This is a genomic window from Jatrophihabitans sp. (assembly GCF_036388195.1).
Lineage (GTDB): Bacteria > Actinomycetota > Actinomycetes > Mycobacteriales > Jatrophihabitantaceae > Jatrophihabitans_A.
Genome location: NZ_DASVSG010000106.1, coordinates 1 through 51,188 on the forward strand (window position 1 = coordinate 1; position 51,188 = coordinate 51,188).

The following is a 51,188-nucleotide window of genomic DNA, read 5'->3' on the forward strand; positions in this document are numbered from 1 at the left end:
GACCATGAAAGGTCGTGCGGGCACTACGGTGAGACACGAGAGCCTCCGGGTCGGAGTGGGTCCTAGACAAACCACACCCCACCCGGAGGTTCTCACCGTTTCAAGCCGCCACGCCCACCACCAACGTCCTGGCCGAGTACAGCTAGAGGTCCAGGACGCGCCGCAGGCCGTGATCGACCTCGCGCAACAGGGCTAGGGGCACAGCTCCTGCATGTTCGATCAGATCCGTCTTGTCCAGAGTCACCACAGCAGTGACGGACACGACAGAGTCTCGCGGCAGCCCGGTTGCCTTCGCAGGCAGGAATACGTTGCCGGGCATCGACGCCAAGTCGGTGTTGGACGTGACCACCACAGCCAGCACCGTTGCCAGCAGGCTCGCGTTATACGTGTCTGCTGAGACCACCAGCACCAGCCGGCGCTTGGCAGGACGAGATCCGAGGGGCGCTCCGAGGTCTGCCCAGTAGATGTCACCCCGCTCGATCACCATTCAGGCGTCGAAGCCAAGACCCGCCGGCCTGCCGTGACAGCTTGCTCGGCGGTGTCGTCGCGGCCAGCCAGCGCGGCGACAGCCGCGTTGATCTGATCGGTCAACGATTCGGCATCGAGCTGATCCAAGTAGTAAGCGACCGCGCGCGTGAAGAACTCCGAACGACTCATACCTAGGTCGTGCGCTCGCCTGGATGCCCTCTCGAAGGTGTCATCAGGTATGGAGATCGCGGTCTTCATGGTCTGAGTATAACCGGGTATAACATCTAAGTATAACCGGGTATAAAGCTGTGCAATGGCTGAAAGGTGACAGCTCACGCAGGCTACAAACTGCACGGCAGGGCTAGCGCTGCTCGCCGGCGTCGGGAGCGATGTGGAAGACGCCGATGGTCGCCAGAACGGCCGCTTCCACCTTCGCCTTCTCGATGCCGAGCCCAGCCAACGGACCTGATCCGGCCTCGTGCTCCAGCAGGGCGAGCAGGATGTGCTCGGTGCCGATGTAGTTGTGGCCCAGCCGGAGCGCTTCGCGGAAGGTCAGCTCCAGCGCCTTGCGCGCGTCGGTGTCATACGGGATGAGGTCGGGCATCGCGGCAGCCGGCGGCGGCAGCGTCGCGGCGACCGCGGTCCGCAGGGCGTCCAGCGACATGCCTTGACCGCGAAGGACGATGGCCGCGACCGCCTGCGGCTCGTAGAGCAGCCCCAGGATCAGGTGTCCGGTCTGGATCGTGTCGTTGCCCGCGTCCCGGGCCTCGTTCTGCGCGGCCATCACGACGTTCCTGGCCCGCTGGGTGAACCGGCTGAACCCCTGGCTGGCATCGAGGTCCGGCGCCCCCGCCTTGGGGACGAAGCGCTTCTGCGCCGCCTGCTTGGTGACCCCCATGCTGCGGCCGATGTCGGTCCAGGACGCGCCCGAGCGGCGGGCCTGGTCCACGAAATGGCCGATCAGGTGGTCGGCCACCTCGTCGATGTGCTGCGCGGCCAGCACGGCGTCGGCGAGTTGATCGAGCGGCTCGGTGTGCACCTTCTTGATGGCGGCGATCAGGTCGTCCAGCCGGACGGGGCTGGCCATCTGGGTTGGTTCTGACATGCGACAACCATAGGTTGACGTCGTACGCAGCGTCAACCCTGAGTTGTCGAATCAGGTGCCGCAGAACGTCACGTACGAGCCGAAGTCCTCCGGAGCCGGCCCCGCATAGCGCTCCAGGCCCGGGCGCTCGTCGAAGGGCGCGGTCACCGCCTCGAGCAGCCGTCGCACCGGGTTCAGGTCCCCGCCGACCGCTGCGGTCAGCGCCTCTTCGACCAGGTGGTTGCGCGGGATGTAGACGGGGTTCACCCGGTCCATGGCCTGCGCGTCCGGCCCGAGGGCGCGCCAGCGCTGCAGCCAGCCATCGATCGCCGCGAGGTCGAGGACCAGCCCGCGCACCGGCTCGGCGTCGCCCCGGGCCGCCGAGCCCAGGCCGCGGAAGAACGACGTGTAGTCGACGTGGTTGGCCTGCAAGAGGGCGAGCAGCTCGTCGGCCAGGGCGGTCGCCTCAGCGTCCTCGACCCCAGCGGGCAGCCCCAGCTTGGCGCGCATGCCGGCCAGCGAGGCGGCGACGTACTGCTCGCGGAACCGCTCGAGCGCCTCCATCGCCAGGGCTACCGCCCGGTCCTCGTCGTCGGCGAACAGCGGCAGCAAAGTCTCGGCCAGCCGGGCCAGGTTCCACTCCGCGACCAGGGGCTGGTTTCCGTAGGCATAGCGCCCGCCCGCGTCGATCGAGCTGAACACGGTGGCCTGGTCGTAGGCGTCCAGGAAGGCGCACGGGCCGTAGTCGATGGTCTCGCCGGAGATCGTCATGTTGTCGGTGTTCATGACGCCGTGGACGAACCCGACCAGCATCCACCGCGCCACCAGCGACGCCTGCGCGGCGACCACGGCCTCGAACAGGGCCAGGTACCGGTGCGGCGCGTCCGCCGCGGCGGGGTGATGCCGGCTGATCGCGTGGTCGGCCAGCCGGCGCAGCAGGTCGAGGTCCCCGGTCAGGGCGGCGTACTGGAAGCTGCCCACCCGAAGGTGGCTGCTGGCCACCCGCGCCAGCACCGCTCCGGGCAGCACGGTCTCGCGCCGCACCGGACGCCCGGTCGCGACCACGGCGAGGGATCGGGTCGTCGGCACGCCGAGCGCCTGCATCGCCTCGCTGATCACGTACTCGCGCAGCATCGGGCCCACCGCCGCCAGGCCGTCCCCGCCGCGCGCGAACGGGGTACGTCCGGACCCCTTCAGGTGCAGGTCGCGACGCTGCCCATCGGGACTGGCGACCTCACCCAGCAGCAGCGCCCGCCCGTCGCCCAGCCGCGGCACCAGCCCGCCGCACTGGTGGCCGGCGTACGCCTGCGCCACCGGGGTCGCCCCGTCGGGCACCAGGTTGCCCACCAGGAAGCGCAGGCCGTCGGGGCCGCGCAGCCAGTCGGGGTCCAGGCCAAGCTCGGCGGCGAGGGGCTCGTTGAGCACCAGCAGCCGCGGGTCCGGAGCCGGCTCGGCCTGCCACGGAAGCGCCATCTCGCCCAGCTCGCGGGCGAACCGGTCGTCAAGATCAACGGTCGATACGGGTGCGATGCTCATTTATCCGAGGGTACCTGCGGCGCCGGCGTCCTGCGCTGCTCGCAGCGTGTCCCTTCAGAGCCGAACCCCGGCCAGCGCGGTGGCTCGATCGGCGAGGGCAGCGAGCACCTCGGCGTGCGCCGGGCCGGTGCTGACGCTGAGCGCCAACCGGCCGTCGGCGATGTGCAGCTCGAAGCTGAAGAACCCGCAGCATTGCGTCTCGCGAGCCGCCAGGTCGGCTGCCGTGGCTGCCACCGCGGGCCCGCCGCTCAATGCGGCATGGACCTGTTCGACGGGCGGCGCTGGCGTCGATCATGGCCGTTGACAGTGGCGTGTGTCAGAGTGGCGCCATGGCGGGAGAGGAGTTCCGGGCAAAGCTACGTGGCAGCGAAGCCACTCTGGGCGTGGTCCGCGCCAGTGACGTCGCCCGCCTGATCACCGGCTTGGAATCTGCGGTAGCGGCAGCGGCTTACGCCGCGCTGGGCAAACCCAGGCGCGCTTCGACGGGTCGTCACCGGGCGGCCATTGAGGCTGCCTCGCGGCTTCACTTCCAGAACGTCGAGCCTGGCAGCGTGGTAGCCGTACTTCGACTCCCCCAGCTCGCCGAGGTCACTGACGACGCCTTCGATATCGAGGTGGACGACCTTGCCGGAGCGGCGTTCGACCGTCTCGTCGCGTCCTTCACGCAACCTGACGACCAGGTCGACGCCGGCATCGCCAAGGCGCTGGCCGACCTCGGTTACGAACTGGGCATTGGCGAGAGGCATGAGGAACTGCTGTTGAGCAGCGCCAGGTCCTCGTCAGTGGGCCGCCTCGATGCCAGCGCCAAGGAGCGGATGCGTCGACTGGCCGACGCGCCCCTCGGACGCCAGCCGGACGTCATCCTGGGAACGCTGCATGAGGCCGACTTCGACCGTCGCACCGCGCGGCTGCACGCGACAACAGGCGAGACGGTGACGGTCGAGTTTCCTGCTGAGCTCGACGACAAGATCCAAGAGGCGCTTCGGGCGCAAGCCGCCTTCGAAGGCATCGTCAGCTTCGACCCGGTCACCTCGATCGCGCGGCGCGTGGAGTTGCGGCGCATCAGCGCCCCGGAGCCACTCCCGTACGACACTTCGGCGTTCTGGGTGACCACATCAGTCGACGATCTAGCACAAGAGCAAGGGGTCGTGCCGGCCACGTTCGAGGCCCCGTTCGCCCAGTGGAGTGAGCAGGAGCTCGCTGATATCACCAGCGCCTTGGCGGATCTGGACGCATGAGTCCGGACGAGGTGCCGCCTGGCCCTTTGTTGATCGACACGGACGTCGCCACCTGGCTGTTGACCGGCGTTGCGGAGGCTCAGCCTTGGCAACCGCTACTTCGGGGACACCTGCTGACGTTGTCCTTCGTGAACGTCGGGGAGCTTCTCGCGTTGCCCATCTCCCGAAGCTGGGGCCACACGAGGCTGGCCGCATGGACCCAGGCCATCCGGCGCAACTTCGTCGTGCTGCCCTTCGACGCGAAGATCACCGAGCAATGGGCACCACTGCATGTCAGGTATCGAGGACATCTGCAACGAGGCGGAGCGAACGACCTCTGGGTAGCGGCCTCGGCGTTGTCGGCAAACCCGCCGCTTCCGTTGGCGACAAACAACCTGAGCGACTTCATCACCGTGGCCGCCGACTATCCATTACGCCTGGTCCACCCGGATCTGTAGTTCCGGACGGTCCGAAAGCGTGAGCCCAGTCCAGATGGTGGGATAGGCGTGACCGTTCCCCGCATGCATGCCGATGAGGTCGAGGTTGATCCTGACCTTGTCCGCAACCTGCTGGCCGAGCAGGCGCCTCAGTGGGCGGGGCTACCGCTGACCCGGCTGCCCACCTGGGGAACCGATCACGTCATCTACCGGCTGGGCGGTGACCTCTCCGTGCGGCTGCCCAAGATCGGCTGGGCAGCGTCCCAGGGCGTCACCGAGCAGCGATGGCTGCCGCTGATCGCCGCGCAGGTGGCCGTCGAGGTCCCGGCGCCGCTGTTCGTCGGCCGGCCGCAAGGGCGCTACCCCTACCGCTGGTACGTCTCGCCCTGGCTCGCCGGCGAGAACCCCCGGCCGGGGGACGACCTGACCGTGATCGCCGGTGACCTCGCCGACTTCGTGCTGGATCTGCAGCGTCTCGACCCATCAGGCGCGCCGCGACCCCAGAGCGGGGACAGAGGTGGACCGCTGGCCGACGCCGACACCGCGACCCGCGAGCCTGCCGAGCAGCTGCGCGGTCAGACCGACGTCGACGCCCTGCTGGCCGCCTGGGAGGCCGGGGTGACGGCGCCGGGCTGGACGGGGCCGTCGCGCTGGGTGCATGGCGACCTGATGGACGGCAACCTGTTGGTCCGGCGTGGCCGGCTGGCCGCGGTCATCGACTGGGGCAGCTGCAAGGCAGGCGACCCCGCCATCGACCTGGTCGCGGCCTGGAGCTTGTTCGACGGGCCGAGCCGGGCGGTCTTTCGCGAGCGGCTCGGCTTCGTGGACGAGCCGATGTGGCTGCGCGGCAGGGCCTGGGCGGTCTCCGCGGCGGTCCAGGCGCTGCCGTACTACCGCGACACCAACCCCGACATCGTCGCCCGGTCCTGGCGCGCGGTGCACGCCGTGCTCGCTGACCTCGAGTAGGCGATTCAGCGGGCTGGGACGGTAAATATTTAGGAGCATCGGGTTGATACGGACATACTAGACGCAATGTCGCAAGCTGCTTACACTGCGCAGCATGAGAACCCTCGCCCGTGCCACCGCAGCCGGCATTGCGCTAGCAACCGTGATCCTGAGCAACCCCGTTACCGCCTCCGCGTCCGGCCCGATGCAGGTCACCGGCGGATCGGGCTGTGTGAGCTCGTACAACAACACATTCCAGTGCTTCGACAACTTCACCGGAGGAACGGCTCCCTACACCCTTTCGGGATCCACAAGTAATACCTACGCCACCATCCGGCAAATGAGCCTTTTCACCAATGCGGATAGCTATGAGATCTGGGTCTATGGTGACTGCGTCCCTGGTAAGCAGACATGGGTGTACATCAACGTCCAGGACTCCGGCGGACAAACCTTGTCGCTGAGAAGGACCATCTCTTGTGGCGGAGGATCAGGCGTCTGAGGCGCCTACAGCCAGCACATCCCTGCCCTCAGCCGAGTAGCCGGTGCGACACCTCGCCGATCGCCTGGTCGAGGATCTCCACGCCGAGCGCGATCTCGTCCTCGGTGCTGGTCAGCGGCGGCGCGATCCGGAACGTGCCGCCCATCCCGGGCAGCTGCACCACGTTCATGTGCAGCCCCAGCTCCAGGCAGCGCCGCGTGACCAGGGCGCCCAGCTGGTCCGAACCCGTCTTCGTCGCCCGGTCGGTGACCAGCTCGACGCCCTGCAGCAGGCCCCGCCCGCGGACGTCGCCGACCACCTCGTGCCGGTCCTGCACGGCCAGCAGACCGTCCCGCAGCGCCGCGCCGAGCTTGCGGGCCCGCTCGTCCAGCCGTTCGCGTTCGGCCACGTCCAGCACCGTGTTCCCCACCGCCGCGACCAGCGGGTCCGACACATGGGTGGTGTAGAACAGGAACCCGCGCCGGTGCGCCTCCTCCTCGATGGCGGCTGAGGTGATGACCGCGGCCAGCGGCAGCCCCGCGCCCAGGGTCTTGGACAGCGTGATGAGGTCCGGGACGACGCCGTCCCGCTCGAAGGCGTACCAGGTCCCGGTACGGCACAGCCCGGTCTGCGCCTCGTCCAGGATCAGCAGCATCCCGCGCTCCTCGCACTTGCGCTTGAGCGCCGCGAGGTAGCCGACCGGCGGGTCGATCACCCCACCGGAGCTGAGGATCGGCTCCACCAGGCAGGCGGCCAGGCTGCCCACCGACTGGGCGTCCACCAGGCCGAACGCCCAGTCAAGCTGCCGTTGCCAGTCCAGCTCGCCGTCAGCGGTGACGAAGTCCGGGCGGTAGCTGTTCGGGGTCGGGATCGCGAGGTTGCCGACGGTGGGGCCGTAGCCGTGCCGGCCGGCGCTGTAGGTGGCGGCCGCCGCGCCGGCGGTCATGCCGTGCCAGGAGCCGGCGAACGAGACGATCTCGTGCTTGCCGGTGACCAGCTTGGCCATCCGCAGCGCGGCCTCGTTCGCCTCCGCGCCGGTGGTGAGCAGCAGGGTCTTGGCCAGCGGCGCCGGCAGCGATTCGGCGAGCCGGCGCGCCAGCTCCACCACCGGGCGCGACAGCATGCCGCTGAACAGGTGGTCGAGAGTGCCGACCTGCTGCCGCACGGTGGCCACGATCTCGGGATGGGAGTGGCCGAGGATCGCGCTCATCTGGCCCGAGGTGAAGTCCAGCACCTTCCGGCCGCTCTCGGTGTAGAGGAAGCTGCCTTCGGCGCGGACGATGATCTCGGGACTGAACGTGCCGCCGTAACGGATCAGGTGCTGATCGACGTCGGACCAGAAGTCGTTAGCCATGGCCAGACGCTACAGCCCGGCTGCGCGGGTATGGGACCTAAGCTTGCCGCATGCCGGTCACCCACCCGAGCAAGGCCGCCCACCGCAGGAGCCGCACCGGCCAGGCCAGCCCGCCCAGGGGAGGATCCGGATGACCGGCTACCCATCGATGCCCCCGGCTCATCAACCGGGCGGTCCCAGGTCGCGGGTCTGGATCTGGGTGCTTGGCTGGGTGATCGTGGGCGTTCTGGTACTCCTTCCGGTAGTCACGGTATTGATCATCGGCATTCAATGGATCCTTGCCGACGATCCGTGATCCGGCGCCCTGACGGCCCACCGGGCTCAGCCGGCTCGTGCGGCCGGCCGTGAGCGCTCGACGTCCCGCACTGACGTAGCGTCTGCACTGGTTCGCAGATCGCGGGCGCCCGCCCGCCGCCGTAGCTGGAGGGTTGGGACGAGGCGTGGTGCTCAGCGAGGCCGTAGCCGCTCCGAGCACCGCCCCGGCCGAGCCGTCCCAGCAGTCACCGGTGGTCACCGGCTGGCGGGAGGAGTTCGTCTCCCTGGCCGGCCGGATCATCGTGCTGGCCGGCTTCTGGTCGCTGGTCAGCCTGATCCTGCGGCCGCTGCGCTGGGTCCGCTGGATCGACGACCTGTTCGGCCTGATCAACCTGCCGGCCGGGCCGAGCCTGTTCTCCACCGTGCTGCTGTTCGTGGTCGGCGGCGCGGTCCGGCGGCGGATGAGGGTCTCGCTGTGGCTGCTGCTGGGCTTCCAGGCCGTCGCCGCCGTGGAGCTGCTGGGCGCGGCGCTGCAGCTGGCCTTCGACCGGAACGAGGCGCGCCAGATCCGGCCGATCGAAGCGGTCGAGCTGGTGGTGAACCTGCCGCTGACCGTGCTGCTGGTGGTGCTGCTCTGGCGCAGCCGGAGCGCGTTCACGTCCCGGCTGGAGCCGGGCGCGCGGTGGCGGGCGCTGGCCGTCCTGGCCGCCGGCCTGATCGTCTCGGTCAGCGTCACGGTGGCCCTGACGCTGAGCTTCCCGGACACCCTGGCCGGAGTCTGGCAGCAGCTGGTCTGGGCGGTCCGGGTGTCCTTCGGCGTGGAGCCCACCGCCACCGAGGTGGGCTGGCAGGGACGGCACGGCCACCACTGGATCGCGGCGCTGTCGGGCCTGCTGTCAGCGCTGGCTCTGGTGCTGGCCGCGTTGATCTTCCTGCGCTCCACCCGGGCCAAGGCCTACCTCACCGCGCAGGACGAGCTCGAGGTGCGCCGGCTGCTGCTGCAGGCCGGACACCGCGACTCGCTCGGCTACTTCGCGACCCGGCACGACAAGTCGGTGATCTTCGCGCCGGGCCACACCGCCGCCGTCACCTACCGGGTGCTGGCCAACGTCAGCCTGGCCAGCGCCGACCCGATCGGGCCGCCGGCGGCCTGGCCGGCCGCGATCGCCGCGTGGCTGGCCGAGGCCCGGACGTTCGGCTGGTTCCCGGCGGTGCTGTCGGCCAGCGAGGAGGGCGCCGAGGCCTACGTCGCGGCCGGGTTGAAGGCACTGCCGATCGGCGACGAGGCGATCATCGACGTCGACACCTTCACCGTCGAGGGCCCCACCATGCAGCCGGTCCGGCAGGCGGTGCACCGGGTGCAGCGGGCCGGTTACACCATCTCGGTGCGCCGGCACGGCGACCTCACCCCCGAGCAGCTGGCCGAGCTCGCCCAGCGCGCGGAGGAGTGGCGTGGGGAGGACACCGAACGCGGGTTCTCGATGGCGCTGGGCCGGCTCGGGGACCCGGTCGACGGCGACTGCGTCGCGGTGCTGGCGCATGACCGGGACGGCCGGCTGCGCGGGGTGCTGTCGATGGTGCCGTGGGGCCAGCGCGGCCTGTCGCTGGACCTGATGCGCCGGGACCGGACGTCGGAGAACGGCCTGATCGAGGCGATGGTCGCGGCGCTGGTCAATGCCTGCCGCGACGAGCTCGGGGTGCGCCACCTGTCGCTGAACTTCGCCATGTTCCGGGGCGTGTTCAGCGCCGCCGAGCGGGTCGGCGCCGGCCCGGTGGTGCGGCTGACCAGCCGGGTGCTCACGTTCGCGTCCCGGTTCTGGCAGATCGAGAGCCTCTACCGCGCCAACGCCCGCTACCTGCCCCGGTGGATCCCGCGGTACCTGTGCTACGACTCCTCGCTCACCCTGACCCGGGTGGCGCTGGCGGCCGGCATCGCGGAGGGCTTCCTGCCCGCCGTCGAAGGCAGCCGCGAACGGTCCGACGACGGCCGGGTGCGGCTGGACGGCAAGCTGCTGCCGTTCGCCGACGCGGTGGCCGCCCAGCACCGCTCGGCGCGCCAGGGCGTCCGGCCGCCGCGGCGGCTGAGCGAGCAGCAACGGGTCCGCCACGACAAGCTCACCCGGCTGGTCGAGGCCGGCCGCCAGCCCTATCCGGTGTCGGCGCCGCGCAGCTGCGACGTCGCGAGCCTGATCCAGCGCTTCGCCGGGCTGCCCGCCGATGCCCGCACCGGCGAGGTGGTCTCGGTGGCCGGCCGGGTGCGCGCGCTGCGCGACTTCGGCGGGCTGACCTTCGCCGTCCTGCAGGACGGGCCGGCTGCCATCCAGGCGATGATCACCAGCGCGTCCCTCGGCGCCGCCGAGCACCGGTTGCTGCGCTCGACCGTGGATCTCGGCGACTTCGTCAGCGTCACCGGCGAGATCGTCACCTCCCGGCACGGCGAGCTGTCGGTGCAGGCGCAGGCCTGGCAGATGGCCGCCAAGTGCCTGCACCCGCTGCCCGGCAGCCATGCAGGCTTCGCCGATCCGGACGCCCGGGCGCGGCAGCGGCACGTCGAGCTGATCGTCAACCCCGAGGCGATGCAGCTGCTGGCCAGGCGCAGCGCCGCGGTCCGGGAGCTGCGCCGGGCGCTGGACCGGCGCGGCTTCACCGAGGTCGAGACGCCGATGCTGCAGCCGGTGCACGGCGGCGCGAACGCCCGGCCGTTCGTCACCCACAGCAATGCCTACGACGCCACCCTGTACCTGCGGATCGCCCCGGAGCTGTTCCTGAAGCGGCTGTGCGTGGCAGGCATGGGCAAGGTGTTCGAGCTCAACCGCAACTTCCGCAACGAGGGCGCCGACGCCACCCACAATCCCGAGTTCACCTCGGTGGAGGCCTATCAGGCCTATGCCGACTACCTGGACATGCGTGAGCTGACCCGGCAGCTGATCCTCGAGGTGGCCACCGCCATGTACGGCTCGCCGATCGCCCGTCGGCCCGGCCCGGACGGCGCCCAGATCGAGGTGGACCTGTCCCAGCCGTGGCGGTCGGTGACGGTGCACGAGGCGGTCTCCCACGCCTGCGGGACGCCGGTGACCCCCGACACCGGACTGGCCGAGCTGAGCCGGCTGTGCCGGGAGCACGGCATCAACCGCCCGCCCGAGGCCAGCCCCGGCGCGCTGGTCACCGAGCTCTACGAGGTGCTGGTGGAGAAGCAGACCCAGCAGCCGACCTTCTACCTGGACTTCCCGGTGGAGGCCTCGCCGCTGACCCGGGCGCATCGCGCGGACCCGCGGCTGGCCGAGCGCTGGGACCTGGTGGCGTTCGGGGTCGAGATCGGCACCGCGTACTCCGAGCTCATCGACCCGGTGGACCAGCGGCAACGGCTGGTGGAGCAGTCGCTGCGGGCCGCCGACGGCGATGTCGAGGCGATGCAGGTAGACGAGGCGTTCCTGTCGGCCCTGGAGTACGCGATGCCGCCGACCGGGGGCCTGGGTCTCGGGGTGGACCGGCTGGTGATGATGCTGTCCGGGGCCAGCATCCGGCAGACCCTGGCGTTTCCGTTCCTGCGTCCCGGCGGCCGCTGAGCGGCGTGGGCACGATGACCGGCGGTCCCGGCTTCGGGGAAGCGGACGTCGTGGCGATCGACCGCGCTCGGAACGCCTTCCAGCAGCCGGCGCCGGCGGACGTCCTGCTGGCTATCTGCCGCCGTGCCCTGGGAGCCGGCGCGGCCGTCCGGCGGATCGTCGAACTCGGCGTCGGCACCTACAACAGCACCTACCGGGTCGAGCGCGCCGACGGCGAGCCGGTGATCCTCCGGATCGCTCCCGCGCCGTCCCGGCAGGCCCCCGGCGTGCGGGAGGCGATGCGCAACGAGCACGCGACGCTGCCCTTCCTGGCGCCGCTCGGCGGCCTCGTCCCCCGCACCCTGGCGGTCGACTTCACCCATCAGCTGCTGGACCGCGACTACCTCGTCCAGACCCTGCTGCCGGGCGAGCCCGCGTCGCAGCGGCTCGCCGGCTACTCCCCGAGCGCGCTGCGCCACCTGTACCGCGGGCTGGGGTCGGTGACCCGGGCCATCCACGACGTTTCCCGCCCGGGGTTCGGCCGGGTCGCCGGACCATTGCACCCCACCTGGAGCTCGGCGCTCACCGCCCAGTTCGAGCAGCTGGCCGAAGCCCTCACGGCGGCCGGGCTCGACGCCGATCCCGCTCAGCGGGCGGCGGCCGCAGCGCAGCGCCATGCCGCGGCGCTCGATGAGATCACCGTTCCGGCGCTGCTGCACGGTGACCTGTGGACGCTCAACCTGCTGGTCGACACCGACCCGGACCGGCCTGCCATCACCGGCGTGCTGGACTGCGACGCGGCGTCCTGGGGCGATCCGATGTCGGACTGGACGATCGACCGGGTGCTGTCGCGGGCCGGAACCGAGGTGGACGCGTTCTGGCAGGGCTATGGCGATCCCGGCGGGCCCTCCGAGAACAGCGGCCCTGCCGGGCGCCGTCCGGTCCGCGCCCTGCTCTACCGGGCTCGCAACGTCCTCGGGTCCCGGCTCGATATCGAGCGACGCGGGCTGGACCTGCGCGACATCCCGCCGATCCACTGGGACGTCACCGAGGTGCTGACCGCGCTCGAGTCGTCCTGATCGGGGTGGTCGGGCGCCTCCGTTGCGGACGAAAGCCACTTTCCGGCGGCGCCTCGCCGCAGCGGCGCACCGGCGGCGTTGCCCCGGCAAATTCCTGGCCGGGGGGTGAGAGAATGGCGCGGTGACAGCCGATGTCGCCGCTGAATCCCACGCGGTCGAACCGGGCCAGCAGCCCCGGTTCAGCGGCCTGTTCCCGAACAGCCTGCTGCACCACCGCCGGCCGAAGTGGTACCAGGAGGTCGCCATCATCGGCCTCTGCTACTGGATCTACGGCCAGGTGCGCAACCTGGTGCCGGAGCAGGCCAGCATCGCCAAACGGCACGGCCGTGGCCTGCAGCACCTACAGGACGCGCTGCACCTGAACTTCGAACGCTCCCTGAACCGGTACGTGGCCGCCCACGAGCCGCTGGCCCAGGTGATGAACTACTACTACGCCACCCTGCACTTCGTGGTGACGATCGGCTGCCTGGTCTGGCTGTTCCGGGCGCACCCGCGGATCTACCGCGGCGCCCGCACCGTGCTGTTCGCCACCTCGTTGATCGCGCTGGCCGGCTTCTACCTCTATCCGCTGGCGCCGCCCCGGCTGCTGCCGCAGTACGGCTACGTCGACACGGTGCTGAAGTTCCACACCTGGGGCTCGCTGGCCGATCCGAACATCGCCGAGCATTCCAACCAGTACGCCGCGATGCCCAGCCTGCACATGGGCTGGGCGCTGTGGTGTGGCGTGGTGATCTACCTGTGCGCCCGGCGGCGCTGGGTGCGCGTGCTCGGCATGATCTACCCCGTCACGACCTTGCTGGTCATCGTCGGCACCGCCAACCACTTCATCCTCGACGCCGTCGCCGGGCTGGCGGTGTTCCTGGTGGGCGCCCTGGTGCAGTACCTGATCTCCGGCCGCAGCGCCTTCATCGAGGCGCCGATCCGCCGGCACGTCTCCAGCGAGCGGCAGCCTCGCTCGCACCCGAAGTCATCGCCGGAGAACCTGCCGGCGGCCCCGCCGGAGCCACAGCCGAGCGCCCGGCACAGCTCTCAGTCGGCGGGGTCGTAGAAGACCGATTCGACCACCCGGCGAGCGCGGCGGGTGACCCGCCGGTAGTCATCGATCAGCTGGCCGGCCTCGAACCCCGGCCGGTAGCCCAGCACCCGGCCGACCGCCTCCAGCACCCGGCCCGGCTTGGGCAGCTGGTCCTCGGCCTTGTCCCGGACGAGCATGATCGCGTTGCGGGTGCGGCCGGCGAACCCCCAGGCCGCCGACAGCGCGGCCGCGTCGTCGGCGGCGAGCTTGCCGGCGTCCACGGCGGCCTGCAGGGCGGCCAGGGTGCCGGTGGTGCGCAGCCCGGGAACCTGGCCGGCCCACCGCAGCTGCAGTAGCTGGACCGTCCACTCGACGTCTGCCAGGCCGCCCCGGCCGAGCTTGGTGTGGGTGTGCGGGTCGGCGCCGCGCGGCAGCCGCTCGGCATCCACCCGGCCCTTGATCCGGCGGATCTCCACCACCCCGGCCGCGCCGAGCCCGCCCGCCGGGTACCGGATCGGGTCGATCAGCTCGAGGAACCGGTCCCCCAGCTCGGGGTCACCGGCGCAGAACCGGGCCCGCAGCAGGGCCTGGGCCTCCCAGACCGAGGCCCACCGCTGGTAGTACTCGGCGTAGGAGTCCAGCGAGCGCACCAGGGCGCCGCTGCGTCCCTCCGGCCGCAGGTCGGCGTCCAGCCGCAACGGCGGATCGGTGGACGGCGCCGCCAGCATCGCCCGCAGCCGTTCGGCCACCAGGTGCGCCCGGCGGCTGGCCTCGGCGCCGGCGCTGACATCGGAGAAGACGAACATCACGTCGGCGTCGGAGCCGTAGCCGAGCTCCTGCCCACCCAGCCGGCCCATCGCGATCACCGCGAACCGCAGGCCCAGCTCGGCCACGTCCAGCTCGGCGGCGACGATCCGGCGGGCGGCGTCCAGAGCCGCGGCCAGCGTGGCATCGGCCAGCTCGCTGAGCGCGAGGGCGACCTCGGGCCCGTCGAGGCGGCCCAGCAGGTCCGCGAAGGCGATCCGCAGCAGCTCCGCCCGGCGCAGCGACCGGATCGCGTGCGCGGCCTGCGCCGGATCGTCCTGCCGGCCGGCCGCGGTGGTCATCGGCGCCTCGACCTCGGGCTGCCGCCGGGGCCGCAGCTGCTCGTCGTCGGACAGCATCTGCAGCGCCTCCGGCGCCCGCACCAGCATGTTGGCCACGTACCGCGAGGTGCCCAGCAGGGTGGCCAGCCGGGACGCCACCGCGCCCTCGTCGCGCAGCAGCCGCAGGAACCACGGGCTGGTGCCCAGCGCGTCGGAGACCTGCCGGTAGGCCAGCAGCCCGGCGTCCGGATCGGGGGCGTCGGCAAGCTCGGACAGGATCACCGGCAGCAGCGCGCGCTGCAGGACCGCCCGCCGGGACAGCCCCGCGGTGAGCGCCTCGATGTGCCGCAACGCCCCCTGCGGATCGGTGTAGCCCAGCGCCTCCAGCCGCCGCCGGGCCTCCCCGGTGGTCAGCCGCAGCGCCTCGGCCGGTACCCGGGCGACCGCTTCCAGCAGCGGGCGGTAGAACAGCTTCTCGTGCAGCCGGCGGACCTCCCGGGAGTGCAGCGCCCATTCCGCGCGCCACACCGCGGCGGCGTCCCCGCGGCTGTCGGGACGGAAGCCGAGCGAGCGGGCCAGCCGCAGCACCGCCACCGCATCGTCGGGCACCAGGTGGGTCCGGCGCAGCTTGGCCAGCTGCAACCGGTGCTCGGTCGCCCGCAGGAACTCGTAGGCGTCGGCCAGGCTGACCGCGTCGTCCCGGCCGACGAACCCGCCGTCGCGCAGCGCCGCCAGCGCCGGCAGGGTCGCCCCCACCCGCAGCGACTCCTCGGCGCGGCCGTGCACCAGCTGCAGCAGCTGCACCGCGAACTCGACGTCGCGCAGGCCGCCGGGGCCGAGCTTGATCTCCCGCTCGACCAGGTCGGCGGGCAGGTGCTCGACCACCCGGCGGCGCATGGCCCGCACGTCGGCGACGAAGTCGGGACGTTGCGACGCCGTCCAGATCAGCGGCGACAAGGTCTGGACGTAGCGCTGGCCCAGCTCCAGGTCGCCGGCGATCGGACGGGCCTTCAGCAGCGCCTGGAACTCCCAGGTCGAGGCCCACCGCTTGTAGTAGGCCTCGTGGCTGGCCAGGGTGCGCACCAGGGCGCCGGACTTGCCCTCCGGACGCAGCGCGGCGTCCACCTCCCAGGCGGCCTGCCCGCAGATCCGGATGGTGTCGGCGGCCAGCTTGGTGGCGGTGGCCAGCGCCGCGCTCTCCTGATCGGCGCCCGCCGGATCCGGCTCGAAGACGAAGACCACGTCGACGTCGGAGACGTAGTTCAGCTCGCGGCCGCCGGCCTTGCCCATTCCGATGACGGCCAGCCGGCAGCCGGCTGCGTCCGGGGCCAGGCCCGCTCGCGCGATGGCCAGCCCTGCCGCCAGCACGTAACCGGCCAGGTCGGCCAGCGCCTCGGTGACCTGCTGCAGCGTCAGCTCGCTGGCCAGATCCCGGGCGGCGACCAGCAGCAGCTCGCGCCGGTAGGCAGCGCGCAGGGCCCGCACCGCGTCCGGGCCGGTGAGCGTCGCGGCCGTTCCCGCGGTGCCGGTCACCGGGTCTGCCGCCGAGGCGCCGACAGCGCCGGCCAGCCGGTCTGCGGCCGAGTCGACCGTCGGCAGGTCGGCGGCGGCGCCCCGCAGCAGGAGCGCGTCCGCGGGGTGGGCGCACAGGTGCTCGGCCAGCGTCTGGGAGGTTCCCAGGACGCCCAGCAGCCGGGTCCGGAACTCCGCTGAGGCCCGCAGCTCAGCCAGGATGTCCGGGCCTTCGCCGGCCCCGGCGAGGTCGGCGAGCATGGCCAGCGCCTGGTCGGGCGCGGCCACCCGCCCGAGCGCGGACAGCACCGCTGCCGCGGCCGGGTCGCGGGCCTCGTTGCGCTCGGCGTCCCACAGCTGCAGCGACGGCGCGGTCAGCACGTCGGCGGCCCGGACCGGATCGGCGAAACCGGCCCGCGCCAGCCGGGCGGTCAGCCGCCCGGTCAGCCGGCCGGGCGGCTGCGGGGTGTCGAGCGCGGTGGTGTCGAGCGCCGGAGGATCGGGCGCGTTGGTGTCGAGCGCCGGGGAGTCGAGCGCTGCGGAGTCGAGCGCCGGGGAGTCGCCATCGGGCTGCCCGGCAGCATCAGCGGCAGCAGCAGCCGGGGCGGCGTCGGCCGGTCCGGTGTCAGTACGCGGGTGGCTCACGCGAGGCCTGCAGCTCAGCCGCCAGGGCCGCGCGGATCGCGGCGGGATCGGTGAGCGGGCCGGCGGTGACGGCAACCGGGCCGGCAGCAACCGGACCCGGGCCGGCCATCGGCAGCAGCCGCGGCCCGGCGGCAGCGCGAGCAGCCGACGGGTCCGCGGCCAGCGCGACGAAGGCCGCGGCAACCGGCCGCCACACCTCGGCGATGTCCGGATGCGCCCGGATGCTGCGGTCCAGGATGGCGGGCAGGTCGTAGTCGGCCAGCAGCTCGGCGTCCTGCTGCGCCCACAGGGTCACGATCTCCGGCGTGGTCTCGATGTGGAACTGGACGCCCCAGGCCAGCCGACCGACCCGGAAGGCCTGCACCTCGCACACCGGCGAGGACGCGAGCAGCACCGCGCCCGGTGGCAGCTGGCTGACCTCGTCGACGTGCCACTGCAGGACGTCCGGGGTGATCGGCAGCTCGCGGAACAGCGGGTCCTCGGCGGCGGCCTGCCGCTTGGCCACCAGCTGCGAGCCGTACTCGGGCGTCTCGGCCTCGCTGACCCGGCCACCGGCGGCCACCGCCAGCAGCTGTCCTCCCAGGCAGATGCCGAGGGTGGGCAGCTCGGCGCGGACGGCGGCGGCCAGCAGCGCGCGCAGCTCCGGCAGCCAGGGAGCCACGTCGTCCTGGTAGGCGTTCATGACGCCGCCCAGCACCACCAGCGCCGAGTAGCCGGCCAGGTCGGCGGGCAGCGGCTGGCCGGTGGCCGGTGAGCACAGCACCAGCTCGGCCCCGGCCTCGCGCAGCCAGCCCTCGAGCCTGCCCAGCGGCGCCACCAGGTCGTTCTCGATGACCAGGATCGGCCGCTCGGGTCCAGGGGAAGCCATGTCAGCAGATTACTGAGCGCCGGGGGCCTAGAGCGAGGGCAGGTAGCGGCGCAGCTCGAACGGGGTCACCTCGGCCCGGTAGTCCACCCACTCCGAGCGCTTGTTGCGCAGGAAGAACTCGAAGACGTGCTCGCCCAGGGTCTCGGCGACCAGCTCGGAGTCCTCCATCGACCGCAACGCGTCGGCCAGGTTGTGCGGCAGGTCGTCATAGCCCAGCGCCCGGCGTTCGGTGTCCGACAGCGCCCAGACGTCGTCCTCGGCGCCCGGCGGCAGCTCGTAGCCCTCTTCGATGCCCTTCATGCCGGCAGCCAGCAGCACCGCGAAGGCCAGGTAGGGGTTGCACGCCGAGTCGAGCGAACGCACCTCGACCCGGGTGGAATTGGCCTTGCCCGGCTTGTACATCGGCACCCGGACCAGCGCCGAACGGTTGGCGTGGCCCCAGCAGACGTAGGTGGGGGCCTCGACCAGCTGGCCGGGGGCCGACCAGCCGAACAGCCGCTTGTAGGAGTTCACCCACTGGTTGGTGACCGCGGTGATCTCGCGGGCGTGCTTCAGCAGGCCGGCGATGAAGGCCCGCGCGGTGGCCGACAGGTACAGCGAGTCCGACGGGTCGTGGAAGGCGTTGCGGTCGCCCTCGAACAGCGACAGGTGGGTGTGCATGCCGCTGCCGGGCTGGTGCCGGAACGGCTTGGGCATGAAGGTGGCATGCACCCCGCGGGCCCGGGCGAGCTCCTTGATGATGTGCCGGAAGCTCATGATGTTGTCGGCGGTGGACAGCGCGTCGGCGTAGCGCAGGTCGATCTCCTGCTGGCCCGGCGCGACCTCGTGGTGGCTGAACTCGACGGAGATGCCGACCGCTTCCAGGGCAGTGATCGCGCCCCGCCGGAAGTCGTGGGCGGTGTCGTGGCTGGTCATGTCGAAGTAGCCGCCGTCGTCGATCGGCACCGGCTCGCTGCCGTCGGAGGGCCGGTTCTTGAGCAGGAAGAACTCGATCTCGGGGTGGGTGTAGAAGGTCAGCCCGCGCTCGGCTGCCTTGGACAGCGTCCGGCGCAGCACGTACCGGGGGTCGGCCCAGGACGGCGAGCCGTCGGGCATGGTGATGTCGCAGAACATCCGCGCGGTGTCGCTGGGCTTGCCGTCGTCGCCCTGCAGCACCTGGAACGTCGCCGGATCGGGCCGGGCGAGCATGTCCGACTCGCTGGCCCTGGCGAAGCCCTCGATCGCCGAGCCGTCGAAGCCGATCCCCTCGGCGAAGGCGCTCTCGACCTCGGCCGGGGCCACCGCGACGGACTTGAGGTAGCCGAGCACGTCGGTGAACCACAGCCGGACGAACCGGATCTGTCGCTCTTCCAGAGTGCGTAGGACGAATTCCTGCTGACGATCCACAGTCGATCAGTCTGCCGGTAACCGATGTCGGGCGGGTAACGACCCTCCGATAAGCCGCTCAGCGAGCGAAGGACCGGAGCGAGCCCGGGGCAACGCGCGAGCGGGCCCGGTGGCACAGCGAGCGGCAGCTCAGACGGCGCTGTCGGCCAGCCAGGACTCCCACGAGACGTTCCAGTAGCCGGAGTTCCACTCGGCGAGGTTGCGGCCGGTGCCCCGGATGTCGACGATGTCGCCGGGCACGGAGAAGGCGTAGAACCAGTAGGCATTGGCCGGCGAGACGTTCAGGCAGCCGTGCGAGACGTTGACCTTGCCCTGCTGCGCGATCGACCAGTCCGCCCAGTGCACGTACTCGCCGTCATAGCTGATCCGCACCCCCACCGGCACCTTCGTCCGGTAGGCGTTCTTCCCCTTGCTCAGCCCGAACGTGGCGGAGTTCATGTCGATGTTCTTCTCGCCGCCCACCACCACGTGCGGGCCCGAGTTGGTGCGCAGGTCGATCGGGCCGGTATCACCCTTGATGCGCGCGTCGCGGCCCATCGAGGTCGGGATCGACTTGATCAGCTTGTCGTTGTTGTAGACCTTGATCACCTTGGTGCGGTTGTCGACGATCGAGACGTGCTTGTCGCCGACCCGGTACCAGGTGGTGGCGTCGGCCTGCCCGTAGAGGGAGTCGCCGAAGTTTTTGCCGAAGACCTTGGCGGTGATCGTCACCTTGGTGCCGGGCTTGAGGTAGTTCTTGGCCCGCCAGTAGACGTTGGCGCCGTCCAGCCAGCTGAACGCGCCGACCTGGGCCGGGACGGTCTGCACCGAGAGCGCCGCCTGGGCGGCCTTGCGGTCGGGGATCGTCTCGTCGAAGTGGATCCGGACCACCTGGCCGACGCCGAAGGTGATCCCGGGCGCGATGCCGCCGCCGGCCGCGGTCTGGATGTAGGGCATCGTCATGTTGGCCGGCTTCAGCGTGTTGAAGGTGCTGTCCTCGGTGTACTGCTTGCCCGCGGCGTTGGTGGCGGTGGCCTGCAACCGGTAGGACCGGTCGTAGCCCAGCGTCTCCGCCGAGGACCAGGACTGCTTGTCGGCCGAGAGCGAGCCCTTGATCTGGCGGCCTTCGACGTTGGTCAGCGTCACCTGCGACAGCGAGCCACCGCTGACCGCGACCTTGACCGGCGTCACCGGGTTGACGTCGGCGGCGTCCTTGGCCGGGGTGAGCCGGAAGACCGCCGGCGCCGCCTGCGCGGTGGTGCCGGCCGAGGCGGTCGGGCTCGGGCTGCTGGTCCCCGGCGTGGCCTCGTCGGGCGCCTTCTTCTGCGAGCAGGCGCTCAACAGCAACAGGGCGGCCAGCATCGCCGATACCACCGCCGCCGTCCTGCCCCGGTCACTCGCCAAGATCGAAGTCCCTCCACCGCTGTGCGCGAGCAGCGCCGGCCCGGCGCCCTCGCCGACCTATTGTGACCTACTTTTCCGGCAGCCACGGTCACGGCTTGTGACGAAACGGTGTCGGATCACACGGTGTTCCCCGCCGGCCTCCGACTCCGCCGGCGTGCGGGCGAAGTGGGAGAATGGGCAGGTGAGCGTCCTGCGGATTGCCCTGGCCCAGGTCGACCTCGTGGTCGGCGACCTCGACGCCAACTGCGCCATGGTGCGCGAGCGGGTCCGGCAGGCGGCCGGGGCCGGCGCCCAGCTGGTGGTCTTTCCGGAGATGACGCTGACCGGTTACCCGCCCGAGGACCTGGTGCTGCGCCGGTCCTTCGGGCAGGCCTCCTGCGCGGCGCTGACCCGGCTGGCCACCGAGCTGGCCGATGCCGGGCACGGCGACATCGCGGTGGTGGTGGGCTACCTCGATGCCGACGGCGGGCCCCGCAACGCCGCCGCCTTCGTCCAGGGCGGCCAGGTGGCAGCCCGGTATTTCAAACACCACTTGCCCAACTACGGCGTGTTCGACGAGGCCCGCTACTTCAAGCCCGGCTCCGACCTGGGCGTGGTGGATTTCGGCGGCATCGACATCGGCCTGACCATCTGCGAGGACGTCTGGCAGGACGGCGGCCCGTTCGCCGCCGCGGCGGCCGCTGAGGTCGGGCTGCTGGTGAACATCAACGGCTCGCCCTACGAGCGCAACAAGGACGACGTCCGGCTGGATCTGGTGCGCCGGCGCGCGGTGGAGGCCGGCGCCGCGGTGGTCTACGTCAACCAGTGCGGTGGGCAGGACGAGCTGGTCTTCGACGGCGACTCCTTCGTCGTCGGGGCCGACGGCAGCCTGCTGGCCCGGGCGCCGCAGTTCGTGGAGGGGCTGTTCCTGGTGGAGCTGGACCTGCCGGGCTCTACCGGCAACACGGTCGAGCGGGCCGGCGAGCTGACCGTGGGCCGGTATCGCGCGCCCCTGCCGCCGCGTCCGGTCACCGGCGAGCTGGCCGAGCCACTGGGAATCGCGGACCGGCTGGTCGACGAGGCCGAGGTCTGGGGCGCGCTGGTGATCGGGACCCGCGACTACATCGTCAAGAACGGCTTCTCCTCGGTGGTGCTGGGGATGAGCGGCGGCATCGACTCGGCGGTGGTGGCCACCCTTGCCGCGGACGCCATCGGCGGCGCGAACGTGTACGGCGTGGCGCTGCCCAGCGAATACTCCTCCGAGCACTCGCTGTCCGATGCCGTGCAGCTGGCCGCCAACCTCGGGGCGCCGTTGCAGACGGTGCCGATCGCGCCGATGGTGAACGCGTTCGTCGAGTCCCTGAAGCTGACCGGCCTGGCCGAGGAGAACGTGCAGGCCCGGGTGCGCGGCACCACCCTGATGGGCCTGTCCAACCAGCACGGGCACCTGGTGCTGGCCACCGGCAACAAGAGCGAGCTGTCCGTCGGCTACTCCACGATCTACGGCGACGCGGTGGGCGGCTTCGCCCCCATCAAGGACGTCCCCAAGACCCTGGTGTGGCAGCTGGCCCGCTGGCGCAACGCCGAGGCGGCCCGGCGTGGCCAGACCCCGCCGATCCCGGAGAACTCGATCACCAAGCCGCCGTCTGCGGAGCTGCGGCCGGGCCAGCTGGACACCGACTCGCTGCCCGAGTACGAGGTGCTCGACAAGCTGCTGGCGCTGTACATCGATACCGACGCCGGCTTCTCCGACCTGCTGGCGGCCGGCTTCGACGAGGAGCTGGTGACCCGGGTGTCGCGGATGACCGACGCCGCCGAATGGAAGCGGCGGCAGTACCCGCCGGGCCCCAAGATCAGCCTCAAGGCGTTCGGCCGGGACCGCCGGCTGCCGATCACCAACCGCTGGCGCGAGCACGGCCCGTCCTCGGGCTGACGTGTGGGTCGGGCGTCGCCGGTTGCTGACCGAGCGTGACGCAGCTCTCCTCCGAGTTCCCATTGTCACGGCGCAGGAGCACCATGTAGGGGTCCACCCACCACCCGGGGACCGGCGAGCCGGCCTCGAGGACCCAGAGGACTCGATATGAGCGACACGCTCTATGGCGGCACGTCGACCCGCCGCATCACCATCCGCGATCTGCAGAACGCCAAGCTGTCCGGTGACCGCTGGCCGATGTTGACCGCCTACGACTACACCACCGCCCGGATCTTCGACCAGGCCGGCGTGCCGGTGCTGCTGGTCGGCGACTCCGCCGCGAACGTCGTCTATGGCTACGACACCACCGTCCCGGTCGGCGTCGAGGAGCTGCTGCCGCTGGTGCGTGCCGTGGTCCGGGGCGCCAGCCGGGCGCTGGTGGTCGCCGACCTGCCGTTCGGCAGTTACCAGGCCTCGCCGCAGCAGGCGCTGGAGACCGCGACCCGGTTCCTCAAGGACGGCAGGGCCCAGGCGGTGAAGCTGGAGGGCGGCGCCCGGATGGCTCCGCAGGTCGAGCTGCTCAACTCCGCCGGCATCCCGGTGATGGCCCACATCGGGCTGACCCCGCAGTCGGTGAACACGATGTCGGGCTACCGGGTGCAGGGCCGCGGTGACGAGGCGGGCCAGCGGCTGCTCGAGGACGCCCGCGTGCTGCAGGACGCCGGCGCCTTCGCCGTCGTGCTGGAGGTCGTGCCGGCGGACCTGGCCAAGAAGATCACCCACGACCTCACCATTCCCACCATCGGCATCGGAGCCGGCGTCGAGTGCGATGCCCAGGTGCTGGTCTGGCAGGACATGGCGGGACTGCGGGCCGAGGGCAAGCCGGCCAAGTTCGTCAAGCAGTACGCCGACCTGACGCAGGTGCTGACCGACGCCACCCATGCCTTCGCCGCCGAGGTGCAGGCCGGCGTCTATCCGGGAGCAGAGCACAGCTACCACTGACGGGCCATCTGCCTCGTCCGTGATCAGCCTCTACCGGCGCTGAGATCCGCCGTCGGCGCCGAGGTCAGCCGTCCTAGGCGGCGTCCTCGGCGTCGTAGCGGCGCTCCCGCTCGGCAATGGTGTCCAAGGCGCTGGCGGCCTCGGCTTCGGTGTCGAACGGGCCGATCCGTTGGTGGCTGCCGCAGCCGTCGAACGGCTCGACGGCGTGGTGCTTCTGGCAGAACCAGAAGGTGCCGCTCAAATCCTTGGTACCCATCGGCGACTCCCGCGCGGGGCGACCTCCGGCCGGCCGCCGTCTGCCATCACGCTAGCCGAGCGCCGTCCCTCGGCGGCCACGCCCGTGGATGCGCATTCGCGGCCGGCGGCAGCGCGCTCCCGGCACGTCGCCCTGCACAGCATCGATAAGTGCACTCGGAAACTTCCCATCTGAGTCTAGTCTGCCTAGACTGAAATAGTCTATTCCGATAGACTATTTTAGTGACGAGTGATGAGCACACCCGGAAGATGCTCAGGGAGCTAGCTGGCGCCGGGTGGATCATCATTCGGCACAACGGCCGTCACACAATGTATGGATGCCCGTGCGGGAACCACTCCATTCCCGTTCCCACCACGCATCAGACGATCTCAGCAGGCGTCGTGAACAAGATCCGCAAGTCGATCGCAGGTTGCAGAGGAGCAGGACGAGCATGAAGACCTATCGAGCGGCAGTCGCCCGCGAGGGCAAGTGGTGGATGGTGCGGGTACCCGAGATCGACGGCCTCACCCAAGCACGCCGCTTCTCAGAGGTCGAGGAGATGGCGCGCTCACTGCTCGCCATCGCCCTCGATGTGCCCGAGGACTCCTTCGATCTACGAGTCGAATTGGAGGCGGTCGAGGACGTTCGAGTCACTGAGCGCCTGGATGCGCTGCACGAAGCCGAAAAGAAAGCGCAAGAATCTCAGGCCGAGCTCCGCGAGGCCTCACACAGCCTCGCTGTCGATCTGGCCTACAGAGGAGTGCCGGTCCGCGACATCGGCGCCATTCTCGGCGTCTCGTTCCAACGCGCCCACCAACTCGTGCACTCGCAGTAAGACCTATGCCTCATTTCGGGGCAGCGGGGCGACGGACGAGTCGACCTGTAAGCCGGGTCCTGTGGACGGAGGGACGAGCCCTCCGAACGGCGACCATCCATCTCGGCCTGCCGTCGCCGGCAGGCTCTAGCGGTCTACCCGCAGGCTCGGGCGAGCAGCCCTCGAACGCCTGCGCAGCGCTCCCGGCACGCCGGAGACGCCTCTTGACCTTGCTCCGGGTGGGGTTTACCTAGCCATCCCGGTCACCCGGAATGCTGGTGGTCTCTTACACCACCGTTTCACCCTTACCGGCCGGTTCGGGCGAGCCCGATCCGGCCGGCGGTCTGTTTTCTGTGGCACTGTCCCGCGGGTCACCCCGGGTTGCCGTTAACAACCACCCTGCTCTGTGGAGCCCGGACTTTCCTCGGCACCCTGTCGCCAGGCTGACGCGGTCGCCCGGTCGGCTCGTCCGCCGCGGGCCAATCGTAACCCTTCCGGCCCGCCGCCTCGGTCGTGCGGGTCAGTCCGCCAGCGCGCCCAGGTGCGCGGTGTCGTTGAACGACCGCAGCGACACCGGGCCGTCGGCGTAGTAGTCGATGACGCTGATCGAGGCCGGCTCGAGGAACATCCGCTGCAGCGCCGAGGCCGGGGCGTCCAGGGCGAGCCGCACCAGGGTCTTGATCGGCGAGACGTGCGAGACCACCACGACGGTCTTGCCGCCGTGCTGGGCCAGGATCCGGTCCCGGGCCTGCCGGACCCGCCGGGTGACGGTCTCGAACGACTCACCGGACGGCGGCGCCACGGACGGGTCGGCCAGCCACCGCTGCAGCTCGGCGGGCCACTTCTGGCTCACCTCGGCGTAGGTGTAGCCGTCCCAGTCGCCGAAGTCGGTCTCGACCATGCCGTCCTCGATCAGCACCGGCAGCTCCAGCTGGTCGGCGAGCTGGTCGGCGGTCTGCCGGGTGCGGCGCAGCGGCGAGGAGATCAGCACGTCCACCGGGCCGAGCTCGGCGACCCGGCCGGCCGCCCGGCGGGCCTGCTCGCGGCCGGCTTCGGTGAGCTCGAGGTCCGAGCGCCCGGCGAACCGCTTGGCCACCGAGTACTCGGTCACCCCGTGCCGGACCAGCAGCAGCCGGGTGGGGACGGCCTGCGGCGGCACCCAGGCGCCGAGGTTGTTGGCCGGCAGCTGCTCCTGCACCGGCTCCGCGCGTGCGGAGCCAACCGGCTCGCGTGCGGAGCCAACCGGCGCAGCCGGCATGGCAGCAGCATCCATCGCCTCGTTCGCCAGCCGGTCGGCATGGCCGTTGCGCGCCCGCGGGATCCACTCGAAGCGGATCCGGTCGAAGCCGGCCGCCAGCTCCGCGGCCTGCCGGGCCAGCGGGCGCATCGACGGGTGCTTGACCTGCCAGCGGCCCGACATCTGCTCCACCACGAGCTTGGAGTCCATCTGGACGTCGACGTCGGTGGCGCCGAGCTCCCGGGCCGCGGCAAGCCCCGCGATCAGGCCCTGGTACTCGGCGACGTTGTTGGTGTCGATGCCGATGGCCGCCTTGCGCTCGGCCAGCGTGGCGCCGGTGTCGGCATCCAGGACGACCGCCCCGTAACCGGCCGGGCCGGGGTTGCCGCGCGAACCGCCGTCGGCCTGCACCAGCACCCGCATGCCTGCTCCCCCCGTCACAACCCCGACTCGGCGGTGCGGACCAGGATGCGCCGGCAGTTGTCACAGCGCACGACGTTCTCCGGTTTGGCCGCCCGGACGTCGGCCAGCTCCGAGCCCGACAGCTCCAGCCGGCAGCCCTCGCAGCGGCGCTGGCGCAGCATCGCCGCGCCGACCCCGCCGTTGGCCTCCCGGACCTTGTCGTACAGGGTCAGCAGGTCAGCCGGAAGGCCTCCGGCCAGCTGGTCCCGCTCGGCCCGGCGCTTGCTCAGGGCGTCGTCGATCTCGCCGAACACCTCGTCCCGGGCGGCCTCGGCGGCAGCCCGGTCGGCAAGGATCGCCTGCAGCTCCGCCTGCAGCTGCCCGACCTGCGCCTCGGCCGTCTCGCGGGTCTCCATCAGCTCCAGCAGCTCGTCCTCCAGCACGCCCTGGCGGCGGGCCAGCGAGGTGACCTCGTGCTGCAGGCCGGTGATCTCCTTGGCCGGCACCCCGGCGGAGGCCATCCGGCGCTGGTCCTTGTCCGCGCGCTGCCGGACGGTGTCGACGTCGGCTTCCAGCCGGCGCTGCTCGGCGGCAAGGTCGGCCAGCGACGTCTCGGCATCCACCAACCGGGCCCGGACGCTGGACGCCCGCTGCTCGCAGTCGGCGATGGTGGCCAGCTCGGGCAGGTTGCGGCGCCGGTGGATCAGCTGGGCGACGGCGGTGTCGACGGCCTGCAGGTCGAGCAGCCGGAGCTGGACGAAGGGGTCAGCGATCACGTGCGGGTTCGTCCTCTCTGGCGAGTGCGGGATCGGGCCGGAAGCGAGATGCCCGCCCTGGACAGCCAGTGTGACAGTCAGCCGGCATGCACGGTCCACGGGTCGGTGACCAGGGTGGAGACGCTGACCTCGACGCCGCTGAACCGCCGTCGCAGCAGGTCGGCGGCGACCGGCAGCCAGGGCCATTCGGTGGCCCAGTGCGCCGCGTCGACCAGCGCCATCGGAGCGCCATCGGCGCCGGCGCGCTCGGTGACCGCCTCGATCGTGCTGTGGTGCTTGAGGTCCGAGGTCAGGTAGGCATCGGCGCCGCGGGCCCGGGCCAGCTCGGTGTAGGAGGCGCCCGAGCCGCCGCAGACGGCCACCGTGCGGACCAGCTGCTCCGGACGGCCGGCCGCGCGGACGCCCCACGCCGTGCCGGGCAGCCGCGCCGCCACGTAGCCGGTGAAGTCCCGCAGCGTCATCGGCTCGGCGAGCCCCCCGATCCGGCCGGTGCCGGTGCCGGCGTCCAGCCGGGGTTGCTCGGTGAGCGTGAACGCCACCTCCTCGTACGGGTGCGCCTGTCGCATGGCGGCCAGCACCGCGGCCCGCCGCCGCCGCGGCAGCACCATCGACACCGCCTGCTCGGGCTTGCGGGTGAGGACGCCGACCTCGCCGTCAGCCGGATCGGCGCCGGGCAGCGGCCGGAAGGTGCCCTGCCCCGTCACCGTGAAGGTGCACTGGTCGTAGTTGCCGACCGCTCCGGCGCCGGCCTCGACCAGGGCGGCGATCAGCCGGTCGCCGTCCTCGGGAGGCACGTACACGGTCAGGTGGTCCAGGGGCGGGGCCGGGTCGGGCGCCAGCGGCCCGATCGCGTCCAGCTGCAGGCAGCGGGCCAGCGCCTGCGACACCCCGTCCTCGGCGACATCGGCGTTGGTGTGCGCCACGAAGTGCGCGACGCCGGCCCGGATCATCCGATGCACCAGGCCGCCCTTGGGGTCGCCAGCAGGCACCCCGTGCACGCCCGACAGCAGCAACGGATGGTGGGTGAGCAGCAGCTGCGCCCCGGAATCGACCGCCTCGGCCACCGTGGCCGGCACGCAGTCGACGGCCAGCAGGATCCGCTCGACCGGATCGGCCGGGTCACCGCAGGTCAGGCCGACCGCATCCCAGGACTCGGCGGTGGACGGCGGATACCAGCCGTCGAGGGCCTGGAGCACATCGGCGAGATCGGGCACGGGCAGCAACGCTACTGCCTGCGGCATTCGGCGCGGATACGGGACTTCGCAGGACGGCCCGGCTCACCGGGTGCGTGTTAGCGTCAGCGCTGGACCCAACCGCAGGCGGGCGTTAGGGCGGTGATGGACGGATGGAGCTCTGGCTGGTGTGGGCGGTCATCGTCGTGGGCCTGATCTCGGCCTGCGGCTGGGCGTTGCGCGACACCACCCACCGGTCCGACCTGCTGCGCCGGCACGACCCGCACTCCGCCGGCGCCGTCGAGCTGCTGGCCGACGCCTGGAACCCGGCCACCCTGCCGATGCGCGACCGCGCGTTCGACCGGCCCTCGGATTCGTCCCGTTATCGAACAGGTATTTGATTAACGGTGTAGTCTCGGAGCATGTCCGCAGCACTGCAGGCCTCGCTTCTGGACCTGTCCGACGAGATCGCCCTCGGATCGCTCCGCGGCGCCGTCACCAGGCGCCCGCTCAGCCGTGGCGCCTGGCTGGACGTTCGGCGCGGCTGGCTGACCGGGGCTGACGCGCTGTTCGACAGCCTGCTCGGCTCGGTGCCCTGGCATGCCCAGGAGCGGGAGATGTACGAGCGCATCGTGGCCGTCCCCCGGCTGCTGAGCTTCTACGACGAGGGCGCGCCGCTGCCGCACCCGGTGCTGGCCGAGGCCCGCGAGCAGCTGAGCGCCCACTACGCCGACGAGCTCGGCGAGCCGTTCCGCACCGCGGGGCTCTGCCTGTACCGGGACGGCCGCGACAGCGTGGCCTGGCACGGCGACCGGATCGGGCGCAGCCGCACCGAGGACACCCTGGTGGCGATCCTGTCGGTGGGCGCCCCGCGGCAGCTGCTGCTGCGGCCAAGACCCGGCGCCACCAGACCCGGCGCCACCAGCGGCTCCGGTCCTGAGAGCGGCGTGCTGCGGCACAACCTCGGCCATGGCGACCTGATCGTGATGGGCGGCAGCTGCCAGCGCACCTGGGAGCACGCGGTGCCCAAGACGAGCAAGCCGGTCGGGCCCCGGATCAGCATCCAGTTCCGGCCGCCCGGCGTCCTGTAACGGCGCCGGTCAGCCGGCCGGATCCACCTGGTCCTGGGCCTGCGCGGCGCCGGCATAGCGCTCGTCCACCCTGGCGAGCTTGTAGTAGGCGACCGCTCCGGCCCACACCAGCACGAAGACCACTACGATCACCTGGCCCGCGGTGTTGATGTCCAGTCCCGCGATGAACTCCCAGGGCTGGCCGGACAGCTCCAGCTTCTCCGACAGCAGCCCGAGCACCTCGATCGAGCCGATCACGAACGCCACGAAGATCGACAGCCCGGTCGTGGTGATGTTGTAGTAGATCTTGCGGATCGGGGTGACGAACGCCCAGCCGTAGGCCTTGCTCATGAACACCCCGTCGAAGGTGTCCATCAGCGACATGCCGGCCGCGAACAGCAGCGGCAGCGACAGGATCGCCAGCGGCGGCAGCGAGACGCCGCTGGCGCCCACACCGACGGCGGCGGTGGCCGACAGGCCGAGGAAGGCCACCTCGGTCGCGGTGTCGAAGCCCAGCCCGAAGAGCAGGCCGACCGGGTACATCTGCCAGGAATGGTTGATGAACTTGTTGTAGCGCCCACGGAAGATCCGGTTCAGCAGGCCGCGGTTGGCCAGCAGGACGTCCAGCTCCTCGGGCTGGTACTCACCCGCCTTGGCCTTGCGCCACATCTTCAGGATGCCGACGAGCACCGCGAAGTTCAGCGCGGCGATCAGGAACAGGAAGGTCGCCGAGACCAGGGTGCCGATGATGCCGCCGGTTCCGGCGAAGCTGGCTTGGAAGCCGGTCGCGGCCTTGGTCGCGAAGGCGATCGCGATCGAGAGCGCCAGGACGATGGTGGAGTGGCCGAGGGAGAAGAAGAACCCGACCGCCAGCGGCCGCTTGCCCTTCTGCAGCAGGTACCGGGTGGTGTCGTCGATGGCGCTGATGTGGTCGGCGTCGAAGGCGTGCCGCAGGCCCAGCCCGTAGGCGAGCGTGGCGGCGCCGGCGAACACCAGGTTGCCCTTGCCGTCGCCGAGGGAGTGGAACTGCGGCTGGGAGTTGTAGTAGTAGAACAGCCCGAAGCCGGCGACGTGCAGCGCGGCGACGAAGCCGAAGAGCCCCACCAGCCGGAACACCTCGTCGCGGGTGAAGCTGATCCGCTGGGCGGCGGCCGGGCCGGCCGGCGGCTGCGGACCCGGACGAGTTGCTGTGCTCATGACCGCGCTTTCACTCGGCTCCCGCCGCGACGACGGCCTGGGCCGACGCTATCCGGGGTCCGAGCCTTCTTGCAAGTCAGTTGCAACAAGACGCAGGGACTGCTGAGCGTGCCGGGGCAGGGCATGCGCAGCCCTCCCGGCCGAGCGGCGCAGCCGGTCCAGCGGGCAACTCATGGCCTACCTGGCAGCAGCACGGCTGACTGTCCTGGCCCACCGTTGTGGACAGCAGAGCGGCTTGAGCAGTTCCTACTGAGGGAATGGTCCTGATGGAGAAGACCTATGAAGGCGGGTCTCCAATCCGGCACCATTGCCGCCATACTGGCGTAGACACTACGTCTAGTTAATTAGGTAACCTCCAGAAGGTCATCCAGTAATAGACAAAGTGTCTACTAAAGCTGTCAGCATTGAGCAATCGTGCTACAGATAAGCATGTCGCGTAAGGGTGACAGATCCGGACCTCGCGGGTACGTTCTGTAACGGTCGATACGGGGGGTTGGAGATGAGAGTCGGCCCAAGCCTGGGCACCACGCTGCCTGATCGAGCCCTGCCACTCAGCCGGTATCGCCCAGAAAAAAGGCGCCCGAGACTGCGTCAGCCATCCCGGGCACCTCAGAGCTTCTCGACGCGCTTAAGCTGCGCGCCAGTGCCAGCTGTTCATGACTACAACCTCCCTCCCGTTAGATGATAGGCGCGATGACCTTCCCAGCGGTGGAGTGCTTCGCGCTGAGCCCGAGACAGTGTGAGCTATCCCGGACACCACGAAGACTTTTGACGCGCTTAAGCTTCGGGCCAGTGCCAGTTGTTCATGACCGAAACCCCCTTCACGTCTGATGGCAGGCGCGCGAATATGACCCTCTTTACAGTGGAGTGCTTCGCGCTCTTGACGACGCTGAGTCTCGCTTATTCGACCTCTCTAAGGCGAATAGAGAGGTTACGACGCGCCGTTACTCTTGACCGGATTCCCGACATGGCAGGAATCTGGACATTCGCTGCTGCTGTCGTCCTTCCCCTGCCCCTGGTAGCGGCGCTCATAGTCATTGCTTCGGCCGCCGAATGGCCGTCGCGCAAGGTGGTTGAGAACGGTCGGCCTGGCAAGTACGTGGTGAGCGTCGGCGCATTGGTTGCAGCCAGCTTGGCAGGGTCTCAGGTGATGAACCTTGTGCCCGGCGCCCTGGGGATCGCGCTCGCCGTCCCCACGTTCTGCCTGCTCAACGCGGGGTTCGTCGCAGTCCTCGTATACGCATCGGGCCATCGTCACGTGCTCAGGATGTTTCTCGACCCACGCGCACATGCAGTCGAGGTCAGCACTCAGGTAGTCGGAGCCGGCGTGGGCCTAGCCATGATCACCTGGCATCCCCTGACAGGCATCGGTGCTCTCGGGTTGCTGTACGTACTGCACCTCGCCTCGGCCCGTCATGTTGTCGAGGTCACCGAATCGTTCGACCCTGCCACCAGGCTGTGGTCCGAAGACGCCTGGCGGGTGCAGGCTCACCAGAAGCTCCATGATGCCCACGGCCACGTCGCGCTGCTCATGATCGATCCTGACGAGGCCGGCCAGGAGCGCCAGATCATCGAGTCGATCGAGTCGGGCCTCGGCCCGTCGGACCTGCTGGGCCGGTACGGCACCCGGCAGATCGTGGTGCTGATTCTGGTCGGGCGGCCCGAAGCAGGCCGCTTCCTGGCCGCCGGCTTCCGGGCCGACCTAGCGGCTAGCGGCATCAAGGCAGCGCTGGGCTTCGCGGCCACGGACGACTCCGACCTGGAGGGGCTGCTGATCGAGGCCATGTCCGATCTGATGGCTCGGCGTGCCGCGGCAGGCGTCCACCGAAGCTGGTAACAGAACCGCACTCCGTGGTCAGCTGCCCTCGGCCACCTCTTCGTCGACGCCCTCGATGGCCGACGCCAGAACACCTTCCAGGAACGCCAGCACCGACGCCAAGGCAGTCTCCCCCTCCGAGCCCGCGGTCCTGCTCCGGTCACCCAGCTCCAGCAGCAGGTCGGTGACCTGGCGCCGCTCCGCGGTCGTGAAGCCCGAGATATCCAGCGACCCGGGCCGCACCGGCGCGTCAGAAGACGCGGTGAACGCCCGGATGAGCCCCGCCACCGCCTGGGCCTGCTCGATCGTCAGCGCACCGGTCGAGGCCGGCAACATCGACGCCAGCAACGACCGATCCTCCGACACATCGATCTGGAACTGGGTCGCGTAGCTCAGCACCACCTCACGGGCGTCGACCCCGAGCGCGCTCGCGGTGCCCTCGATGACCTCCCGCGACTTCGGCCAGCCCTTGACATGACCCTTGCTGATCTTGCCGAAGGTCTGATACGGCACCGAGCCGCCCGAGCGCTCTTCCAGTTGCCGCAGGGTCAAGCCGGTGGCCAGCTTCTGACGCACCAGTTGCGCGATCGTCGGCACCTGCCCGGACCCTGGGTCAACCACGACGTTAGATCGACCCCTCTCGATGCTGAGCAGCGGCGGCCAGTCCGCGCGATGGTCCCGGCGGTCCCCCTGAGCCGTCTACCAAGGTAGAGGCAACCCAGCCTTCTTATCCCGGATTCTCCGAACTACACACCCGTAATTGCGCTCATGAGCGCCCATTCACGGGCCTGCGGGCGTCACCAGCAAGCAGGCTCACCAGCGACCGACGCGCCGAGTCAGCTAGCCACGCCGTTCCTAACGTCCGTGGTCAGAACAGCTAGCCGACCGAGAACTCCCGCAGCGACACCGCCGCCCGCCGGTCCGAGCTGGACCGGCCGATCGCGACATAGCCGCCCCGGACGGCCGAGTCGTGCACCACGACCTCCTCGGCGTCCGGGACGTCGGCGCGGCGCCAGATCAGCGACTTGGGTGAGACGTCCAGCCGCAGGGTGGCCCACTGCCCGGCCTGCACCCGTGGTGACCGGGCCTGGCCGAGCAGCTCGTCCGGGGCGCTCGCGCTGTGCCGGTAGATCCGCAGCGTGCCGTCCGGGGACATGGTCGCGTGGTAGCCCTCGCTCAGGCTCAGCCCGTCCTCGTAGTAGCGGTCGTCGAGGTGGCAGAAGACCAGCGTCACCGTGGCCGACGGGTCCGCGGGCAACCGGTCCCAGGCCGCCGAGAACGTCAGCCGGTACTGCGAGGCCGCCGCGGGTATCGGGCACAGCTGGCCCAAGGTGATGAACTGCCGGGCGTCCTCGGAGCCCAGGGTCAGCTCGTTGACCGCGGTCCAGGCGCCGGCCAGTGACCTGCTGTCGGGCATCTTCGGCTTCTCGCCGGAGGAGATCCGCTTGCTGGCCCAGCTGTCGGTCGTGGCGGCTGCGGTATTGCTGGTGGTGTAGCCGTAGTCGGAGGTGACCGCGCCGCTGACCCCCAGCCGGAAGTAGTGCTCGGCGTCGGCGCGGCGATGGACCGGGTAGACCACCAGCGGTATCTGGTGCGCCTTGGCCGAGGCGATCAGGGCGTCGGGGTGGTAGGTGACGTAGTCGCCGGTGTCGACGGGCATCACCAGCAGGTCGTTGCGGTCCAGCCGGGCCGCCGCGATGGCAATGGTGGGCTCGTTCATGTCCGCCGGGCTCAGGTAGGAGAAGATCGGCAGCCCCGCTGCCTTGGCGTCCCGGATGCGGCCGCTGGAGTGATAGGCCTTGAGGATGACGCTGTCCATCAGGCCGAGCCGTTTCACCATCGCGATCATCGACGGGTACGCCCGGTCGTCCTTGGCCTCCAGGGCGATCACCACCTTGCCGCCGAACTCGGTCAGCACCGCCTCCAGCCGGGGGATCTCGGGCAGCGGGGCCTGCACCCAGGCCGGCCCGAGCTGGGGCTGGCGGATCGCGATCCTGGACAGCACCGAGGACGGCTGATCGGCGACGAAGCCCCTGCCCGTGGTGGTGCGGTCATAGCTCAGGTCGTGCAGGCAGATCAGCACGCCGTCCAAGGTCATGTTGACGCTGACCTCCAGGCACTGCGCGCCCAGCTCCACGGCCGCCCGGTAGCTCGGCAGGCTGTGCTCGGGGTAGACGTCCCCGGCGCCGCGGTGGGCGATGGCGAACGGCGTGCCCCGCTCAGCGGCCCAGGACCGCACCGTCACCGGACCGGAGCCTGGTGACCGCCGGGTCGTCTTGCTGGCGGTGGGCCGGGCGCTGGAGGAGTCGGTGGGTCCGGAGCACGCGGCCAGCAGGCCGATGCCGCCGAGCGCGCCGAGCAGGGTGCGCCGGCTCACCGGTCGGCCGAACGGCGCTGGTGGGTTCGAAGGCAGGGATGGCTCTGCAAGCACGGGTCGTTCTGAAGGCACGGGTTGGTCTGAAGGCACGGGTTGGTCTGAAGGCACAGGTTGATCCAAGGGCAGTGGTTGATCCAAAGGCACTTGCCGAGTCTACCTAACAGACGCTTTATGCACCTGCCAGTCGGCGCGGCGGCTCAGTCGCTCGCGGCGGCTCAGTCGCTCGCGGCGGCTCAGTCGGCGCGGCGGCTCAGTCGATGGTCGGCGCCCCGTCGGCGAGCGTGATCCGCCGGGTCACCCGGACCGCTTCCAGCAGCCGGCGGTCGTGGCTGACCAGCAACAGCGTGCCCGGATAGCTCTCCAGCGCCTGCTCCAGCTGCTCGATGGCCGGCAGGTCGAGGTGGTTGGTGGGCTCGTCCAGCACCAGCAGGTTCACCCCGCGGCCCTGCAGCAGCGCCAGCGCCGCCCGGGTCCGCTCCCCCGGCGAGAGCGTTCCGGCCGGCCGATCGACGTGCGCGGCCCGCAGCCCGAACTTGGCCAGCAGCGTCCGGACGTCGGCGTCGGTCCAGTCCGGCAGCAGCCGGCCGAACGCCCGGGGCAGCGTCTCTTCGTCGCCGAGCAGGCCCCGGACCTGGTCGATCTCGCCGACCACGACGCTGGAGCCGAGGTGCTGGCGTCCTTCCGACAGCGGCAGCCGGCCGAGCAGGGCAGCCAGCAGCGTGCTCTTGCCGCTGCCGTTGGCGCCGGTGATCGCGATCCGGTCGGCCCAGTCCACCTGCAGGCTGACCGGCCCGAGCCGGAAGTCCCCGCGGGTCACCACCGCCTGGTCGAGCACCGCCACCACCGATCCGGAGCGGGGCGCCGCGGCGATCTCCAGCCGCAGCTCCCACTCCTTGCGCGGCTCCTCCACGACCTCCATCCGCTGCAGCAGCCGCTCGGTCTGCCGGGCCTTGGCCGCCTGCTTCTCGGTGCTCTCCTGCTGGAACTTGCGGCTGATCTTGTCCGGGTCCTTGCCGGCCTTGCGCCGGGCGTTGCGGGTGCCGCTCTCCAGCCAGTTGCGCTGCATGCGCGCGCGGTCGACGAGGTCCTGGCGCCGTTCGGCGTTCTCCTCGTAGGCCTCCCGGGCCCGCCGGCGGGCGATCGCGCGCTCGTCCAGATAGGCCTGGTAGCCGCCGGCGTAGTGCGCGATCTGCTGCTGCGCGGAGTCCAGCTCGACGATCTCGGTAGCGGTGCGGGCCAGGAACTCCCGGTCGTGGCTGACGATCACCTGCCCGGCGCGTTGCGAGGTCACGAACCGCTCGAGCAACTCCAGGCCGGCCAGGTCCAGGTCGTTGGTCGGCTCGTCCAGGGCGAAGACGTCGAAGCGGGCCAGCAGCAACGAGGCCAGCGCCGCCCGGGCCGCCTGGCCACCGGACAGCGACATCATCTCCGCCTGCGGATCGGCATCCAGGCCCAGCTGGGCGAGCACTGCCGGTATCCGGTCCTCCAGGTCCGCCCCGCCGAGGTTGAGCCACTGCTCGAAGGCTGCCGAGTACTCCGCCTCGGCGCGGGGCCCGTCGGCCAGCGCGGCGGCGGTCCGCTCCATCGCCTCGGTCGCGTCGCCGACACCGGTGCGCCGGTGCAGGAAGGCGGCCAGCGTCTCACCGGCGCGCCGGTCCGGCTCCTGCGCCAGGTAGCCGACGGTCGCCTCGGCCGGCGCCCGGGTGATGGCGCCCGTCTCCGGCTGGGCGAGCCCGGCCAGCATCCGCAGCAGGGTGGTCTTGCCGGCGCCGTTGGGCCCTACCAGCCCGATGACGGCGCCGGGCGCGACGACCATGTCCAGGCCCCGGAACAGCCAGCGCGAGCCATAGGCGGCGCTGACGTCGCTGACCAGGATCGTTGCGCTCACGGTTGGCGACGCTAGCCGACCGCCGCCAGCGGTTATTCGCTTCCGCTCCCGCGGGGTGCTCGTAGCGCTGCCAGGTTGAGCTGTGCCGCTGAGCAGGATGCCCGGGTTGCCGCCTCTGCGAGGTTGGTGGACTGGCGTTCTTCTCCGGCGGATCCCAGGGCTACGAGCACGTGATGATCTCCATCGGCGGCGGCTACTTCCTGTCCACCGATATCCACGGCAGCGGCACCTTCACCAGAACCACCATCTCCGAGATCAAGTCCAAGTGGGGCCAGAGCTACTCCGGCTGGGCCCAGCCCTGGTTCCAGATCAACCACTGATCCGGCCGCCGGGCCGGGCGGCGGCAGCCAACCGCCCGGCCCCGGTTGCGCCACACCCGGACGCTGTCCGGCGGGTTCCACCGCGCGACCCTGGACATCCGGTGGACCGAGACGCTGGAGGACTACCGGTGATCGGTTCGGGCAGGTTCCGCCGGTAGGAGACGTCCCGGCAATGAGCTGCCTGTAGTTGATCGTGTTTCCGCTGGCCCCCACAAGGTGTTATACGCAGAAGCCACTTTGTGCATTCCCTCCGATTCGTACCGGGCAGCGGTATGTGCTGCTGGAGAAGTCGTCGTGTGAACGGCTTCTGAAGCTCCTGCAAAGGCACGGATAACCACGCTTCCATCTACAGCGAAGCTCGGCAGTCCACACATGAATCGGTGTCCATCCTGACGACGTTTCGCATTCTTCTATTCAAGTCACGCTTAGCCGTCTTCACCTTGTGTGGTTCGACTGCCCGGTCATTGACTTGCCGATTGATGTGGTCGAGAGTGGCTCACACCCACAAAGAGTGCGCCAGCGGAAAGGCCCGTGATCGCGATGGCCAGGGCACGGTGGATCGGTGTGTTCGCGACCCTGCTATTCGCGTCAGCTCTCGCGATCAGCGAGGTGTCAGCGCTAGTGGCTGACGTGTCGATCAACGGCAACTCCTACCCGGCGAGCACGCTCTGGAGCTTCCCCTTCGACTCCAACAAGAGCGATGCCTTTACGGCGTGGGCGACTGCGGCGCAAGGTGGTGTGTCGGTAGCCAATTGGCTCGCCTGGACGCTCTGGCTGGACGCCGGTGTCATCGTCGGATACACCGGGATGCTTATCGGACTGAGCTGCCGGTGGAAGCTCGGTCACCTGAAGTGGATCCTGATCCTCGGCGCTGTCGATATCTTCGAGGACGTGGTGAGCGGGCTCGCCATAGCTGCCCTGCCAAGCAGTGGCGCTGTCATCACCTACGACCCGCCTGACGCCTACGACTCGTCGTGGTCAGCGGTCTTGCCGTGGGCGTCGCTGCTCAAGTGGCTGGCCGCGGCCTTCCTCGTCATCATCAGCGCTTACAGCTTTTTTGTTGCTGACGCCGCCAAGGCGCGCTTCGCCGCCGCGAGACGCGTAGTGAAGGTGCATCGCTTCCAACTCATCCTGCTCGCCGCGCTGTCTGCGCTCCTGGTCGTTCCCGGCGGCGACATCCTGCAGCAGGGCGTCGACATCGAACGGTCATGGTTCCTGACTGACGACGGCGTGATTCGCGGCGCCATGGTCGCGTTGACAGCGCTCGCCGCGATGTGCGCGCTCGGCGCTGTGCTGCGATACGTCTCCAGTGTCAACGTGGCCGGACTGCACGTCCAGCCACAGTCCACAGCTGCCACCGCCGTACCGAGGGCGCTCTGGGCACGACTGCGCTCCCTGCCATGGGCGAGCACAGCTGGCGTCGTGCTCGCTGCTGCCGCGCTGCTTCACTTCACTGAGCTGGCGCGTATCTACTGGCCGACGCTGTGGTGTGTCGTCGGCGTGCTAGCCGTGCTGCAATTTCTCGTCTGCTGGCTGAAAGACCTCCCCGACCGCCGTCGGCCCCTACCCGACGACCCGCGGTTCCGCGCGTTCGCCTGGAGAACGGGACGCATGCTCGCCTGGGCGGTCGTCGCGCTACTGCTGATCAGCGTCGCCCGCGCGTACACCCCAGCGATGCTGATCGGTGACCAAACCCGGCTCGCGATGCTCGTCGTGATCGTCAGCTCTCTGGCCGCCTGCGTGGTCATGTATCTGGCGCTGCGGGTGTCCCGGCCGCCGAAGCTCCTTGGGGACGCGGAGTTTACGGTCCGCCCTCTCTTCCGCTATGTACACCCGCAACTTATCGGCGCCCCGGCGACCGACGAGCGCCAAGCAGGACTCGTAGGCGGCGAATCGATCGGTCCGGTATCGACGCTCTGGTCTATCGGCCTGCCGGGCCTGGCGACCGTCATCGCGGCCACGGTGTTGCTGGTGTTCCCGCAGCACATCGCGCGGGTGGTCGGCGCAGTGGGCGTGGTCGGCCTGTGTCTTGGGGTGCTCGCACTCTTCTTCGCAACCTTGAGCGTCGCCGCGCAGGCCGTCGAGCCGCCAGCTCTCTTCCGCGCGATCACGCTGCATCGCACCCCGGTGATCGCCCTCATGGTCGTCATCGGCGTGATCTCCACGATCGTCGGACGCAGCAACTCGTTCCATGAGGCGCGCGGGCAATCGGGCGACTCGCCCACCACCCAGCGCGTCCATCTGAGTGAGGCATTCAGCACGTGGAAGCAGACCGCATCGTGCACGATCCCGGCGGGATCGGGCGCAGAGTCCGTGCGGGTCCGCCCGCTGCTGTTTGTCGCCGCTGAGGGCGGTGGCATCCGGGCGGCGTGGTGGACGGTCAAGGCCATGGACGCCTTGACCGGCCCCGACTGCCGGAACTCGGTCCTCCTCACCAGCGGAGTAAGCGGAGGGGCCGTCGGCCTCGGCCTGCTGGCGACCGCGGCTGACCCTCAGGCGGAGCTGAAGTCCATCGCCGGACAGGACGCGGTCGCCTCGGGTATAGCGGGCATGCTTTCCCGGGATCTTGTCGCGGGCTTCCTCGGTGTCAACCTCCGGACAGTCGGCACAGGCGAGTACCACTACCCCGACCGCGCTGCGCTTATGGAAGACCAGTGGGATCGTGTATCAACACTCGACGCAGCTTTTCCGTCAGCCCCCACGACGAGAGCGCCGTGGTCCACCATCTTCAACGGCACATCCGTCTTACGCCAATGCCGTGTCCTCGTCGCCAACGTGAAGATCGTCGCCAACGTGAAGACCGGCCACGAAGACCGAGGTGATTGCGAGAGCCCTACGGCGCCCGTGCCAGGAGGGTACGACCTCTTCGACGCCCACCCGTGCTATAGCGGAATCCACACCTCGACTGCGTCGATGTTGGCAGCGCGATTCCCCTACGTCACACCGTCCGGGGTGATCCGAGCCTGCGATGGTGACAGGAAGACCGTTGATCAGGTCATCGACGGCGGTTATAGCGAGAACAGCGGCATCGACACACTCAACGCCGCTATGACGGAATTGATGCCGGCTATTCGCGCCGCGAACGCCGAGGCACTCCTGCCTGGATCCGATCAGCCGGTGATAGTGCCGATGCTCGTCTACCTGCACAACAAGCCCGTCGCGAGCGTGGGCAAGGTGGCGTCGGCCTCTAAACCGAAGCCAGAGCTGATCATTCCGCCCCTTAATAAGTCCTCCGGTGCGGCCATCTTGAATAGCCCGGGGGCGCTGCTGGCACGCTCACAGGCCATTGCGGACAGCTGGCTGGAGACACCGAAAGCGCAAGATCAGGCGTCGCAGGCACGCGTAGAACGACTTCGCGGCCTCGTCGGCCAGTTGTTGCCCCACAAGACAGTGACGATCGCCCCGCAACGGGTCGCGCAGATCGGCGTGCCACTCGGGTGGGGACTGTCACGAGCATCGCGCACATCGCTGGACAACGCGTTGAACGCCTACCTGGAGTGCAGTCAGGCGGCAAATCCATGCCCGCAGGGCTTGGAGTTCGGCGCGCTGAAAAGGATGACGCCTCCTCCTCCGAGCTGAGACCCGCCTCGGGCTCTTCCTGCGGTTGACTTGACCCATCGAGGCGACTGATCGTTCGCCTCACCGCGCGAAGGAGCCCACCGATGACCTCCGACCTCGATCTCACCCAGTACAAGGCGCTCAGCTTCGACTGCTACGGCACCCTGATCGACTGGGAGACGGGCATCGCCGAGGTGCTGGGCCAGTGGGCGCGGGTACAAGGGCTCGACCTCAGCGACGAGGAGCTGCTGCTCGCCTACGGCGATCACGAGGCGGCCATCGAACGGGAGGCCCCGACGACGCGCTATCCCGACGTCCTGGCCACCGCCTTCCGCCGGCTCGGGGACGGCCTCGGCCGCCAGGTGAGCCAGGAGTGGGCGCAGCGGCTCGGCGACTCGGTGCCCGACTGGCCGGCGTTCCCCGACTCCGCGGACGCCCTCGCCCGGCTGGCCAGGCATTACAAGCTGATCATCGTCTCCAACGTGCACCGCGACGGCTTCGCCGGCAGCAACCGGCAGCTGCGCGGTGACTTCGCCGCCATCATCACCGCCGAGGACGTGGGCGGTTACAAGCCCGCCGACAACCACTTCCGCGCCCTCTACGCGACGTTGACCGACCTCGGCATCGACCGCTCCGAGCTGCTGCACGTGGCGCAGAGCCTGTTCCACGACCACGTGGTGGCCAAGCGGGAGGGCCTGCCGTCGGTCTGGATCGACCGCCGGCACGACCGTTCGGGCCAGGGAGCGACGCCCGAGCCCAGCGCGGAGTGGAGCTACAACCTGAGGTTCGACTCGATGGCCGAGTTCGCCGACGCCGTGGACGAGGCCTTCAGCGGCTGACCCGGGCCGGCCGGACGGAGCCCCTGTTCAGGACGGCCGCGGCGGAGCGACCACCGCGGTGATGAGCGCGGCGAGCCCGAGCAGGACCGCGACCGCGGTGAGCGCGCGTAGCACCGAGATGTGGTCACCGAGCAACCCGACCGTGGGCGGTCCGGCCAGGAAGGCGCAGTAGCCGATGGAGGCGATGACGCTGACCCGGCCGGCGGCGTGCTGCGGCTCGTCCGCCCCGGCGCTCATGCCGACCGGGAAGCCGAGGGAGACGCCGAGGCCCCACAGGACGGCGCCGGCGAACGCCAGCGGCGTGCCGGGCGCGAAGACGAACAGCAGCGTCCCGGCGATGCCGAGCACCGACAGCAGCCTGAGGACCGGCACCCGGCCGTACCGGTCCAGCAGCCCCGGCCCGAACCAGCGTCCCACCGTCATCGCCGACAGGAACACCGCGAACGCCAGGGTGCCGACCGTCGCCGAGGCGCCGTAGCCGTCGATCGTGGCGATGCCGATCCAGTCGTTGCCGGTGCCCTCGGCGAACGCGAACGCCAGCACGAAGACGCCGATCAGCAGCGTGCGGGGCTCTCGCCAGGCAGCCAGCGCGCTCCGCTGACCGCCTCCCTCCTCCTGCTCGGAGACGCCGGCCGCATCGTCGACGAAGGCACGGGCGCCCCACGGGACGACGAGCCCGACGACGATCGCGACCACCAGCAGGTGCGCGGTGACCGGCACCCGCAGGGCGACCATGGCTGCGCCGACCAGCGCTCCGGCGACGGTGCCGAGGCTGAAGCCGGCATGGAACCGCGACATGATCGAGCGGCCGAGATGGCGCTCGACCAGCGCTCCCTGGACGTTCATGGCCACGTCCCAGGCGCCGTTGGCGAAGCCGAGCAGGAACAGCCCCACGACCACGGGGACGATGCCCGCCAGGTAGCCCAGGGCGACGGTCGCCAGGCCGGCCGCGAGCAGCACCGCCATTCCCGCCACGGTCCGCCGGGAGCCGAGCCGGTGCACGACCGGGCCGGAGAGTGGAAGGGCCAGCAGCGAGCCGGCGGCGATGCACAGCAGCACCAGGCCGAGCTGCGCGGCCGACAGGTGCAGCCGGTCCCGCACCTGCGGGATGCGCGAGGCCCAGCTCGCGAAGGCGAATCCGGAGCCGATGAAGGCGACGTAGGTGCCGCGGACGCCGGCGCGTACCCCCTGGATCGGCGGACCGGCGACGGGGACGGTGGGCGGAGAGGGCATGGAACGAAGCTCCGGAGAAGTGATGCGGCGCCAGGCCCTCGATCAGGGCGGCCAGTTCGACTGTACATACCCGGCTGAGCGCCCCTGCCGGGCAGACCGAGCTGCTCTGCGGACCGATCCGCTCGTGGAATAGCTGACGCCTTGGGGCAGTTCCATCCATGATTGCTTGAATACTCAACTACCTGAAGGATGCTTGCCTCATGTCTACCTACGCGGTTACCGGCGCCACCGGACACCTCGGCCACCTCGCCGTGCTCGCGCTGCTCGATCGAGGCGTGCCTGCCCAGAATGTCGTCGCAGTCGTCCGGGATGCGGCGAAGGCGCAGCCGCTCGCGGAGCGGGGCGTGCAGGTACGGGTGGCCGACTACAACGACGCGGACGCGCTGGGGACTGCGTTCGCCGGCGTCGACCGGCTGCTGTTCGTCTCCGGCAGCGAGGTCGGGCAACGCGAGCGGCAGCACCGCATGATCATCGAGGCCGCCCGGGCCGCGGGCGTCTCGCGCATCGCGTACACCTCGATCGCGCGGGCCGGGGAGAACTCCATGCCACTGGGCGCAGAGCACCGGGCCACCGAGGCGCTGCTGCTCGCGTCCGGGATTCCGACGCTGCTGCTGCGCAACTCCTGGTACCTGGAGAACTACACCGGCCAGCTGGAGCAGTACCTGGCCGTTGGCGCGATCATCGGCGCGACGGGTGCGGCGCGGATCGCTGCTGCGCCGCGTGCGGACTACGCCGAGGCAGCTGTGGCGGCGCTGGTCGATGATGCTGCTCCCGGCGTGTACGAACTCGGTGGGCCGGCGTTCACGATGGGCGAATTGGCCGCGGCGCTCTCGGCGGCTGTCGGCCGGGAACTGCCGTACCGGGATGTGACCCTGGCGGAGTTCGAGGCGGGCCTGGTCGCGGCCGGCCTCGACGCCGGAACCGCCGCGTTCGTCACCGCTCTGGAGCGCGGCGCCGCAGCCGGCGAACTCGACGTTCCGGTCACCGACCTGGAGCGGCTGCTGGGCCGGCCGGCGACCGAGCTGGCCACCGCCGTCAAGCACCTGATCGGCTGACGGCCGTGTTCTCCCGCGCGGATGTGGCCACCGCCACCCCGGAGCGCTACGCCAAGCAGCTGGTCGCGCATCTCGGCCGGAAGGTGTCGTTCAGCACCGACGGCGGAATCTCGACCGCCATGATGGGCGACGCTACGGGGCGGATCATTGTCGGCGACGGCGTCCTCACCCTCACGGCGACGGGTTCGGATCCCGCCGCGGTAGCGGTCGTCGAGGACGTCCTCGGCCGGCACCTGGAGCGCTTCGGCGCCCGCAACGAGCTGGCCGTCCACTGGGCCCGCGGAGTGACCACGCGCAGCGACAGCTCTGATCAGCCGTCAGCAGTGAGCCCACCGCTCACTCTGAGGCATCCCCCTGCAAGGACCTAAGGAAACTGAGCTTGGAGAAGTAGTCGACGCGGTAGCTGTAGCCCCACTCCGAAAGGGTGCGCGCGACCAGGTCTCTCAACCGCATCAGCTCCGGCTCCACCGTTTCCTCTTCGCAGCCGGACACGAGTTGGGATCGGTGATATTCCAACTCGAGCTGGCGCATCGTCTGACCTGCTGCTGTGACCTCGTCCATCTCGAGCCCGAAATAGTGACCGGTTCGCGTTGACTGGACGTTGACGTCGAACCGAGACCTCGTCATGTGCGGAAGCGCTGTTGCTGTCACGTCAGGCAGCGCTCGGCGAAGGTACTCCGAGAAATGCGAGGGCTCGATTCGTACGTTCATGTCGAACGTCTCCTGCCGCCGGAGCGCGTCGGCCGGGTACATCTTGTACTTCACGACGTACTCCTGGCTGGGTGTCAACATGAACGCCGCATACCCGACCGATACGCCTTCCCGCTCGAGCGCGAAGGTGTCCTGTTCATAGCTCCATCGTTGGTACTCGTTGCCGACGTCGGGAATGAAGTCGGGCAGCTCTCGTCTTTGAACTGCTGCCGCCAGGTTCGACGTGACAACCCAGGGTGACACCTCCTGGTCGAAGGTGAACTTGAGCTCGATCTCGATGTCTGGGAAAAGATTCGTGGTCTGCCGAGACTCATCACTCATCCGGCGCAAGATCACGGGATTCGCTGTCGCGACGCGCATCACCGACTCCAGCAGCGGGCTTGTCCCGTCGGCGCTGTCCTGGCCGACCCGCGCGAACAAAAGCCCCGACTCCCGGATGCGGGAGCAGGCATACACCGTGCGCCGCACGTCATCGGCTTGCGTACCCCGCTGTTCGTGCACCACGAACGTCGGCGCCAGCTCCGGCAGCCTGCCGTTGCTGCCACCGAGCTGAAGCGCTTGGGCACGGACATCGAATGCCACACCAGTCCAGACCGCGCTCTGCCCCGTTATGGTCGGCAGCGGCTGCCCGCTGCCGGTTTCGGCGTCACCAGGGCACCAGAGGACCTCGTCGGCCAGGATGTCGTCATACTTCAGCCACAACACAGCCGGCGGGTCCCCCGAAGGCGGGCTAGGCAGCCGTAACGCAAAGGCACCGTGCGAGGTCCTTGATTCCAGCCCCGCGAATCCGAGCCCTATCTGCCCCAGGATCAGCCATAAGCTACTTGGCATACGCTTTGCCTCGTCTGCGCTCGAATTTCACCATATAAGTTATCCAGATGAAGAGGGAGAACCCCGCGAGCACCACCGCCGGGAGCCACAGCCACAGGTGCGCCGTCTCCGCGCCCGCATAAAGGAAGCCGGAGAGCGGGATGGCCCCTGCGATGAACATTCGAATCACACTGTTCACCCGGCCGGCGACAGCAACGGGAATCACGTCCTGCCGGAACGAGATAGAGGCAACGTTGCTCATGCCGAGCGCCACTGACATCACGGCGAAGCCACTGATCAGCACCGCATTGCTGATCTCTGTCGCGATGGCTATCAGTGCTAACGCCGCGACAGCTTGGTACACCAGAATTTTCATCTCCAGGCTCTGAGCAGTCATGACCCGGGGCGCTACCCGTGCTCCGACAGCGCCTGCGAGCAACCCGATGGCAAGCGAGACTGAGATGACCGTCGGCGACGAGCCGTGCTCGGCGAGCACTGTGACCAGCACGGTTCCCAGGCCACCGACTGCAAGGTTGGCGACTGACATGCTCGCGACGAGCCAACCGATATCAGGTTTGGCAAGCCACGAGAACCCCAATACCAAGTCCTGACGCAAAGAGGTCGGCGCGGTCGAACCCACACGGACCCTCGCGAGGGTGAGTGCGATCCCGCCGGCGACCGCGTACAGAGCCACGATCAACAGAGACGAGTTGACGGCTCCGAATGCCCCGACAGTCACACCGCCGATGAGGAAACCCCCGACCTTCGCAAACTCGATCGCAGACGTCAGTCGGGCCACCGCATGGCCGCGCCGCTCTGCCGCCACCAGCTCGGGTATCAGGACGAATTGCCCCGTAATCGAGGATGCGACACCCCCCAGGCCGGAGATCAGGAGCATGAGCGCGACGACATAGTCACTGTCGAGGGCGATCGCTACGACCGCGACACAAGCCGCTTGCATCAGCTGGGAAAGCGCGAAGACGAGCCGCCGTTCGAAGCGGTCGATCAGCGAGCCGATGAACGGCGACGCGACGTAGGCGACCCCTCTGAGTGAGATCACCAGGATGGCCGTGGCGGGCGATCCGGTGGTGTCCAACACCGCAAGCGGCGCCACCAACGCAAGCCCGTAATCCGCCGCCTTCGACACTACGGACGAGGCGATCAGCTTCCTGAGAGCAGCCGTCTCCGAGCCGGGGATCTCAGTCATGCGGCGCCTCTGACACGTCATGCGCAGTAAGGCCGTCACCGAGGAAGTACTGAAGCGCTTCTCGGTTGCCCGGATCGCCGTATCTGCCCAGGCATGGATGCGGCTGCACGTCGTCGTACGCCGTAAGCCGACGACGTATCTGTTCGCGGGCAGCCGGACCAGCCCGGCCCCCATGGTCGAACGAGGCACGGGCCTGCGCGATGACAGTGAACGCCGGGCCAACGTTACGGCTGTTGCGAGCGAGGTGGTTGGGTGAGCTGAAGTTGACGAAGATCTCCACCCCATCGACCTTCAACGACCACGTGGCGTCCGACGGAGGCAGTGACTCGGGGCCGTGGTTGAGGCACTCCTCTGCCCGAACTGTCGTCACGATCGACCGTGCGAGTTGGAGGTCCGCCTCCAAGGTCGTGGGAGCCTGCTCGGCATGTCCGACTAGGAACATCACCGCGATCGCCTCGGGCTGCTGGCGCATCATCTGCAGCAGCGAACGCAACTCTGCGTATACCGAGTGACCGACACCCGTCTCACGTCGGCATAGCGAAAAGTAGGCGGCGCCAGTTGCGAATGGCAGGTGGCTGAAGATGCATGGGAACGCGTCGTCTGTCGCTATACGACGGAAGGTATGCGCGAGTTCAGCAAGCTGGGGATCGACGTCCGCGCTCGAAAGCTTGTCAATGTTCACCAACACAGCGGCAGTCAGCTCCTCTCAGAACATCTGTCGTCAAGAAGCGTCAATATCTGCGTGAGTCGCTCATCGAACTCTGCGCGCGAGGACGCCCGCAGGATCAGCTTGTGTCCGTAATCAGTCGCGTGGCGCACGCGCCCCGGGACCTCGGGGCGCATGAAGTCGTAAGACATGATTCCGGCTACCTGCCGCGTCAGGAAGTCACGCAGGTCCTCGACCAGGACATGCTGGAAGATGCCCAGCACGCCGTAGACGTCTGACCCGCCATCTCGACCTGGCGCGCGCGCCAGGTTCGGGGTAAGACCTAATTGCAGATGGACCGCGCTTTCGACTATGTCGACCCCGTACGTGAAGCGAATGATCTCGCTGAGCCCGCCGCCGCCAGGGCGTGCCGCGACCTCACAGAACACCACCTCGCCTGCCGGAGTGAGGAAGAATTCGGCATGGGTGACCGCGGCCTCGAGCCCCAGCGCCCGCAGGACCTTCGCGTTATGCTCGACAAGAAGATCCCTGGCGGGCCCAGTTCCCACGATGACAGAGCCCTGATACCGCTCCGAAGCGAACTTGCCAGGCGGCTGCAGGTACTCACCGACCGAGACGAACAGGACTTCGCCGTCGTAGACCACCGAATCGCAGTGGTACATCGCGCCGTCTACGAACTGTTCGACTTCTAGCGTTGCCGGGTCGGCGTGCAGCTCCTCGATTGCGGCAGCGATGTCGGCAGGATCGTCAACCACCCTGACCTCAGATGCGCCCAACCCCCATCTGCTCTTCACCACTGTCCGGCCACTCCACGGGAGAGGATGTGCCGGCGCCGTCGTGACCGGAAGATATGCGGGCACGTTCTTGTACCCTGCCGCGACGAGGCCGTCCTTCATGTGCACCTTGTCACGGAAGGGCAATGTCTCATCCACTGTCATTCCAGGCAGCGCATACCGCTCCCGCAGTGTTGCCGCCAGGATCATGTCCTTCTCGTGCAAGGCGACCACATGCGTCAACTGCCGCGATTCGATCAGCCACTTCGCCACGCGCTCCAGGTGGCCCTTCCGCGTCATGTCGCAGATCGTCACGTCGGGAAAGTCGGCGCTGCGGTATCCCTCTAGCCCGCCGCCGAAGGTCCGGGTGAGTAAGGCGCGGTGGTCGGGCTGGGTCGGCACGTATCGACCATGCTCACCCAACGTCCACCGCAGCGAATGACGATTGATGATCAAGGGGCGCATCGCTATGCACGCACCGTCTTCACTGCTTTCAGGGACAGCACGTGTTCCAGCGCCTTCGCGCAGGTATGAGGGTCGGGGCCGACGAGGCGGGCGGCGCCCAGCCGATCGTCGGAGCTCCTGAGCCGGCCTACTGTGTCGCCCACTTCTACCGAGGGGGCCCACAGCTCGAACGTCACGTCTGCCAGCTCCGGCGCCTGCCCCAGGACGGACGCGACCACGCCCTCGTCGGCGACGAAGAACACCATCGCCGCCGCGTCAGCGCGGCATCGCCCTCGCTCCGGGAGTTCGCCCACCGGCCAGCCAAGCGAAGTCAATCTCCAATCCACACCCGTAGTGGCGTGGACCAGGTCAGCCACGCCGTCGCCGCCGAGCCGATTGTGGGTCTCTACGATCTTCACATCGTTCCCCTCCACCATCACCTCGGTGCAAGCCACGCCGTCGGTAAGCCCGATGACGTCCAGCAGCCGGCTTACGGCCGTGCCCACCCGTTCAAGCTGCGCTGGGGACAGAGACGGCGGCGGCATGACGTGTCCGACCTCGACGAAGTTGTCGGTGATCCACTTCTCGGCCACGCCCAGAATGGCGTGGCGGCCGGCCGAGCTGAGCGTTTCGACCGTGACCTCCACCCCGGACATGAACGCTTCGACCAGGCCCTCTTCGCGAGCTTGCGCCGGAATACGCTCGAGATCGGCGATGGTGGACACTGTCTGCACGCCTGCGCTGCCGGTGCCGAAGGCCGGCTTGAAGATGGCGCGAGCACCTCGACCGAGCAAGTCGGCTACAGCGTCGTGATCTGATGCAGAGGCACAAGGCACTGTCAGGTCTGGCGCATGCCTCGCAAGAAGCTGACGCATCAGCCGCTTGTCGCGCGAGGCCATAACAGTCTGCAGCGCAGTCCCTGCGACTCCAAGGTCCTCGACCAGCCTCCCCGCCGGCTCAAGCCCACGCTCAGTCGTTGACACCACGCCAGCGACGTCGCCACGGCTACGCAGCACTCGCGCGAAGGAGGCCAATTCATCCGCATCGACATAGTCGACGGTGTACAGCTCATCCCGCTCTGGACGGACGAATTCCGCCTTCGAGGCGCCAGGCGGTTGCACAATGATGAGGTCGGTCTCGAGATTGTGCGCGGCTCGCGTCATGTTGGCCGACGGACCGAGAACTACCAATGACATAGTGAGAACCGCCCTGTCTATGCGCCTGGCTCGGTGGTTCGCCCGGCTGCCTCGTGGGCGGCTTTGCGATCGTGCTGGGTGTGGATCAGGGCGGTGAGCACGGTTGCGTCTACCTCGGAGCAAGCCGCCGCTTCAGTGGAGCCAAGTAGGCCCCACGCCGTCGCAGTGCGCCGAGGGCTGCCGGCCCGCTGAGTCGCAGTGAGTTTCAGCATCGAACTAACCGGCCAGGATCCAGCGCAGGCAACTCGCGGTCACGTCGACCGAGGGGCGACTGGCGTCAACCAGCTCCGTACGTCCCTGCGTGCGGCTGACTGCAAGAAGGTTGGCACGTATGCGTGTCTGGTAGTCAACGAAACTAGCGCGTCGGTCGCCACCATAGCCATCATGATGGCCTGCCTCCGAACGGCTGATCGCATCCTTTCGCGCAGCGCACACGGTTGGTGGCACGTCGAGGAACAACGTCAGATCAGGCTGCGCCAGATCATCGAAGCACGCCCGCACAAGGCTCGCACTGATTTCCGTACGCTCCATCGACCGGGCAAGAAGCTTGTGGGTCCAACCATCACAGACGACCGTACGCCCGGCCCCGAGCGCCGGACGCAGGACCAGCCTGTCCAAGGCCTCGTACCAGGCAGCCAGTAGCAAGAAGTAGTGACGGTGGCCGAACAGGTCCTGCCTGTCGTCACCATCGGTCTCCCACACAGCGGCTTGCACGCGCTCGAGATGCCGGTTGAGGAACGGCGGATCACTCGGTGGCAGGGCATGGCGACCCGGAAGCAGCGTGGCCCCCAGGCCGGCTTCATCGAGTGCCTTCACCAACTCGTGGCTTACCGTGCTCTTGCCTGCGCCGTCGATGCCGGTGACCACTATGAACCTGCCGCGTCGAACGTGAGCCGTCATGGAGCTTGTGGTCGTCACGTTCGGCTCGTCGCAATGACGGACGCGCTGAATTTCGCCTGTGTGCTGCAGTAGATCAGCGCTCTCCTCAGAGTTCGTCATCGTTCTCATCATCGGTGGCGCGACGGTGACGTTCGACGATAATTTCCTGGCACAAGTCATGAATATCCTGAGCACGATTATCCCGGTAGAAGTCGCCGGCCGTGCCTCTCATCGGATTCAACGTGAATCCCGGACGGTCTCCGCCAAGCTCATACATGAGCTCGCGGACCCTGTCATCTGTCATTGCCGCCGGGTCATCATGTTGCTGCACCCACTCGGGGACCCCGAGCCCTATGGCCAGAGGTCAATAGAAGCCGGTCGACTCCTCGTAGTTGTAATTGTCATAGACCATCTGGCCGCCGTGATCTCGGTAATCGATGATCTTGTGGAGCTCGTCATCGTTCAGTTGGCACAAGCCCTGCTTCAATTTTTGGCGACGCAGGTCGGTCATCGCGCTCCACACCACACTGGTCGGTGTGGATTTGAGGCATCGTAGCTGCGCACCTGGGGAGGGTATCCCGCATCGCAGTCACCGGGATCCGCCACGCTGATGCGACAGGCGCCAACCCCGAAACGCTTCTGCTTCTTTCGGAAAGCAACTGGGGCTCTGTCCCCAGCCAGGTCAGTGAAGCCCGCCGGCTCTACGCTGCCGGCCAGTCAGCGTCATCCCACCGAGGAGGTTGGTCTCCCCCTTCCCGGTCAATGGGTTGTGAGGCGGAGGTAGTAGCCGTCAGGGTCGAAGAGTCGCAGGTCGGCGAGGCCCCAACTCCTGGCGGTCAGGTCTTCGGCCAGCTCGTACCCGGCCGCCAGGATGCGCTCGCGCTCGGCGTGCAGGTCATCGACCTCGAAGACGATCTCGGTGCCGGCAGGTAACCGACGGGCGTCCCTCGATACCGGTTCGGCTGACTGGCGCGCGCCGATCCGGATGCCATCCCGCCGAAGCGCGACGTAGGGGGTCTCGGCCAGCCGCTCGTCCCGTTCCAGGGTGAACGCCAATGCCGACTGGTAGAAGGCGACGGTGGTATCGAGGTCGCTCGGAAAGATCTCGATCCGAAGGCTGGCAGCCATCACGCTCCACGAGCTATCTCGGTTTGATTCATGTCACGGCCGAGCTGTGGCCGGCAATGGGGTTCCGGCACCTTAATTTTGGTCGGGACGCCCTTGTTTCGAGTAAGCCGCCCAACCTATCCCTCGGTGGGCGCTGTTGGGATCGAACCAACGACCGCTCGGGTGTAAACCGAGTGCTCTCCCGCTGAGCTAAGCGCCC

General features: G+C 69.3%; 47 protein-coding genes, 1 tRNA gene and 1 other RNA gene. 19 read left to right on the forward strand and 30 right to left on the reverse strand.

The window, feature by feature from the left end:
* Positions 1–142 precede the first annotated feature (142 nt).
* The 5 genes from VF612_RS10725 to VF612_RS10745 form a co-directional block, all read right to left on the reverse strand.
* On the reverse strand, positions 143–487 hold the full coding sequence (locus VF612_RS10725; protein WP_408659842.1) for a type II toxin-antitoxin system PemK/MazF family toxin: 345 nt from the start codon (positions 485–487) through the stop codon (positions 143–145).
* A complete protein-coding gene (locus VF612_RS10730) occupies positions 481–726 on the reverse strand; it encodes a ribbon-helix-helix protein, CopG family (protein WP_408659843.1) in 246 nt (81 codons plus the stop codon). Before VF612_RS10730 ends, VF612_RS10725 begins: the two co-directional genes overlap by 7 nt.
* Before the next feature lie 103 nt (positions 727–829).
* Positions 830–1,573: a Clp protease N-terminal domain-containing protein gene (locus VF612_RS10735; protein WP_408659844.1), complete on the reverse strand. Its 744-nt coding sequence runs from the start codon at positions 1,571–1,573 to the stop codon at positions 830–832.
* A gap of 51 nt (positions 1,574–1,624) precedes the next feature.
* Positions 1,625–3,088 (reverse strand): protein adenylyltransferase SelO, encoded by a 1,464-nt coding sequence (locus VF612_RS10740; RefSeq protein WP_408659845.1) that lies wholly within the window; start codon positions 3,086–3,088, stop codon positions 1,625–1,627.
* Between the two features lie 54 nt (positions 3,089–3,142).
* The gene (locus VF612_RS10745; protein WP_408659846.1) at positions 3,143–3,322 is read right to left on the reverse strand and encodes a hypothetical protein; all 180 of its coding nucleotides are present in this window, start codon (positions 3,320–3,322) and stop codon (positions 3,143–3,145) included.
* A 95-nt stretch (positions 3,323–3,417) separates the two neighbouring features.
* Between VF612_RS10745 and VF612_RS10750 the strand changes: the two genes are divergently transcribed.
* The 4 genes from VF612_RS10750 (at position 3,418) to VF612_RS10765 (ending at position 6,186) form a co-directional block, all read left to right on the forward strand.
* Positions 3,418–4,326 (forward strand): hypothetical protein, encoded by a 909-nt coding sequence (locus tag VF612_RS10750; protein ID WP_408659847.1) that lies wholly within the window; start codon positions 3,418–3,420, stop codon positions 4,324–4,326.
* Complete coding sequence (locus VF612_RS10755) at positions 4,323–4,763, forward strand: PIN domain-containing protein (protein ID WP_408659848.1); 441 nt, start codon at positions 4,323–4,325, stop codon at positions 4,761–4,763. Before VF612_RS10750 ends, VF612_RS10755 begins: the two co-directional genes overlap by 4 nt.
* 48 nt (positions 4,764–4,811) lie before the next feature.
* Positions 4,812–5,708: an aminoglycoside phosphotransferase family protein gene (locus VF612_RS10760; protein ID WP_408659849.1), complete on the forward strand. Its 897-nt coding sequence runs from the start codon at positions 4,812–4,814 to the stop codon at positions 5,706–5,708.
* 94 nt (positions 5,709–5,802) lie between these two features.
* Positions 5,803–6,186, forward strand: a complete 384-nt coding sequence (locus VF612_RS10765) for a hypothetical protein (RefSeq protein ID WP_408659850.1) — start codon at positions 5,803–5,805, stop codon at positions 6,184–6,186.
* Between the two features lie 28 nt (positions 6,187–6,214).
* Here the strand turns inward: VF612_RS10765 and VF612_RS10770 are convergent, their stop codons facing one another.
* Positions 6,215–7,519, reverse strand: coding sequence for an aspartate aminotransferase family protein (locus VF612_RS10770; RefSeq protein ID WP_408659851.1), 1,305 nt, complete (start codon positions 7,517–7,519; stop codon positions 6,215–6,217).
* Between the two features lie 130 nt (positions 7,520–7,649).
* Between VF612_RS10770 and VF612_RS10775 the strand changes: the two genes are divergently transcribed.
* The 4 genes from VF612_RS10775 (at position 7,650) to VF612_RS10790 (ending at position 13,446) form a co-directional block, all read left to right on the forward strand.
* Positions 7,650–7,814 carry a hypothetical protein gene (locus VF612_RS10775; RefSeq protein ID WP_408659852.1) on the forward strand — a complete coding sequence of 55 codons (165 nt, stop codon included), beginning with the start codon at positions 7,650–7,652 and terminating at the stop codon, positions 7,812–7,814.
* Positions 7,815–7,962: 148 nt separating this feature from the next.
* Positions 7,963–11,340, forward strand: coding sequence for a bifunctional lysylphosphatidylglycerol synthetase/lysine--tRNA ligase LysX (gene lysX, locus VF612_RS10780; protein WP_408659853.1), 3,378 nt, complete (start codon positions 7,963–7,965; stop codon positions 11,338–11,340).
* 14 nt (positions 11,341–11,354) lie between these two features.
* On the forward strand, positions 11,355–12,398 hold the full coding sequence (locus VF612_RS10785; protein WP_408659854.1) for a phosphotransferase family protein: 1,044 nt from the start codon (positions 11,355–11,357) through the stop codon (positions 12,396–12,398).
* A 121-nt stretch (positions 12,399–12,519) separates the two neighbouring features.
* Complete coding sequence (locus tag VF612_RS10790) at positions 12,520–13,446, forward strand: phosphatase PAP2 family protein (protein ID WP_408659855.1); 927 nt, start codon at positions 12,520–12,522, stop codon at positions 13,444–13,446.
* On the opposite strand, the gene VF612_RS10795 is transcribed toward VF612_RS10790, so the two are convergent.
* The 4 genes from VF612_RS10795 to VF612_RS10810 form a co-directional block, all read right to left on the reverse strand.
* Positions 13,428–16,655, reverse strand: a complete 3,228-nt coding sequence (locus tag VF612_RS10795; protein WP_408659856.1) for a bifunctional [glutamine synthetase] adenylyltransferase/[glutamine synthetase]-adenylyl-L-tyrosine phosphorylase — start codon at positions 16,653–16,655, stop codon at positions 13,428–13,430. The genes VF612_RS10790 and VF612_RS10795 overlap by 19 nt on opposite strands.
* Positions 16,636–17,523, reverse strand: a complete 888-nt coding sequence (locus tag VF612_RS10800; RefSeq protein WP_408659857.1) for a type 1 glutamine amidotransferase — start codon at positions 17,521–17,523, stop codon at positions 16,636–16,638. The genes VF612_RS10795 and VF612_RS10800 overlap by 20 nt, the downstream gene beginning before the upstream one ends.
* 27 nt (positions 17,524–17,550) lie before the next feature.
* Positions 17,551–18,909: a type I glutamate--ammonia ligase gene (glnA, locus tag VF612_RS10805; protein WP_408659858.1), complete on the reverse strand. Its 1,359-nt coding sequence runs from the start codon at positions 18,907–18,909 to the stop codon at positions 17,551–17,553.
* Positions 18,910–19,038: 129 nt separating this feature from the next.
* On the reverse strand, positions 19,039–20,292 hold the full coding sequence (locus tag VF612_RS10810) for a L,D-transpeptidase (RefSeq protein WP_408659859.1): 1,254 nt from the start codon (positions 20,290–20,292) through the stop codon (positions 19,039–19,041).
* Between the two features lie 181 nt (positions 20,293–20,473).
* Here VF612_RS10810 and VF612_RS10815 point away from each other — a divergent pair, with 181 nt between their 5' ends.
* Both VF612_RS10815 and panB read left to right on the forward strand, forming a co-directional pair.
* Positions 20,474–22,204, forward strand: coding sequence for an NAD+ synthase (locus VF612_RS10815; protein ID WP_408659860.1), 1,731 nt, complete (start codon positions 20,474–20,476; stop codon positions 22,202–22,204).
* Between the two features lie 147 nt (positions 22,205–22,351).
* Complete coding sequence (gene panB / locus VF612_RS10820) at positions 22,352–23,185, forward strand: 3-methyl-2-oxobutanoate hydroxymethyltransferase (protein ID WP_408659861.1); 834 nt, start codon at positions 22,352–22,354, stop codon at positions 23,183–23,185.
* Between the two features lie 73 nt (positions 23,186–23,258).
* Here the strand turns inward: panB and VF612_RS10825 are convergent, their stop codons facing one another.
* A complete protein-coding gene (locus tag VF612_RS10825; protein ID WP_408659862.1) occupies positions 23,259–23,441 on the reverse strand; it encodes a hypothetical protein in 183 nt (60 codons plus the stop codon).
* A gap of 430 nt (positions 23,442–23,871) precedes the next feature.
* On the opposite strand from VF612_RS10825, the gene VF612_RS10830 reads away from it, so the two are divergent.
* Positions 23,872–24,255: a HicB family toxin-antitoxin system gene (locus tag VF612_RS10830; protein ID WP_408659863.1), complete on the forward strand. Its 384-nt coding sequence runs from the start codon at positions 23,872–23,874 to the stop codon at positions 24,253–24,255.
* 32 nt (positions 24,256–24,287) lie between these two features.
* On the opposite strand, the gene rnpB is transcribed toward VF612_RS10830, so the two are convergent.
* From rnpB to VF612_RS10850, 4 genes are all read right to left on the reverse strand, one after another.
* Positions 24,288–24,702: RNase P RNA component class A (gene rnpB / locus VF612_RS10835), an RNA gene on the reverse strand.
* A gap of 52 nt (positions 24,703–24,754) precedes the next feature.
* A complete protein-coding gene (locus tag VF612_RS10840; protein ID WP_408659864.1) occupies positions 24,755–25,894 on the reverse strand; it encodes a bifunctional RNase H/acid phosphatase in 1,140 nt (379 codons plus the stop codon).
* A 14-nt stretch (positions 25,895–25,908) separates the two neighbouring features.
* On the reverse strand, positions 25,909–26,649 hold the full coding sequence (locus tag VF612_RS10845) for a zinc ribbon domain-containing protein (RefSeq protein ID WP_408659865.1): 741 nt from the start codon (positions 26,647–26,649) through the stop codon (positions 25,909–25,911).
* Positions 26,650–26,726: 77 nt separating this feature from the next.
* On the reverse strand, positions 26,727–27,890 hold the full coding sequence (locus tag VF612_RS10850) for a Nif3-like dinuclear metal center hexameric protein (RefSeq protein WP_408659866.1): 1,164 nt from the start codon (positions 27,888–27,890) through the stop codon (positions 26,727–26,729).
* A 104-nt stretch (positions 27,891–27,994) separates the two neighbouring features.
* On the opposite strand from VF612_RS10850, the gene VF612_RS10855 reads away from it, so the two are divergent.
* Entirely contained in the window at positions 27,995–28,222 is a 228-nt protein-coding gene (locus VF612_RS10855; protein ID WP_408659867.1) for a hypothetical protein, read from the forward strand.
* A 21-nt stretch (positions 28,223–28,243) separates the two neighbouring features.
* Positions 28,244–28,912 (forward strand): alpha-ketoglutarate-dependent dioxygenase AlkB, encoded by a 669-nt coding sequence (locus VF612_RS10860; protein WP_408659868.1) that lies wholly within the window; start codon positions 28,244–28,246, stop codon positions 28,910–28,912.
* 9 nt (positions 28,913–28,921) lie between these two features.
* Here the strand turns inward: VF612_RS10860 and VF612_RS10865 are convergent, their stop codons facing one another.
* The gene (locus VF612_RS10865; protein ID WP_408659869.1) at positions 28,922–30,088 is read right to left on the reverse strand and encodes a HoxN/HupN/NixA family nickel/cobalt transporter; all 1,167 of its coding nucleotides are present in this window, start codon (positions 30,086–30,088) and stop codon (positions 28,922–28,924) included.
* An 805-nt stretch (positions 30,089–30,893) separates the two neighbouring features.
* On the opposite strand from VF612_RS10865, the gene VF612_RS10870 reads away from it, so the two are divergent.
* Complete coding sequence (locus VF612_RS10870) at positions 30,894–31,925, forward strand: hypothetical protein (protein ID WP_408659870.1); 1,032 nt, start codon at positions 30,894–30,896, stop codon at positions 31,923–31,925.
* 18 nt (positions 31,926–31,943) lie between these two features.
* On the opposite strand, the gene VF612_RS10875 is transcribed toward VF612_RS10870, so the two are convergent.
* The 3 genes from VF612_RS10875 to VF612_RS10885 form a co-directional block, all read right to left on the reverse strand.
* Positions 31,944–32,501: a hypothetical protein gene (locus VF612_RS10875; protein ID WP_408659871.1), complete on the reverse strand. Its 558-nt coding sequence runs from the start codon at positions 32,499–32,501 to the stop codon at positions 31,944–31,946.
* A 280-nt stretch (positions 32,502–32,781) separates the two neighbouring features.
* Positions 32,782–34,281 carry a glycerophosphodiester phosphodiesterase gene (locus tag VF612_RS10880; protein ID WP_408659872.1) on the reverse strand — a complete coding sequence of 500 codons (1,500 nt, stop codon included), beginning with the start codon at positions 34,279–34,281 and terminating at the stop codon, positions 32,782–32,784.
* A gap of 250 nt (positions 34,282–34,531) precedes the next feature.
* A complete protein-coding gene (locus VF612_RS10885; protein WP_408659873.1) occupies positions 34,532–36,169 on the reverse strand; it encodes an ABC-F family ATP-binding cassette domain-containing protein in 1,638 nt (545 codons plus the stop codon).
* A 173-nt stretch (positions 36,170–36,342) separates the two neighbouring features.
* On the opposite strand from VF612_RS10885, the gene VF612_RS10890 reads away from it, so the two are divergent.
* From VF612_RS10890 to VF612_RS10900, 3 genes are all read left to right on the forward strand, one after another.
* Positions 36,343–36,489 carry a hypothetical protein gene (locus VF612_RS10890; protein ID WP_408659874.1) on the forward strand — a complete coding sequence of 49 codons (147 nt, stop codon included), beginning with the start codon at positions 36,343–36,345 and terminating at the stop codon, positions 36,487–36,489.
* 531 nt (positions 36,490–37,020) lie between these two features.
* Entirely contained in the window at positions 37,021–40,068 is a 3,048-nt protein-coding gene (locus tag VF612_RS10895; RefSeq protein ID WP_408659875.1) for a hypothetical protein, read from the forward strand.
* Between the two features lie 83 nt (positions 40,069–40,151).
* Positions 40,152–40,886: an HAD-IA family hydrolase gene (locus VF612_RS10900; protein WP_408659876.1), complete on the forward strand. Its 735-nt coding sequence runs from the start codon at positions 40,152–40,154 to the stop codon at positions 40,884–40,886.
* 27 nt (positions 40,887–40,913) lie between these two features.
* On the opposite strand, the gene VF612_RS10905 is transcribed toward VF612_RS10900, so the two are convergent.
* Positions 40,914–42,119 (reverse strand): MFS transporter, encoded by a 1,206-nt coding sequence (locus VF612_RS10905; RefSeq protein ID WP_408659877.1) that lies wholly within the window; start codon positions 42,117–42,119, stop codon positions 40,914–40,916.
* 200 nt (positions 42,120–42,319) lie between these two features.
* Between VF612_RS10905 and VF612_RS10910 the strand changes: the two genes are divergently transcribed.
* Positions 42,320–43,174: an NAD(P)H-binding protein gene (locus tag VF612_RS10910; RefSeq protein WP_408659878.1), complete on the forward strand. Its 855-nt coding sequence runs from the start codon at positions 42,320–42,322 to the stop codon at positions 43,172–43,174.
* 5 nt (positions 43,175–43,179) lie between these two features.
* Positions 43,180–43,542, forward strand: a complete 363-nt coding sequence (locus VF612_RS10915) for a DUF2218 domain-containing protein (protein ID WP_408659879.1) — start codon at positions 43,180–43,182, stop codon at positions 43,540–43,542.
* Here the strand turns inward: VF612_RS10915 and VF612_RS10920 are convergent.
* From VF612_RS10920 to VF612_RS10965, 10 genes are all read right to left on the reverse strand, one after another.
* Entirely contained in the window at positions 43,511–44,590 is a 1,080-nt protein-coding gene (locus VF612_RS10920; protein WP_408659880.1) for a hypothetical protein, read from the reverse strand. The genes VF612_RS10915 and VF612_RS10920 overlap by 32 nt on opposite strands.
* A gap of 115 nt (positions 44,591–44,705) precedes the next feature.
* Positions 44,706–45,902 carry an MFS transporter gene (locus VF612_RS10925; RefSeq protein ID WP_408659881.1) on the reverse strand — a complete coding sequence of 399 codons (1,197 nt, stop codon included), beginning with the start codon at positions 45,900–45,902 and terminating at the stop codon, positions 44,706–44,708.
* Positions 45,895–46,590, reverse strand: a complete 696-nt coding sequence (locus VF612_RS10930; RefSeq protein ID WP_408659882.1) for a YqcI/YcgG family protein — start codon at positions 46,588–46,590, stop codon at positions 45,895–45,897. The genes VF612_RS10925 and VF612_RS10930 overlap by 8 nt, the downstream gene beginning before the upstream one ends.
* 8 nt (positions 46,591–46,598) lie before the next feature.
* Positions 46,599–47,807, reverse strand: a complete 1,209-nt coding sequence (locus VF612_RS10935) for an ATP-grasp domain-containing protein (protein ID WP_408659883.1) — start codon at positions 47,805–47,807, stop codon at positions 46,599–46,601.
* A gap of 2 nt (positions 47,808–47,809) precedes the next feature.
* Positions 47,810–48,982: an ATP-grasp domain-containing protein gene (locus VF612_RS10940; protein WP_408659884.1), complete on the reverse strand. Its 1,173-nt coding sequence runs from the start codon at positions 48,980–48,982 to the stop codon at positions 47,810–47,812.
* 216 nt (positions 48,983–49,198) lie between these two features.
* A complete protein-coding gene (locus VF612_RS10945) occupies positions 49,199–49,981 on the reverse strand; it encodes a dTMP kinase (protein ID WP_408659885.1) in 783 nt (260 codons plus the stop codon).
* A complete protein-coding gene (locus VF612_RS10950; protein WP_408659886.1) occupies positions 49,968–50,192 on the reverse strand; it encodes a hypothetical protein in 225 nt (74 codons plus the stop codon). Before VF612_RS10950 ends, VF612_RS10945 begins: the two co-directional genes overlap by 14 nt.
* A gap of 33 nt (positions 50,193–50,225) precedes the next feature.
* Complete coding sequence (locus VF612_RS10955) at positions 50,226–50,372, reverse strand: hypothetical protein (RefSeq protein WP_408659887.1); 147 nt, start codon at positions 50,370–50,372, stop codon at positions 50,226–50,228.
* A gap of 248 nt (positions 50,373–50,620) precedes the next feature.
* On the reverse strand, positions 50,621–50,989 hold the full coding sequence (locus VF612_RS10960; protein ID WP_408659888.1) for a VOC family protein: 369 nt from the start codon (positions 50,987–50,989) through the stop codon (positions 50,621–50,623).
* Between the two features lie 127 nt (positions 50,990–51,116).
* Positions 51,117–51,188 (reverse strand) — tRNA-Val (locus tag VF612_RS10965).

What these genes read in the sequence shown, in the direction of transcription:
- VF612_RS10840 (WP_408659864.1), bottom strand. Translation starts at nt 25,894, where the DNA reads ATGCGGGTGCTGGTGCAGGCCGACGGCGGTTCGCGCGGCAACCCCGGC.
- VF612_RS10960 (WP_408659888.1), bottom strand. Translation starts at nt 50,989, where the DNA reads ATGGCTGCCAGCCTTCGGATCGAGATCTTTCCGAGCGACCTCGATACC.
- VF612_RS10910 (WP_408659878.1), top strand. Translation starts at nt 42,320, where the DNA reads ATGTCTACCTACGCGGTTACCGGCGCCACCGGACACCTCGGCCACCTC.
- panB (WP_408659861.1), top strand. Translation starts at nt 22,352, where the DNA reads ATGAGCGACACGCTCTATGGCGGCACGTCGACCCGCCGCATCACCATC.
- VF612_RS10755 (WP_408659848.1), top strand. Translation starts at nt 4,323, where the DNA reads ATGAGTCCGGACGAGGTGCCGCCTGGCCCTTTGTTGATCGACACGGAC.
- VF612_RS10905 (WP_408659877.1), bottom strand. Translation starts at nt 42,119, where the DNA reads ATGCCCTCTCCGCCCACCGTCCCCGTCGCCGGTCCGCCGATCCAGGGG.
- VF612_RS10890 (WP_408659874.1), top strand. Translation starts at nt 36,343, where the DNA reads ATGATCTCCATCGGCGGCGGCTACTTCCTGTCCACCGATATCCACGGC.
- VF612_RS10800 (WP_408659857.1), bottom strand. Translation starts at nt 17,523, where the DNA reads ATGGCTTCCCCTGGACCCGAGCGGCCGATCCTGGTCATCGAGAACGAC.
- VF612_RS10770 (WP_408659851.1), bottom strand. Translation starts at nt 7,519, where the DNA reads ATGGCTAACGACTTCTGGTCCGACGTCGATCAGCACCTGATCCGTTAC.
- VF612_RS10935 (WP_408659883.1), bottom strand. Translation starts at nt 47,807, where the DNA reads ATGCGCCCCTTGATCATCAATCGTCATTCGCTGCGGTGGACGTTGGGT.
- VF612_RS10940 (WP_408659884.1), bottom strand. Translation starts at nt 48,982, where the DNA reads ATGTCATTGGTAGTTCTCGGTCCGTCGGCCAACATGACGCGAGCCGCG.
- VF612_RS10925 (WP_408659881.1), bottom strand. Translation starts at nt 45,902, where the DNA reads ATGACTGAGATCCCCGGCTCGGAGACGGCTGCTCTCAGGAAGCTGATC.
- VF612_RS10900 (WP_408659876.1), top strand. Translation starts at nt 40,152, where the DNA reads ATGACCTCCGACCTCGATCTCACCCAGTACAAGGCGCTCAGCTTCGAC.
- VF612_RS10865 (WP_408659869.1), bottom strand. Translation starts at nt 30,088, where the DNA reads ATGAGCACAGCAACTCGTCCGGGTCCGCAGCCGCCGGCCGGCCCGGCC.
- VF612_RS10740 (WP_408659845.1), bottom strand. Translation starts at nt 3,088, where the DNA reads ATGAGCATCGCACCCGTATCGACCGTTGATCTTGACGACCGGTTCGCC.
- VF612_RS10855 (WP_408659867.1), top strand. Translation starts at nt 27,995, where the DNA reads ATGGAGCTCTGGCTGGTGTGGGCGGTCATCGTCGTGGGCCTGATCTCG.
- VF612_RS10785 (WP_408659854.1), top strand. Translation starts at nt 11,355, where the DNA reads ATGACCGGCGGTCCCGGCTTCGGGGAAGCGGACGTCGTGGCGATCGAC.
- VF612_RS10860 (WP_408659868.1), top strand. Translation starts at nt 28,244, where the DNA reads ATGTCCGCAGCACTGCAGGCCTCGCTTCTGGACCTGTCCGACGAGATC.
- VF612_RS10735 (WP_408659844.1), bottom strand. Translation starts at nt 1,573, where the DNA reads ATGTCAGAACCAACCCAGATGGCCAGCCCCGTCCGGCTGGACGACCTG.
- VF612_RS10945 (WP_408659885.1), bottom strand. Translation starts at nt 49,981, where the DNA reads ATGACGAACTCTGAGGAGAGCGCTGATCTACTGCAGCACACAGGCGAA.
- VF612_RS10775 (WP_408659852.1), top strand. Translation starts at nt 7,650, where the DNA reads ATGACCGGCTACCCATCGATGCCCCCGGCTCATCAACCGGGCGGTCCC.
- VF612_RS10955 (WP_408659887.1), bottom strand. Translation starts at nt 50,372, where the DNA reads ATGACCGACCTGCGTCGCCAAAAATTGAAGCAGGGCTTGTGCCAACTG.
- VF612_RS10870 (WP_408659870.1), top strand. Translation starts at nt 30,894, where the DNA reads ATGACCGAAACCCCCTTCACGTCTGATGGCAGGCGCGCGAATATGACC.
- VF612_RS10850 (WP_408659866.1), bottom strand. Translation starts at nt 27,890, where the DNA reads ATGCCGCAGGCAGTAGCGTTGCTGCCCGTGCCCGATCTCGCCGATGTG.
- VF612_RS10830 (WP_408659863.1), top strand. Translation starts at nt 23,872, where the DNA reads ATGAAGACCTATCGAGCGGCAGTCGCCCGCGAGGGCAAGTGGTGGATG.
- VF612_RS10825 (WP_408659862.1), bottom strand. Translation starts at nt 23,441, where the DNA reads ATGGGTACCAAGGATTTGAGCGGCACCTTCTGGTTCTGCCAGAAGCAC.
- VF612_RS10725 (WP_408659842.1), bottom strand. Translation starts at nt 487, where the DNA reads ATGGTGATCGAGCGGGGTGACATCTACTGGGCAGACCTCGGAGCGCCC.
- VF612_RS10765 (WP_408659850.1), top strand. Translation starts at nt 5,803, where the DNA reads ATGAGAACCCTCGCCCGTGCCACCGCAGCCGGCATTGCGCTAGCAACC.
- VF612_RS10730 (WP_408659843.1), bottom strand. Translation starts at nt 726, where the DNA reads ATGAAGACCGCGATCTCCATACCTGATGACACCTTCGAGAGGGCATCC.
- VF612_RS10750 (WP_408659847.1), top strand. Translation starts at nt 3,418, where the DNA reads ATGGCGGGAGAGGAGTTCCGGGCAAAGCTACGTGGCAGCGAAGCCACT.